The organism is Micromonospora sp. WMMD956 (genome assembly GCF_029626125.1).
GTDB classification, from domain to species: domain Bacteria; phylum Actinomycetota; class Actinomycetes; order Mycobacteriales; family Micromonosporaceae; genus Micromonospora; species Micromonospora carbonacea.
The window spans coordinates 3502110-3559163 of sequence record NZ_JARUBI010000005.1 but is presented as its reverse complement, the minus strand read 5'-3'; the positions used below and the strand labels follow the sequence as shown (position 1 = coordinate 3559163).

The 57054-nt window shown below is 71.4% G+C and carries 53 protein-coding genes, 1 tRNA gene, 1 pseudogene and 4 riboswitches (2 of these 59 running past the window's edge); of the genes and pseudogenes, 23 read left to right on the top strand and 32 right to left on the bottom strand.

The window, feature by feature from the left end:
- The 4 genes in view from O7628_RS16370 to O7628_RS16355 are tightly spaced (at most 19 nt apart) and all read left to right on the top strand, a layout consistent with a single transcriptional unit that may run on beyond the window.
- Nucleotides 1-261, top strand: partial view of a DUF2637 domain-containing protein gene (locus tag O7628_RS16370; protein WP_278131650.1) — the 3' portion only. It extends 357 nt beyond the left edge of the window; the window shows 261 of its 618 coding nt (coding positions 358-618); the start codon falls outside the window, past its left edge; it ends in the stop codon at nt 259-261.
- Nucleotides 258-2048, top strand: coding sequence for a replication initiator (locus O7628_RS16365; protein WP_278131648.1), 1791 nt, complete (start codon nt 258-260; stop codon nt 2046-2048). Before O7628_RS16370 ends, O7628_RS16365 begins: the two co-directional genes overlap by 4 nt.
- A gap of 19 nt (nt 2049-2067) precedes the next feature.
- Entirely contained in the window at nt 2068-2253 is a 186-nt protein-coding gene (locus tag O7628_RS16360; RefSeq protein ID WP_278131647.1) for a helix-turn-helix domain-containing protein, read from the top strand.
- Nucleotides 2250-3629 (top strand): site-specific integrase, encoded by a 1380-nt coding sequence (locus tag O7628_RS16355; RefSeq protein ID WP_278131645.1) that lies wholly within the window; start codon nt 2250-2252, stop codon nt 3627-3629. The genes O7628_RS16360 and O7628_RS16355 overlap by 4 nt, the downstream gene beginning before the upstream one ends.
- Before the next feature lie 225 nt (nt 3630-3854).
- Here the strand turns inward: O7628_RS16355 and O7628_RS16350 are convergent.
- Nucleotides 3855-3927 (bottom strand) — tRNA-Arg (locus tag O7628_RS16350).
- A 481-nt stretch (nt 3928-4408) separates the two neighbouring features.
- Here O7628_RS16350 and O7628_RS16345 point away from each other — a divergent pair.
- On the top strand, nt 4409-5080 hold the full coding sequence (locus O7628_RS16345; protein WP_229406952.1) for a hypothetical protein: 672 nt from the start codon (nt 4409-4411) through the stop codon (nt 5078-5080).
- A gap of 750 nt (nt 5081-5830) precedes the next feature.
- Here O7628_RS16345 and O7628_RS16340 read toward each other — a convergent pair.
- The 5 genes and pseudogenes from O7628_RS16340 to O7628_RS16320 all read right to left on the bottom strand — a co-directional run bounded on the left by O7628_RS16340 (nt 5831) and on the right by O7628_RS16320 (nt 7854).
- Nucleotides 5831-6151, bottom strand: a complete 321-nt coding sequence (locus O7628_RS16340; RefSeq protein ID WP_229406953.1) for a hypothetical protein — start codon at nt 6149-6151, stop codon at nt 5831-5833.
- A gap of 60 nt (nt 6152-6211) precedes the next feature.
- Nucleotides 6212-6331, bottom strand: a pseudogene (locus O7628_RS16335) (hypothetical protein); the annotation flags it as partial.
- Between the two features lie 12 nt (nt 6332-6343).
- Nucleotides 6344-6538, bottom strand: a complete 195-nt coding sequence (locus tag O7628_RS16330; protein WP_229406954.1) for a hypothetical protein — start codon at nt 6536-6538, stop codon at nt 6344-6346.
- Nucleotides 6539-6968: 430 nt separating this feature from the next.
- A complete protein-coding gene (locus O7628_RS16325; RefSeq protein WP_229406955.1) occupies nt 6969-7235 on the bottom strand; it encodes a superoxide dismutase in 267 nt (88 codons plus the stop codon).
- A gap of 4 nt (nt 7236-7239) precedes the next feature.
- Nucleotides 7240-7854 carry a superoxide dismutase gene (locus tag O7628_RS16320; protein ID WP_229406956.1) on the bottom strand — a complete coding sequence of 205 codons (615 nt, stop codon included), beginning with the start codon at nt 7852-7854 and terminating at the stop codon, nt 7240-7242.
- Between the two features lie 87 nt (nt 7855-7941).
- Here O7628_RS16320 and O7628_RS16315 point away from each other — a divergent pair, with 87 nt between their 5' ends.
- Together O7628_RS16315 and O7628_RS16310 are read left to right on the top strand one after the other, a co-directional pair.
- Entirely contained in the window at nt 7942-8394 is a 453-nt protein-coding gene (locus O7628_RS16315; RefSeq protein WP_229406957.1) for a transcriptional repressor, read from the top strand.
- Complete coding sequence (locus O7628_RS16310) at nt 8373-9011, top strand: CGNR zinc finger domain-containing protein (RefSeq protein WP_278131639.1); 639 nt, start codon at nt 8373-8375, stop codon at nt 9009-9011. The genes O7628_RS16315 and O7628_RS16310 overlap by 22 nt, the downstream gene beginning before the upstream one ends.
- Here the strand turns inward: O7628_RS16310 and alaS are convergent, their stop codons facing one another.
- A complete protein-coding gene (gene alaS / locus O7628_RS16305) occupies nt 9012-11678 on the bottom strand; it encodes an alanine--tRNA ligase (protein ID WP_278131638.1) in 2667 nt (888 codons plus the stop codon). It abuts the gene before it with no gap.
- 82 nt (nt 11679-11760) lie between these two features.
- On the opposite strand from alaS, the gene def reads away from it, so the two are divergent.
- Both def and tsaD read left to right on the top strand, forming a co-directional pair.
- Nucleotides 11761-12276, top strand: a complete 516-nt coding sequence (gene def / locus O7628_RS16300; protein WP_347405238.1) for a peptide deformylase — start codon at nt 11761-11763, stop codon at nt 12274-12276.
- A gap of 3 nt (nt 12277-12279) precedes the next feature.
- Nucleotides 12280-13317, top strand: a complete 1038-nt coding sequence (gene tsaD, locus O7628_RS16295) for a tRNA (adenosine(37)-N6)-threonylcarbamoyltransferase complex transferase subunit TsaD (RefSeq protein WP_229406961.1) — start codon at nt 12280-12282, stop codon at nt 13315-13317.
- Nucleotides 13318-13499: 182 nt separating this feature from the next.
- Here tsaD and O7628_RS16290 read toward each other — a convergent pair whose 3' ends face one another.
- The 9 genes from O7628_RS16290 to metE form a co-directional block, all read right to left on the bottom strand.
- On the bottom strand, nt 13500-14012 hold the full coding sequence (locus tag O7628_RS16290; RefSeq protein WP_229406616.1) for an acyl-CoA thioesterase: 513 nt from the start codon (nt 14010-14012) through the stop codon (nt 13500-13502).
- 114 nt (nt 14013-14126) lie between these two features.
- Nucleotides 14127-14347: riboswitch (cobalamin riboswitch) on the bottom strand.
- Nucleotides 14346-15332, bottom strand: a complete 987-nt coding sequence (locus O7628_RS16285) for an ECF transporter S component (RefSeq protein WP_229406615.1) — start codon at nt 15330-15332, stop codon at nt 14346-14348. Its footprint overlaps the riboswitch before it by 2 nt.
- Nucleotides 15329-16960 carry an ATP-binding cassette domain-containing protein gene (locus O7628_RS16280; RefSeq protein ID WP_229406614.1) on the bottom strand — a complete coding sequence of 544 codons (1632 nt, stop codon included), beginning with the start codon at nt 16958-16960 and terminating at the stop codon, nt 15329-15331. The genes O7628_RS16285 and O7628_RS16280 overlap by 4 nt, the downstream gene beginning before the upstream one ends.
- The gene (locus tag O7628_RS16275) at nt 16957-18204 is read right to left on the bottom strand and encodes a CbiQ family ECF transporter T component (protein WP_278131631.1); all 1248 of its coding nucleotides are present in this window, start codon (nt 18202-18204) and stop codon (nt 16957-16959) included. The genes O7628_RS16280 and O7628_RS16275 overlap by 4 nt, the downstream gene beginning before the upstream one ends.
- Nucleotides 18197-19000: a hypothetical protein gene (locus O7628_RS16270; RefSeq protein WP_229406634.1), complete on the bottom strand. Its 804-nt coding sequence runs from the start codon at nt 18998-19000 to the stop codon at nt 18197-18199. The genes O7628_RS16275 and O7628_RS16270 overlap by 8 nt, the downstream gene beginning before the upstream one ends.
- Before the next feature lie 77 nt (nt 19001-19077).
- Complete coding sequence (locus tag O7628_RS16265; protein ID WP_278131629.1) at nt 19078-20526, bottom strand: cell wall anchor protein; 1449 nt, start codon at nt 20524-20526, stop codon at nt 19078-19080.
- Between the two features lie 134 nt (nt 20527-20660).
- A riboswitch (cobalamin riboswitch) is annotated at nt 20661-20800 on the bottom strand.
- A gap of 69 nt (nt 20801-20869) precedes the next feature.
- On the bottom strand, nt 20870-21349 hold the full coding sequence (locus O7628_RS16260; RefSeq protein WP_278131627.1) for a hypothetical protein: 480 nt from the start codon (nt 21347-21349) through the stop codon (nt 20870-20872).
- 51 nt (nt 21350-21400) lie between these two features.
- Complete coding sequence (locus O7628_RS16255) at nt 21401-22444, bottom strand: peptidase (protein ID WP_229406610.1); 1044 nt, start codon at nt 22442-22444, stop codon at nt 21401-21403.
- A gap of 98 nt (nt 22445-22542) precedes the next feature.
- A riboswitch (cobalamin riboswitch) is annotated at nt 22543-22677 on the bottom strand.
- 127 nt (nt 22678-22804) lie between these two features.
- A complete protein-coding gene (metE, locus tag O7628_RS16250; protein ID WP_278131625.1) occupies nt 22805-25054 on the bottom strand; it encodes a 5-methyltetrahydropteroyltriglutamate--homocysteine S-methyltransferase in 2250 nt (749 codons plus the stop codon).
- Nucleotides 25055-25167: 113 nt separating this feature from the next.
- Nucleotides 25168-25382, bottom strand: a riboswitch (cobalamin riboswitch).
- Between the two features lie 115 nt (nt 25383-25497).
- Here metE and O7628_RS16245 point away from each other — a divergent pair.
- Nucleotides 25498-25764, top strand: a complete 267-nt coding sequence (locus O7628_RS16245) for a hypothetical protein (RefSeq protein ID WP_178063172.1) — start codon at nt 25498-25500, stop codon at nt 25762-25764.
- A gap of 154 nt (nt 25765-25918) precedes the next feature.
- Here the strand turns inward: O7628_RS16245 and O7628_RS16240 are convergent, their stop codons facing one another.
- From O7628_RS16240 to O7628_RS16225, 4 genes are all read right to left on the bottom strand, one after another.
- Complete coding sequence (locus O7628_RS16240) at nt 25919-27076, bottom strand: acyl-CoA dehydrogenase family protein (RefSeq protein ID WP_278131622.1); 1158 nt, start codon at nt 27074-27076, stop codon at nt 25919-25921.
- Nucleotides 27073-28254 (bottom strand): MFS transporter, encoded by a 1182-nt coding sequence (locus O7628_RS16235; RefSeq protein WP_229406608.1) that lies wholly within the window; start codon nt 28252-28254, stop codon nt 27073-27075. The genes O7628_RS16240 and O7628_RS16235 overlap by 4 nt, the downstream gene beginning before the upstream one ends.
- Nucleotides 28251-28988 (bottom strand): class I SAM-dependent methyltransferase, encoded by a 738-nt coding sequence (locus O7628_RS16230; RefSeq protein WP_043961694.1) that lies wholly within the window; start codon nt 28986-28988, stop codon nt 28251-28253. Before O7628_RS16230 ends, O7628_RS16235 begins: the two co-directional genes overlap by 4 nt.
- A 67-nt stretch (nt 28989-29055) precedes the next feature.
- The gene (locus tag O7628_RS16225; protein ID WP_052503625.1) at nt 29056-30066 is read right to left on the bottom strand and encodes an enolase C-terminal domain-like protein; all 1011 of its coding nucleotides are present in this window, start codon (nt 30064-30066) and stop codon (nt 29056-29058) included.
- A gap of 98 nt (nt 30067-30164) precedes the next feature.
- On the opposite strand from O7628_RS16225, the gene O7628_RS16220 reads away from it, so the two are divergent.
- Nucleotides 30165-30902 (top strand): class I SAM-dependent methyltransferase, encoded by a 738-nt coding sequence (locus O7628_RS16220; protein ID WP_043963881.1) that lies wholly within the window; start codon nt 30165-30167, stop codon nt 30900-30902.
- On the opposite strand, the gene O7628_RS16215 is transcribed toward O7628_RS16220, so the two are convergent.
- From O7628_RS16215 to O7628_RS16195, 5 genes are read right to left on the bottom strand one after another with little or no spacing between them, the layout of a single operon-like run.
- A complete protein-coding gene (locus O7628_RS16215) occupies nt 30899-32122 on the bottom strand; it encodes an ATP-grasp domain-containing protein (RefSeq protein WP_278131616.1) in 1224 nt (407 codons plus the stop codon). The genes O7628_RS16220 and O7628_RS16215 overlap by 4 nt on opposite strands.
- Nucleotides 32119-32916 (bottom strand): ATP-binding cassette domain-containing protein, encoded by a 798-nt coding sequence (locus O7628_RS16210; RefSeq protein ID WP_229406606.1) that lies wholly within the window; start codon nt 32914-32916, stop codon nt 32119-32121. Before O7628_RS16210 ends, O7628_RS16215 begins: the two co-directional genes overlap by 4 nt.
- Nucleotides 32910-34766, bottom strand: a complete 1857-nt coding sequence (locus O7628_RS16205; protein WP_052503624.1) for a dipeptide/oligopeptide/nickel ABC transporter permease/ATP-binding protein — start codon at nt 34764-34766, stop codon at nt 32910-32912. Before O7628_RS16205 ends, O7628_RS16210 begins: the two co-directional genes overlap by 7 nt.
- Entirely contained in the window at nt 34763-35728 is a 966-nt protein-coding gene (locus O7628_RS16200) for an ABC transporter permease (RefSeq protein ID WP_052503623.1), read from the bottom strand. Before O7628_RS16200 ends, O7628_RS16205 begins: the two co-directional genes overlap by 4 nt.
- Entirely contained in the window at nt 35725-37239 is a 1515-nt protein-coding gene (locus O7628_RS16195; protein WP_043961692.1) for an ABC transporter substrate-binding protein, read from the bottom strand. Before O7628_RS16195 ends, O7628_RS16200 begins: the two co-directional genes overlap by 4 nt.
- A 298-nt stretch (nt 37240-37537) precedes the next feature.
- On the opposite strand from O7628_RS16195, the gene O7628_RS16190 reads away from it, so the two are divergent.
- On the top strand, nt 37538-38647 hold the full coding sequence (locus tag O7628_RS16190; RefSeq protein ID WP_229406605.1) for a pyridoxal-phosphate dependent enzyme: 1110 nt from the start codon (nt 37538-37540) through the stop codon (nt 38645-38647).
- 546 nt (nt 38648-39193) lie between these two features.
- Here O7628_RS16190 and O7628_RS16185 read toward each other — a convergent pair.
- Both O7628_RS16185 and O7628_RS16180 read right to left on the bottom strand, forming a co-directional pair.
- On the bottom strand, nt 39194-40654 hold the full coding sequence (locus tag O7628_RS16185; protein WP_278131609.1) for a site-specific integrase: 1461 nt from the start codon (nt 40652-40654) through the stop codon (nt 39194-39196).
- Nucleotides 40655-40845: 191 nt separating this feature from the next.
- The gene (locus tag O7628_RS16180; RefSeq protein WP_278131607.1) at nt 40846-41169 is read right to left on the bottom strand and encodes a helix-turn-helix domain-containing protein; all 324 of its coding nucleotides are present in this window, start codon (nt 41167-41169) and stop codon (nt 40846-40848) included.
- Between the two features lie 151 nt (nt 41170-41320).
- On the opposite strand from O7628_RS16180, the gene O7628_RS16175 reads away from it, so the two are divergent.
- On the top strand, nt 41321-41878 hold the full coding sequence (locus tag O7628_RS16175; protein WP_278131604.1) for a hypothetical protein: 558 nt from the start codon (nt 41321-41323) through the stop codon (nt 41876-41878).
- A 469-nt stretch (nt 41879-42347) separates the two neighbouring features.
- Here the strand turns inward: O7628_RS16175 and O7628_RS16170 are convergent, their stop codons facing one another.
- Together O7628_RS16170 and O7628_RS16165 are read right to left on the bottom strand one after the other, a co-directional pair.
- On the bottom strand, nt 42348-42755 hold the full coding sequence (locus tag O7628_RS16170) for an Imm1 family immunity protein (RefSeq protein WP_278131602.1): 408 nt from the start codon (nt 42753-42755) through the stop codon (nt 42348-42350).
- Entirely contained in the window at nt 42752-43858 is a 1107-nt protein-coding gene (locus O7628_RS16165) for a DUF6244 family protein (RefSeq protein WP_278131601.1), read from the bottom strand. Before O7628_RS16165 ends, O7628_RS16170 begins: the two co-directional genes overlap by 4 nt.
- Before the next feature lie 471 nt (nt 43859-44329).
- Here O7628_RS16165 and O7628_RS16160 point away from each other — a divergent pair, with 471 nt between their 5' ends.
- Together O7628_RS16160 and O7628_RS16155 are read left to right on the top strand one after the other, a co-directional pair.
- On the top strand, nt 44330-44845 hold the full coding sequence (locus O7628_RS16160; RefSeq protein ID WP_278131600.1) for a sigma-70 family RNA polymerase sigma factor: 516 nt from the start codon (nt 44330-44332) through the stop codon (nt 44843-44845).
- Nucleotides 44842-45816, top strand: coding sequence for a hypothetical protein (locus tag O7628_RS16155; RefSeq protein ID WP_278131599.1), 975 nt, complete (start codon nt 44842-44844; stop codon nt 45814-45816). The genes O7628_RS16160 and O7628_RS16155 overlap by 4 nt, the downstream gene beginning before the upstream one ends.
- A gap of 287 nt (nt 45817-46103) precedes the next feature.
- Here O7628_RS16155 and O7628_RS16150 read toward each other — a convergent pair whose 3' ends face one another.
- The 3 genes from O7628_RS16150 to O7628_RS16140 form a co-directional block, all read right to left on the bottom strand.
- On the bottom strand, nt 46104-46781 hold the full coding sequence (locus O7628_RS16150; protein ID WP_278131597.1) for a DUF1524 domain-containing protein: 678 nt from the start codon (nt 46779-46781) through the stop codon (nt 46104-46106).
- Nucleotides 46782-46976: 195 nt separating this feature from the next.
- Nucleotides 46977-47414, bottom strand: coding sequence for a hypothetical protein (locus O7628_RS16145; protein ID WP_278131596.1), 438 nt, complete (start codon nt 47412-47414; stop codon nt 46977-46979).
- Nucleotides 47415-47710: 296 nt separating this feature from the next.
- Entirely contained in the window at nt 47711-48397 is a 687-nt protein-coding gene (locus O7628_RS16140) for an AAA family ATPase (protein ID WP_278131594.1), read from the bottom strand.
- A gap of 487 nt (nt 48398-48884) precedes the next feature.
- Here O7628_RS16140 and O7628_RS16135 point away from each other — a divergent pair, with 487 nt between their 5' ends.
- The 8 genes from O7628_RS16135 to O7628_RS16100 all read left to right on the top strand — a co-directional run.
- Nucleotides 48885-49085, top strand: coding sequence for a hypothetical protein (locus O7628_RS16135; RefSeq protein WP_278131592.1), 201 nt, complete (start codon nt 48885-48887; stop codon nt 49083-49085).
- Nucleotides 49086-49108: 23 nt separating this feature from the next.
- Nucleotides 49109-50344: a methyltransferase, FxLD system gene (gene fxlM / locus O7628_RS16130; protein ID WP_278131589.1), complete on the top strand. Its 1236-nt coding sequence runs from the start codon at nt 49109-49111 to the stop codon at nt 50342-50344.
- 12 nt (nt 50345-50356) lie between these two features.
- The gene (locus O7628_RS16125) at nt 50357-50500 is read left to right on the top strand and encodes an FxLD family lanthipeptide (protein WP_074475007.1); all 144 of its coding nucleotides are present in this window, start codon (nt 50357-50359) and stop codon (nt 50498-50500) included.
- 63 nt (nt 50501-50563) lie between these two features.
- Nucleotides 50564-53305: a lantibiotic dehydratase gene (locus tag O7628_RS16120; RefSeq protein WP_278131585.1), complete on the top strand. Its 2742-nt coding sequence runs from the start codon at nt 50564-50566 to the stop codon at nt 53303-53305.
- Nucleotides 53302-54378, top strand: coding sequence for a lanthionine synthetase C family protein (locus O7628_RS16115; protein WP_278131584.1), 1077 nt, complete (start codon nt 53302-53304; stop codon nt 54376-54378). The genes O7628_RS16120 and O7628_RS16115 overlap by 4 nt, the downstream gene beginning before the upstream one ends.
- 13 nt (nt 54379-54391) lie before the next feature.
- Nucleotides 54392-55162 carry a thiopeptide-type bacteriocin biosynthesis protein gene (locus tag O7628_RS16110; protein ID WP_278131582.1) on the top strand — a complete coding sequence of 257 codons (771 nt, stop codon included), beginning with the start codon at nt 54392-54394 and terminating at the stop codon, nt 55160-55162.
- A gap of 147 nt (nt 55163-55309) precedes the next feature.
- On the top strand, nt 55310-56764 hold the full coding sequence (locus O7628_RS16105) for a helix-turn-helix transcriptional regulator (protein WP_278131580.1): 1455 nt from the start codon (nt 55310-55312) through the stop codon (nt 56762-56764).
- Nucleotides 56764-57054, top strand: the 5' portion of a protein-coding gene (locus O7628_RS16100) for a flavoprotein (protein ID WP_278131578.1). The gene runs 282 nt beyond the window's last position; the window shows 291 of its 573 coding nt (coding positions 1-291); the start codon lies at nt 56764-56766; its stop codon lies beyond the right edge, outside the window. The genes O7628_RS16105 and O7628_RS16100 overlap by 1 nt, the downstream gene beginning before the upstream one ends.

The window sequence follows — 57054 nt, the reverse complement described above, 5'->3', positions numbered from 1 at the left end:
TCCAAGCTCGTCTTCTCGGTAGCTCCGCCGGTGCCCCACGTCGACCAGCCGACCGACGTCCCCGACTGGGGCCAGTGGTCACCCGACGACGCCGCAACTGAGGACCGGCCGTCCCTGCGCCTCGTCGACGACCAGGCGGCGACCGCCGAACCGGTCCCACCACCGGCAGTGCCGGTGCAGCGGCCGGGGCTGGTGCCCGTCCCTGCGGCGGCATTCGCACCCCGCAACGGCACCTCGTACGGCGCGGAGCGTGACCAGTGAGCCAACAGCAACTCCTACCCACCACGACGCCAGCCGAGGTGCAGCAGCCCCGGCCAGGGTCACGGGCCGACCGGATGCGCAAGCCCTTAGCCAAGGACGCGCTCAAGCAGCTCGCCGAGCAACACGGCGTCTGCGTCCGCCCCCTCGCCCTACGCCGCACCGACACCACCACCGGACTCACCGAAGTCGTCGAAGTCCCCTGCGGCGCGACCCTCGCCGCGAAGTGCAAGCCCTGCGCCGAGAAGGGTCGGCGGCTGCGTATCCAGCAGATCCGGGAGGGCTGGCACCTCGCCGACGAACCCGCCATCCGCCCCGACAAGCCCGGTGAAGACGCGCTCGCCCTCGTCCGGGTCCGGGCGCATCTGGAGTTCGAACGCGAAGCCGCCCAGTACCAGCCGATGACCCCCGACGAGCGGGCCGTCCAGGTGGCCGAGATCGACGCCGCCATCGCGGAGCTGGACGAAGCGCTCGGCGAAACCAGCCTGCGCGGCCACCTCACCCCGAAGGAACGCGACGAGCGGCCCCGCCGCAAGCGGTCCACCCGGCGGCGACAGGACACCCCCGACCTGCCCCGACTGCCCGTCGACCCACGCACGGTCGGCCGCGCCTACCCGGGAAGGGCGGGCAAGACCTACCGGCCGTCGATGCTGATCACGCTGACCCTCGGCTCACACGGCCCCGTCCACTCCCACCTGCGCCGGGGCGCCTACGTCGCCCCGTGTGAGTGCGGGCAACGACACGGCCCGCATGACGACGTCCTCGGCACCCCCGTCGACCCTGCCGGATACGACTACAGGCGGGCGGCCCTGGATGCGATCCACTTCGCTCGGGTCCTGGACCGGTGGTGGCAGAACGTCCGCCGGGCCGCCGGTTGGAACGTCCAGTACGCGGGCGCGGTGGAGCTGCAACGCCGGCTCGCCCCTCACGCGCACTTCGCCATCCGGGGCACCCTGCCGCGTCGACTGCTCAAGCAGATCGCCGCCGCCACCTACCACCAGGTGTGGTGGCCACGCTTCGACCACCTCTCCTACCCGGTAGAGAAGCCGCCGGTGTGGGACGTCGACCGACAGGCGTACGTCGACCCCAAGACGCGCGACCCGCTGCCCACCTGGGGCGAGGCTCTGGACGCCCTGGAAGAACCCGACAGCCGCCCGGCGTATGTCGCGCGACTGGGGCGCATCGACGCCCGCGGCATCGAGCAGGGCACCCGCGACGCCGAACGCTCCATCCGGTACGTGACGAAGTACGTCACGAAAGACCTGACCGACCAGGCCAAGCCCCGATCCGATGCGCAGAAGGCACACTTCGACCGGCTCCACGCGGAACTGTCCGTGCTGCCGTGCTCCCCGACCTGCGCCAACTGGCTGCTGTACGGAGTCCAGCCCGACGGCGTCAAGGCCGGCTTGACCCCCGGCCGGTGTACCGGGAAGGTCCACCAACGCTCCACCCTCGGCTTCACCGGCCGCCGCGTCCTCGTCTCCCGCCAATGGTCCGGCAAAACCCTCGCCGACCACCGGGCAGACAACCGCGCCTGGGTACGCACCATCCTCGCCGGCGGCATGGCCGACACCGAGGAACACGACCAGGCGGCCGACGACGCGGACGGGTCGAAGCGCTACCGGTTCGAACTCGCCCGACCCGAAGACCCCGACGTGCCACCCCTGGAACACCGACTCCTGCGGGCGATATCAGCACGCATCCGCTGGCGCACAGACCTCGACACCGCACGCCTGCGAACAGCCGCTGTCGCACCGGCAACCGCCGCTCCCCTCTCCCCTGCCGCTTGATCATTTGGAAGGACCCCTCATGGATAGCGAGTTGCTGACCGTTCCGGAAGTCCTCGCCGTGCTCAACGGAGTGTCGCGGCGGACCTTCTACCGCTGGCGTGAGCTGGGCGTCGCCCCGGACTGCATCAAGCTCCCCAACGGGGAACTGCGGATCGAGCGGCGCAATCTGCGGGCCTGGCTGGAACAGCACCGGGAGGCGGCGTGAAGTCGCGTGAGGTGCGGATCCGCGGCATTCAGGTCAACGCGCTGGCGGGTCGCAAGAAGTCGTACACCGTCCGGTGGGTGGTGGGGACGGGGCCGAAGTCGCGGACGTTCGCCACCCGGGCCCTGGCGGACAACTTCCGGTCTGACCTGATGCAGGCGGCGAACCGGGGCGAGGCGTTCGACGGTGACTCCGGGTTGCCGGAGTCGATGATGGCGCCGAAGGAGTCGGTGAGCTGGCTTGGGTTCGTGCGCCGCTACGTCGACATGAAATGGCCGGGCGCGGCGGCCAAGTCCCGGGAGAGCACGACGGACGCGCTGGCGACCGTGACGGCCGCGCTGGTCGGCGAGGTGGCCGGGCGTCCTGATTCGGGCGTGCTGCGGCGGGCGTTGCGGGAGTGGGAGTTCCCGCCCGCGTCCCGGCAACTCGACCGGCCGGCGGATGTCGCTGCGGCGCTGCGGTGGTTGGACCGGGCTTCGCTGCCGCTGTCGGCGTTGGCGGAAGCTGCGACCGTGCGGCCGGCGTTGGACGCGCTCGGACTGACGTTGGACGGGCGGCCGGCGGCGGCGTCGACGACCAGGCGGCGGCGCTCGGTCTTCTACAACGTCCTTCAGTACGCGGTAGAGCTGGAGCTGTTGGAGTTCAACCCGGTCGACAAGCTGCGGGTGCGGTCGAGCCGGCGGAAGGTGGCCGGCGAGGTGGACCGGCGCGTCGTGGTGAACATCCGCCAGGCGCGGGAGCTGCTGATCGGGGTGACGTACGTCGGCCAGCGGGGGAAGAACGGCCGGCGTGGTGAGCGCCTGGTCGCCTTCTACGCCTGCCTGTACTTCGCGGCGCTGCGGCCGAGTGAGGCGCTGGGCCTGCGGGAGCGGGACTGCCATCTTCCGGCGACGGGTTGGGGGCTGCTGACGGTGGAGAAGTCCCGTCCGGCGGCGGGGAAGCGGTACACCGACAGCGGCGAGGTCCACGACGACCGGGGGTTGAAACACCGGGGCGAGACAGAGGCGCGGGAGGTACCCATCCCGCCGGAGCTGGTGGCGATCCTGCGGGCGCACGTCGACCGGTTCGGGGTGGGCGCCGACGGGCGGCTGTTCCGCAGTGACCGGGGCAACGTGGTGGCATCGTCGACGTACTCGCGGGTCTGGGAGGAGGCGCGGCGGTTGAGCCTGACCCCGGACCGGGTGGCCTCTCCTCTGGCCGGTCGCCCGTACGACCTCCGGCACGCCGGGGTGTCGCTCTGGCTCAACGCCGGGCTGCCGGCACCCGAGGTGGCACAGCGGGCCGGTCACTCGGTGGACGTGCTGCTCAAGGTGTACGCCAAGTGCCTCGACGGGGACCGTAGCCGGATGAACGAGCGGATCGAGGCAGCGTTGCGCTGATGATCACCGGTAGCGTGGGAGAGGCCGTGGCAGACGCTGCGGCCTCTCCGTCGTGCGCGGCTTTGACCTGCGGAAACTGGCGCTACTGGGCCGTCAAGATCATTGCACGCACTCTGCACGGACGGCTACAAACGGCGGCTCAGGGTGGCATCCGGCTGCACAGGATGATCAATCGATGCGGGAATGTATCCGCTGCTCAGGTGGCGTTTCTGCTGATCTTCGAGGTGCCCCCGGCAGGATTCGAACCTGCGACACACGGTTTAGGAAACCGATGCTCTATCCCCTGAGCTACGGGGGCGCGAGGGCCTAGTCTAGCGACCTGCGGGTTCACCTGGGGTGGCAGGGAGTGGCCCACGTTCACCCACAGCACCCGGACCCCCGTTTGCCCAGCCCAGGACCACAGCTCGAGCACACGACCCCCCGTTTGCCACCACGATCGGCTGCGGTGACCCGTGTTGGCACCGGTTGACCCTGGCTGGCATCCGCTGGCGAGCACACGTCGCGCACATCATCGAAGATCATCTAGAGGGCTCCCGCTGCAGCGGGCCGGCCGGAGGTGGTCGGATCTCGCTCGACGCTCTGCCCATCGGTCGGGAGACTGGCGGTCGTGACAGCCCGCAATGGTGTTCCCAAACGGTGCGTGGCAGGAGGTCAGGTTCAGCCTGTTCGTGCCGACCCTCGATTACGGCGGCAGCGCGTGGGGCCAGGATGTCCTCGATCCGTGGGTTGCTTCCCACTCGTCGGTCTTGGCCGCGTTGCGGCAGGTCGGGGAGGCGAGGATGTCCGCCGTCGCGTTGGCTCGTGAGGATCTGTGGGCGTTGTACGCGTTGAGCAGGGTGATGGAGTTGCTGATCCTGCCCGGCCAGCCGCCGGCTACCGATCCCGGCGAGCCTGCGGACTGGCTTGCGTCCTCGGCGTACGGGCGGTTCGTCGCGGCGATCGGCGGCACGTTCCCGGAGGGGGAAGGGTTCCATCCGTTCCTGCACGAGATCGTCGAGGTCGAGCCGGCGGACGATCCGCAGGCGCCGCCGGTGCTGGTCGGGCAGTGGTGGCCGGGCTGTCTGGTCGGGTCGCTGCTACTCATGCGCGGCGGCGTGAGCGTCCGCGCCGGTGCCCGCCACCTGGATCCCGCGCTGGCCTCGACCTCGACGTTGTACTGGGCGTGGCGGCGGCGCTACCGGCAGGTGGTCGACCTGTCGCACGGCTGGGGCGGCAACTCGCAGTGGCGCACCGCCTTCCGCCGTGACTACCGGCTGGCCGACCGGCTCGTCTACAACGCAGACGCCGCCATGGACCCGACGCCTCCGCATCCCGGCGGTCCGGACCCGTGCACGGACGTGGACCTGCTGCGTTACCGGTGCAGCACCCTGGCCGACCACGGCGACGACCAGTGGGTGTGGGACAGCCACCACGTCGAACCGATGGCACCCACCGCTGTACCACCTGAGTAAGCGATGGCCCGCCAGCCCGGCGACTTGTTCGCGTCGCAGAGTCGAGCGTCGTTCGTTGCGGTTGCCATCAGGCGGACCGAACGACGGTAGGACGGCTCCCAGGGCCGAGCCGCTCGGCACGCTCGGTGGCGACCACCGACTCCGCTCCGTGAGAGGCCCCACTGTGATGCTGCCTTCTACTCCCGCCGACGTGCCTGAGTACATCACCGACACGCTCCAGCCCTCAGGTGCTTGAAGAAGACCGGGGCGCCCCGGAAGGAGAACACGATGTGCGGGACCTGCGCAGCATCAGGGCATCACCGAGCGCAGGGCGGGCGTACGGCATGGTGCCCAGGCCGGCTGGTCGCCGGCCGCCGTTTCGCGACCGGGCCTGATTCCACGCGTACCGGGCTCGCGGCGACCGATCAGTACGGCTTCGCGTGGTATCACCGGGGCCGGCAAGGCGACCACGATATGGGGCTCTGGTCTGGGGCGGTGGCCGCGCGTGTCAGGTGCACCGTCACTCTGTGGCCGTGGGGGCCAGGTTGGCCGACCAGCGTTCCCCGATCCGGGCGCGCGCCAGACCGCGATGGCGACGAGCCAGGCGACGACGAACAGGCCCGTGATGCCGTAGCCGGCGTAGTCGAGGGGATGTCGGCGATCGCCGCCGGCGGACCGGAGGTGATGTTGGCCTGGCCGGCGAGGACGCCGATCAGTTCGATGGTGCCGATGATCAGGGCGACGGCGATCGAGGGAGGCGAGGGCGCCGGCTCAGGGCTGTCGGTCAGCGGCCTGCTTGAGCGTCTGTCGCAGCCCGGCGAGCGGTGGCACGCCGGAGGTCGCCGCGGCGTCGCGGTACAGCCGGCACGCCAGCGCCGGGCGCTGGCCGGGCTGCGCAAACGAATCGCGCCCGTCGGTGAAGACGCTGGACGAGCCGGTGAAGCCGAGCTGCTCGGCCTCGGCCTGGTCGCTGACGATGCGGGTGGTGAACCGCACCGTGGACAAGCCGACGTCGTCGAGCGCCCGGCGTAGCAGCACGGCGGCGGGCCCTTCGTTCGGACAGTCGGCGACCACCAGCAGTTGCACGTCCACGTACCATCATGCGCCGCCGCGAGGCTTCGGGTACGCGGCGGCCCCGCCGGAGGATCGGCGTCAGCCGGTCGGGCGGGGCGCGTACATGATGACCGCGACGCCGGCCAGGCAGATCAGCGCACCGATGACGTCCCACCGGTCCGGACGGAACTTGTCTACGACCATGCCAGCAGCACACGCCCTCCCGCCCGGTCAGGTCCGTGCGGTGGCCTCGGCTGCCGGGGGCGAGCTGCACCGCAGCCGCGTCGGCGCCGGCCGCTGCTGCCCGACAAGCGCGGTGGCGAACAGGTCATCGAACTCGGCCAGCCGCGGCGGCCGCTGCGCGGTGGGCAGGGTGCATGCCTCGGGCACCCATGACGGACCGGTTACATCGTCGTTCGTGGTCATGCCACGACGGTAAGCCTGTACCCAGGTACAGGATGCAAGCCCTTCAGGCCGACTTCGACGCCGCGCCTTCCCACCGCCCGGTGAACCGTGGCCCGGGCCACCCAAACAGCTCGGCCAGGTCCGGCACCCATCCGGGGCGAGCCAAGCAGACCGCCTCTGGGCCGCCAGCGTTGGTCGTGGCGGCCCCAGCGCGGGTCAGTTCCCCGTTGGGCGGGTCGGACAGGGCGTGGCGTCGAACACCTCGACTGGTACGCCGACCGACGCGCCGGAGGCATGTGGGCGGTGGTCACCCCCGGCGGTGTTACGGATCATCGCGTGCCGGGGGGACCGCCTGCGAGGTACGCCCACTCGCGGGCACTACCTGTGACCATACTTCGGCAATTGCCAAGTGTTTGCAACAAGGCTGTCTCGGTGGGGTGCGGGGGTACGGTCACGGGGTGACCGGGGGACTCCCCGCCGTCGTGGCCACGAGCAGGGACAGCTCACGGACCAGTTCGTCCATGCTCTGGCCGCTCTGGGCCCGGACCAGGCCCAGCGCGAGGTCGGCGAGCAGGTAGAAGCCAAGGGTGCGGGCCTGCTCGCTGGGGAACGCGGCGAGCAGTTCCTCGGCGCCGGCGGGGTCACCGCGGTGTTTGGCGGCGATGACCCCGGCGGCGCGTTGGAGCAGCTCCGCAGCGGCGGGAGTGGCTGCGCTCACCCGGTCAGATCTTCGGGCTCGTGGCGCGGGCGGCGTCGAAGCGGGCGATCACGTCGGACCAGTTGACGAGGTTCCACAGCCGGTCGACGTAGTCGGGGCGGACGTTCTTGTACTGCAGGTAGTAGGCGTGCTCCCAGGCGTCAAAGACCAGCAGCGGGGTGGTGCCCTGGCCGACGTTGCCATGGTGGTCGTAGACCTGTTCCACGATCAGCCGCTTCGACAGCGGCTCCCACGCCAGCACGCCCCAGCCGGAGCCCTGCACGCTCTTGGTGGCGGCGGACAGCTGGCCGGCGAAGGCGTCGAAGGAGCCGAAGTGCTCGTCGATGGCGGCGGCCAGTTCGCCGTCCGGTCGGTCGCCGCCGTCCGGGGACAGGTTGTTCCAGAAGATGGTGTGCAGGACGTGCCCGGACAGGTTGAACGCGTACGTCTTCTCCAGGCCGACGAGCTTGCTGAAGTCGCCCTTGTCGCGGGCCTCGGCAAGCTGCTCCAGGCCGTCGTTGGCGCCCTTGACGTACGCGGCGTGGTGCTTGTCGTGGTGCAGCTCGAGGATCTGCCCCGACATCGCCGGCTCCAGCGCGCCGTAGTCGTAGGTCAGGTCGGGCAGGGTGTAGACCGCCATCAGGATCCCTCTTTCGGTGATGCTGCCGCAGTTTCGTTGTTGCCAGTATCTTGCAACAAGACGGCGGGTGGTGGGAGGAGCCAGAGATTGATCACATCGCGGGCCGATCGGGTGGACGCGGCGCTGGAGCGGCTGCGCCGCGCCGGCCTGCGCACGACCCTGGCCCGGCGTGCGGTGCTGGACGCGCTCGGCGACGCCGCGGTCGAGCGGCGACACCTCAACGCCGGCGAGGTGCACCGGCGGCTCACCGGCCGGGGGCTGGCGGTGGAGCTGTCGACGGTGCACCGCGTCCTGGGGCAGTTGGTCGACCTCGGCGTGGCGCATGCCGTGCCGGTGGGTGGGGCGGCCACGTTCGGGTTGGCCGACCACCCGCACCATCACGCGGTGTGCGAGGGCTGCGGCGGCATGCGTCAGCTGCCGGTGCCGGCGGTGGCGGCCAGTGTCGCGGCGGCCCGGGAGGTCGGCGTCGAGATGGACGGCGGCAGCGGCGGGGTCGTCGTGTACGGGCGGTGCCCGGCGTGCCGCGCCACGACCACCTGAGCGCGCCGGCCGCGCGTACCCGACCGGCGGCCGATCCGAACGCGGAGGCGGAGCCGGTCGCCCGTGCGGCGGCGCGGCGCCCGCAGGCCTTCACCGACAGCCCCGAGTTGGTGGCGCTGGCGGTGCAGCTGGCCAACGCGCCGCCGGGGAACACCCCCGCGGAGGCAGCCGTCACGGTCGGGTGGCCGCGCCCGCGCGAGGTCGCGACGCCGGCTGATCTGCCGCTGCTGCACCAGGCGGGCCGGCAGCTCCGCGAGGTCTTCGCCCACGCCGGCGCACGCCGTGACCGCGAGGCGGTGCACGTGCTCAACCGGCTCCTGGCCCGGCACCGGCTACGGCCCGTCATCGCCGGCACCGGCCCGGCGGACCGCCACCTGCACGTCGCCGCGCCCGGCGCCACACCGGCGGCCGAGCACGTGGCCGCAGCGGTGTGGGCACTCGCGGTGTTCCTGTGCGAACAGGGCATCGACCGGTTCAAGACCTGCGCGGAACCCGGTTGCGGCACCGTGTTCCTGGACGGGACCACCAACCGCCGCCGCCGGTTCTGCTCCCCGCGCTGCGCCACCCGCGCCCACGTGCGGGCACACCGCAGCCGGCGACGGACGGTCACCCGCTGATCAGCCGGCCCGGACCAGGCCGGCGACGGTGGCCAGCGCGGCATCGGCGGTAAGACCCGGGGCGCCGCCCTGCGCGAGGCGGGCGGTGCCGCCGCCACGTCCGCCGAGCGCGGACCTCACCAGGTGTACGGCGCCGAACGCGTCCGACGTCGTCGCCGTGGTGGCGACGACCAGGCGGGTGCCGCGCTCGGCCGGTGCGGCGACGGCGACCACGCCCGGCCGGTCCTGCGGTAGCGCGGCCCGCACCAGTTCGGCGAGTTGCCGGGGGTCCTCCTCGCCGTCGGCGACGACCCCGACATAGCGGGTGACACCGACGGCCGGCGCCTCGGCGGCGAGGCGGCGGGCCCGCTGCGCGGTGAGCTCCCGGGCGAGTTGGTCGGCGCGGCGCTCGGCGGCCTTGGCGCGGCCGAGGAGCGCGACGATGCGTTCGGGTAGGTCCTCGCGCGGGGCCTGCAGCCGCGCGGCGAGTTGGGTGACGAGGTCGCGTTCCCGGGCGAGGTAGCGCAGCCCGTCGAGGCCGACAACGGCCTCGACGCGGCGGTGACCGGCGCCGACGGACGACTCGCCGGTCAGCGCGAGCAGGCCGATCTGGCTGGAGTGGGTTACGTGGGTGCCGCCGCACAGTTCCCGGGACCAGGCCCCGCCGATCTCGACGACCCGGACCTGCTCGTCGTAGGTCTCCCCGAACAGGGCCAGGGCGCCGAGTTCCCGGGCCCGGGTCAGCGGCATGACCTGCGCGGTGACCGGGAGGTCGTCACGCAGCGCCTGGTTGGCGACGTCTTCGATCTCGCTGCGGGTGGCCGGGGATAGGCCGCCGGGCCAGGCGAAGTCCAGCCGCAGGTAGCCGGGCCGGTTGTAGGAGCCGGACTGCAACGCGGTCGGGCCGAGGACCTGCCGCAGCGCGGCGTGCAGCACGTGGGTGCCGGAGTGGGCCTGTCGGGCGCCGAGGCGCCAGCTCGCGTCGACGTTCGCGGTGAGGCGGGCGCCGACCGTCAGGTGTCCGGCGGTGACGCGGACCTGGTGGGCGACGAGGCCCTTGACGGGGCGCTGCACGTCGATCACCTCGCCCGCGCCGTCGGTGCCGGTGAGGTGCCCGGCGTCGGCGGCCTGCCCGCCGGACTCGGCGTAGAACGGGGTGACGTCGAGGACCACGGTGACGATCTGCCCCTCGGTCGCGGCGGGCACCGGTTCGCCGTCGGTCAGGATCGCCACGATCGTCGATTCGGTCGTCAGGTCGGTGTAGGCACGCCAGTCCGTCAGGCCCGTCGTGTCGACGATCCGTCGGTACGCCGACACGTCGGTGTGCCCGGTCTTGCGGGCTTGCGCGTCGGCCTTGGCCCGGCTGCGCTGGTCGGCCATCAGCCGGCGGAAGCCGTCCGCGTCGACCTGCAGGCCCTGCTCGGCGGCGATCTCCAGGGTCAGGTCGATCGGGAAGCCGTACGTGTCGTGCAGCTGGAACGCCTTGTCACCGGGCAGCGCCGCCTTGCCGGCCGACTTCGTCTCGGCGATGGCGGTGTCCAGGATCGTGGTGCCGGCGCGCAGCGTGGCCAGGAACGCGTCCTCCTCGGCGTACGCGTACTGCGAGATGCGGCCGAAGTCCTCGGCCAGCTCCGGATACGACGGCGCCATGCAGTCGCGGGCCACCGGCAACAGCTCCGGCAGCGCCCGGTCGGCGTAGCCGAGCAGCCGCACCGCCCGGATCGCCCGGCGCATGATCCGCCGCAGGACGTAGCCGCGGCCCTCGTTCGACGGGGTCACGCCGTCGCCGATGAGCATCAGCGCAGTGCGCACGTGGTCGGCGACGACCCGCAGCCGCACGTCGTCCGGGTGCGACTCGTTGGCCGCGTGACCGGAGTGCACGCCGTAGCGCTTGCCGGTCAGCTCGGCGGCCCTGTCGAGGATCGGCTTGACCTCGTCGATCTCGTAGAGGTTGTCCACGCCCTGCAGCAGCGAGGCCATCCGCTCCAGGCCCATGCCGGTGTCGATGTTCTTCGCCGGCAGGTCACCGAGGATCGGGAAGTCCTCCTTACCGGTGCCCGGGCCGCGCTCGGACTGCATGAAGACGAGGTTCCAGAACTCCAGGTAGCGGTCCTCGTCGACCTCCGGGCCGCCCTCACGGCCGTAGGCCGGGCCGCGGTCGTAGTACAGCTCCGAGCAGGGGCCGCACGGGCCGGGGATGCCCATCGACCAGAAGTTGTCGGCCTTGCCCCGACGCACGATCCGCTCGGCCGGCACGCCGGTGGCCCGCCAGATGTCGTACGCCTCGTCGTCGTCCAGGTAGACGGTGGCCCAGATCCGCTCCGGGTCCAGCCCGAAGCCGCCCGCCTCCACCGACTTGGTGGCCAGGTCCCAGGCCAGCGGGATCGCCCCGGACTTGAAGTAGTCACCGAAGGAGAAATTGCCGTTCATCTGGAAGAACGTGCCATGCCGGCTGGTCTTGCCGACCTCGTCGATGTCCGGCGTACGGATGCACTTCTGCACACTCGTCGCCCGCGCGTACGGCGGGGTCTGCTGCCCCAGGAAGTAGGGCACGAACTGCACCATGCCCGCGTTGACGAACAGCAGGTTCGGGTCGCTGATGGCGGGCAGCGGAGCCGACGGCACCACGACGTGACCGTTCGCCTCGAAGTGGGCGAGGAACCGCCACTTGATCTCCGCCGTCCGCATACCGCCCCACCCCTTACTGCAAGTCTTTGGCAATTGCATAGTATGGGCGACTGTGCAGACACCGACCGGCACCCCACGACCCATCACCCGCTACGGCACCCCGGTGCTGCACCACCGCTGCGCCGAGGTGACCGTCTTCGACGACGCCCTCGCCCACCTCGTGGCGGACATGTTCGCCAGCATGTACACGGCGCACGGCGTCGGCCTCGCCGCCAACCAGATCGGCGTCGACGCCCGGATCTTCGTCCTCGACTGCCCCGACGCCACCGGCGCCCACACCGTCGCCCACGTGATCAACCCGGTCCTGCAGCTACCCGACCAGCGGAATCTCGTCACCGACAGCGAGGGCTGCCTGTCCGTGCCCGGCCAGTACGCCGAGGTCACCCGCCCGGCCACCGCCACCGTCACCGGCGTCGACCTGCACGGCCGGCCCGTGCGCATCGACGGCACCGGCACCCTCGCCCGCTGCCTGCAACACGAGGTCGACCACCTCGACGGCCTCGCCTACGTCGACCGGCTACCCGCCAAGCTCCGCAAACAACTGCTCGCCGCCGCCGCCGAACACCCCGGCGTCGGCGTCGGCACCGGACAGAACTGAAACATGCCGGTCGTCCTCGGCATCGAAACGTCCTGCGACGAGACCGGCGTCGGCATCGTCGCCGACGGCGTCCTGCTCGGCGACGCCCTCGCCACCAGCATGGACGAACACGCCCGCTTCGGCGGCGTCGTCCCCGAGATCGCCGCCCGCGCCCACCTGCACGCCATCACCCCCATGGTCGAACACGCCCTGCAGCAGGCCGGAATCGGCTTCGCCGACATCGACGCCGTCGCCGCCACCGCCGGCCCCGGCCTCGCCACCGCCGTTCAGGTGGGCCTCGCCGCCGGCAAGGCCTACGCCCTCACCCTCGGCGTCCCCCTCTACGGCGTGCACCACCTCGCCGGCCACGCCGCCGTCGACATCCTCGACCACGGCCCCCTCCCCCAGCGCAGCATCGCCCTCATCGTCTCCGGCGGGCACACCTCGCTCCTGATCCTCGGTGACCTCGCCCGCGACCCCGTCATCCACCTCGGCGACACCGCCGACGACGCCGCCGGCGAAGCCTTCGACAAGGTCGCCCGCCTGCTCGGCCTGCCCTACCCCGGTGGCCCCGCCATCGACCGGGCCGCCCGCGAAGGTGACCCCACGGCAATCGCCTTTCCGCGCCCGATGACCGGACCGCAGGACCCGCCGTACCGATTCTCGTTCTCCGGCCTGAAGACCGCCGTCGCCCGCTGGACCGAACGCCACTGCGGGCCGCTACCTGTGGCCGACATCGCCGCGTCGTTCCAGGAAGCCGTCGCCGACATACTTACCCGCAAGGCCGTCGCCGCGTGCCGCGACCACCACGTCGACACGCTTCTGCTCGTCGGCGGCGTCGCCGCCAACAGTCGCGTACGCGCCCTCGCCGAACAGCGCTGCGCTGCCGTCGGTATCACCCTGCGCGTCCCCGCGCCGCGACTCTGCACCGACAACGGCGCCATGATCGCCGCCATCGGCGGTCTTCTCGTGCGCGCCGGCATCCCCCCGTCACCGCTGACCCTGGGCGCCGACCCCAGCGCCCGGCTGACTCATGCCACCATCGGCAAGGACCTGCGCTGACTGTCCACACGGGCCCTCCGGACACGCGAGACACCGCTCACCAGGCTACAGAACGAACGAAGACTCCTTCAGAGGAGCAGTCGCACAACCGCAATCCACGCCGATGACGACCAACGCAACAACGATCCTGAGCGGTGGTGGCGAGGTGATCGGCGGGCGTCGCGGCGACAATGCGACAGGTCTCAGCCGTCCTCGGCACCGTCGAGTAGCGCCCGACGCAAGGCGAGACGGTGCTCGCGGCGGATCTGCGCCTCACGGTAGCGTCGCCGGTCGCCGTCGGTCTCGGCCAGCAGCGGCGGCACCGGCCGTGGTTGCCCGTCGTCGTCGACGGCGACCATGACCAGATGCGCGGTGGCCACGTCGACCGGCGGCACCGCCCGATCCCACCGATCCGCGCTGACCTTGACGGCGACCTCCATCGAGCTGCGGCCGGCCCAGGTGATCCGGGCGTCGACGTGGACGACGTCGCCGACCCGCACGGCGCGCAGGAAGGCGGTCTCGTCGATGGCGGCGGTGACTGCGGGCCCGTCGGAATGCCGAGCGGCCACCACTCCGGCGACGGAGTCGATGAGGTTGAGAATCCGGCCGCCGTGGACGGTGCCCATCAGGTTGGTGTGATGCTGGTCCATGATCTGTGACAGGGTCAGATGCGACGCCGACGGGGGCCGGCCGGCGAGAATGGCGCTCTCGTGCATGGTTCATCCGTCCTCGGGAAGCATGCCGTCGACCAGCCGGCACGCACGTCGAGGACCCGCCGCAGCGCGTCACCCGCCCGACCCGCCCGCGAGGTCGACGGCTGCGCACACACCTCTTGTGTGCGCAGCGCGGGCAGGTCTTCGGACTCGCGGGCATGACCGGGTACGCCGGTGTCTCCTACTGGCCGTCGCTTCCCGGGCCCTACGGGCCCAGTGCCGGTGACGGCGGTCGTTCCCACTCACCGCTGCGGGGCAGTCCCGGATTCCCACCGGGTTCCCTCTTACGACGCCCGAGCGTGACAACGCCTGGGCGAACCAGCGCCGGTAACCAGCCTAGCGTTCTTGGTCAGCTGACGGCCGGCTCGGACCTGGATGTGACCTACCTCCCCCATCGCCCTTGCCGATGGATCCGGGTGGCCTGGCGGGTGACGCAGAGGCCGGCCCGGCGGCGGGATCGGTCACGTCGGTGCCGGCCGGGCCTGCGACCTCGGCGCTGTCGGCGACCGGGTCCGGCGGCTGCGGTTCGGCTGCGACGAAGGTGACCGGAGCGTCGAACGCGGCCCGGCGCGCGGCGCGGCGCAGCGCGGCGAGCACCGCCGGGCCGGCCAGGACGATCGCCACCGCGGTGGTGATCGCGCGGCCGGTGTCCCAGCCGAAGGTGGAGGTGACTGCGGTGAACAGGGCGAGGCGGTGCAGGTTCTCCAGCACCGGCGCGCCCGCGACGTAGGACAGTTGGGTGTCCGCTCCGACGCTGAACGGCCAGAACCACAGGTTCATCAGCAGGCCGTAGCCGTAGGCGGCGAGCGCGCCGTAGGCCGCCAGGACGGCGGTCTCGGCCCGTCCGCGCAGCCTCGCCGGAAGCAGGCCGGCGCCCAGGCCGATCCAGGACGCGCACAGCATCTGGAACGGCAGCCACGGTCCGACACCGGCGGTGAGCAGGGCGGAGGCGAACAGGGACGTCGAACCGAGCAGGAAACCGAATCCGGGGCCGAAGACCCGGCCGGCTAGGACGAGGAGGAAGAACACGGTCTCGATGCCGGCGGTGCCCGCGCCCAGGGGGCGCAGCGCGGCGTTGACGGCGGCGAGCACACCGAGCATCGCCAGGGCTTTGCTGTCCATGCCACCGGAGGTGAGTTCGGCCAGCACGAGCGCCACGAGCACCGGCAGCATCAGGAAGAAGACCACCGGTGCCTCGCCGGTGCGGGCGGTGGATTCCGGCTGCGCGGGGACGAAGAACGGCCAGGTGAAGGTCGCCAGGGCGGCGGCCGAGGCCAGGGCCAGCACCACGGCGGTACGCGGGGCGACCCGCAACACGGTCACGCCGGTGCCTGGGTCTGGGTCAACGCGGTGGCGACCTGTTCCACAGTGAGCCACGGCGCGGGGGCGAGGACCTTGGCCACCTGCGGGGCGAACGCCGGTGACGCGAGCATGACCTCCGCCGTGCTGCCGTCGGAGACGATGTCCCCCTCGGCCATGACGATCACCCGATCGGCGAGGGCCGCGACGAGTTCGACATCGTGGGTGGCGACCACCACGGCGCGGCCGGCGGCGGCCAACGCGCGGACGACCTCGGTGAACTGCCGCTTGGCGTGGTAGTCCAGGCCACGGGTCGGCTCGTCGAGCAGCACCACCGGCGGAGCGGCGGTGAGCTGGACGGCGAGCGCGAGGGCCAGCCGCTGCCCCTCGGACAGGTCACGGGGATGCCGGTCGGCGGGCAGGCCGGGGGTGAGCTGGTCCAGCAGCGCCCGGCAGGTGCCGGTCGGCGCCGCGGTCTCCCGGTCGGCCTGGGCGCATTCGGCGTCCACGGTCTCCAGGTAGAGCAGATCGCCGGAGTTCTGCGGGACAAGGCCGACGTGCCGGCGGGCCCGGCCCGCCGGCAGCCTCTTCGGGTCGACGGTCCCCTGCGGTCCGGCCACGTCGACGGTGCCGCCGTGGCGGGGGCCGCTACCCTGCACCGCCCACAGCAGACTCGACTTGCCGGACCCATTGCGGCCCATCAACGCGACGACCTCGCCGGAACGCAGGTCGACGTCGACGCCGGCCACCGCGACCGTGCCCGGATACCGTACGACGATCTTCCGCGCGGTCAGCGCCGCCGCCCTCTCCGTCATCGTCTCGGGCGGCGGCGGGTCCACGTCAGCGAGCCGACGCCGCAGGCCGGACGCCTGCCGACGAGCGTCGCGCACCGACAGCGGCAGGGGTGTCCAGCCGGCGAGGCGACCCAGCTCGATCAGCGGCGGCGCGATGTCGATGTGCGCCAGCACCGTTGCCGGTGTCCCGTCGATCACGCTCCCGTCGCCGGGCAGGTAGAGCAGCCGGTCGGCGTACTGCACCACCCGCTCCAGCCGGTGCTCGGCCAACACCACGGTCACGCCGAGGTCGTGTACCAGCCGGGTGACGGTGGCGAGCACGTCCTCCGCGGCGGTGGGGTCCAACGCGGAGGTGGGCTCGTCGAGCACCAGCACCCGGGGATGGGCCGTGAGCACCGCGCCGATGGCGACCCGCTGCTGCTGGCCGCCGGAAAGCGTCCGCAGCGGCCGGTCGCGCAGGTCCGCGATGCCGAGCAGGTCGAGGGTCTCCTCCACCCGCTTGCGCATGACCGTCGGTGGCAGGGCCAACTGCTCCATCCCGTACGCCAGTTCCTCCTCGACGGTGTCGGTGACGAACCCGGCCATGGGGTCCTGACCGACCACGCCGACGACGTCGGCGAGGTCGCGTGGCGGGTGCCGGCGGGTGTCCCGGCCGTCCACGGTGACGGTGCCGTGCAGGGTGCCGCCGGTGAAGTGCGGCACCAGTCCGTTGATCGCCCGCAACAGGGTCGACTTGCCGGCGCCGGTCCGGCCGGCGACCAGGCAGAGCTCGCCCTCCTCGACCCGGAGCGTCACGTCCCGCAGCGGCGGCGACCCGCCCTCGACGTAGCGGACGGTGACCCGGTCAAAAATGATCATAAGGGGCCTTCCGTCACCGGCGACGACGTGGTGGCGGGGCGTGCCGTGTCCACCCGCGGGCCTGGGGCGGGGAGCGCCGGGACCGCCGCCGGTGGGCGGGCGACCCGCGCCGCGGGCGGTGGCGGCGCCAGCCAGGCGGGGGCCGCCGCGACCGCGACGGCGAGCAGCATCAACGGCGTCAGCTGGGGCCAGGTGAGCGGGCTGACCGGAGGGTAGAGCAGCTCCGGGGCGACCGCGCCGGCCAGCGTGGTCAGCGCGGCGGCGGCCACGCCGCAGCCGGCGACGAGCAGCTCGGCCGGGTGCCAGCGATCCGGCCGGTAGCGGCTGCGGAGGACCCTGCGGCCGGCCAGCAGCATCCCGGCCACGGCGGTGGCCAGGCCACCGAGGAGCAGTGGCAGGCCGAGGTAGCCGGCCCCGGTGTCGAGCAGCCCGTACGTGCCGGCACACACGCCGATCAGCCCGCCGAGCACCAGCGCGCCGGTGGTGGCGCGCTGGCCCGGGGGCACGGCCGCGGTCCGGCCGTAGCCCCGGGAGTCCATCGCCGCCGCGAGGGCCAGGGACCGGTCCAGCGCGTCGGCCAGCACCGGCAGGGCGATGCCCTGCAACGCCCGCATCCCGCGCCCGGACGCGCCACGCAACCGTCGTGCCCGGCGGACCCGTAGCACGCTCTCCACCAGCTGCGGGGCGACCGACAACGCGACCACGACGGCCGTGCCGACCGCGTACAACGCGCCGGGCACCGCCTTGAGTAGCCGTTTCGGGTTGGCCAGCGCGTTCGCCGCGCCGAGGCAGATCAGCATCGCGGCCAGCCGCAGCCCGTCGTAGAACCCGCCGAGGACCTGCTCGACGGCGACGGGCCCGAACAACCGGATGCCGGCCGCCCAGGCTGGCAGCGGGACCTCCGGCAACCGGATCAGCACGTGGTCGCCCTGCCCGCCGCCGAACACGATGCGAAACACCACCCGCATCACCACGATCACCGCGCCGAGCACCAGGTACATCCGGAACGCCAGCGCCCAGGGCGCGTCGCCGCGCCGCCGGACGACCACCAGCGCGGCGACGGCGATCAGCAGTGCCAGCGGCAACGGATTGGTGGTGTGACTGGCCGCCGTGGCCAAGCCCAGCGCCCAGAGCCACCACGCGCCCGGGTGCAGCCCTCGGGGCAGCGGCGCCGACGGCCACCACGACGCCGCCCGGCCGGTCCGGGCGGTCGCGCCCGGGTGGCGTCTGGCCCGGTCAGTCATCCTGGTCGGCGGTCCGCCGCCGCCTGGCGGCGATCACGCCACCGGCGGCGAGTGCCGCCAGCAGCAACACCCCCGCCGCCGTGCCCAGCGGGACGCCACCGTCGCCACGGGGTGCGGCGACACCGGTCAGCACCGGTTCCTCGGAGTCGCTCGGCGATGGGCCGCCGGACCCGCCGGTCGGCGGCGCGGTGGCCGGCGCGCCAGGTGTCTCCGGCGATCCACTGACCGGTGTCCTAGCGGAGGGCGCCGCAGACCCGGACGCGCGTGTCGTCGGCGCTGCCGAACCGGGGCCACCGCCGGCCGCCGACGAAGGCGCGACCGGCCCGCCGCCTGCCGGTGGCGTGACCGGTGCGCCACCGGTGGTGGGCGGTGGTGGTGGCGACGGTCGTTTCGGTGCGATGCCGGGACGGGGCGCGTCGTTGGCGGTGCGGTTGAGGGAGAACGACCAGCCCTCGAAGGTGCCGGCCGGCGGCTTGCGGTTGAGCACACCCTTGTCGCTGTACGTCCAACTGCCACCGTCGGCCGCGTGCCAGTACGACCAGTAGGCGCTGGCCGGAGGCGTGTCGACGCACTTCTCGGCCGCCGCCGACGGTTTGCCCTCGATCCGGCAGACGAACCCCTCGCCCCAGCGCAGCGTGCCGGTGACCTGGAAACCGGCGCTCTTCAGCGCCGTCAGGCCGGTCGGCTGCTCGCCCCGGGCGCACCGCACCACCGTTCCGCCGCCGAGTTCGTTGAAGTCGACCACCACGGTGACGCCGGAGGCGTCCGGGCAGTAGCCGGCCGCACCGGCGGCCATCGCCGGGCTGCCCGGTTCGCCCACCACGCCGACGGCGGCCAGGACGACGGCCAGCCCGGCGCGGACGATCCGGACGATCACGTCGCCCTCCATCGGCTGAGGAGCAGCAGCAGCGACCCACCACCGACCATCAGGAGCGCGATCAGCACGTACGTGGTGATCGCCGCGCCGGTCGTCGGTAGGCCACCCGCACCCCCCGGGGCGGTCGGCGCGGCAGTCGGGGCGGCGGTCGCCGACACGGTGGGTGACGGGGCCGGTGCCGTGGTGCTGGCGGACGCACTCGGGGTCGGGCTGGCCGGTGCGGTCGGCGTCGGCGACCCGGTGGGTGTGGGGGACGCCGTTCCGGTCGGTGAGGCCGTGCCCGTTGGAGTCGGCCCGGGCGACGACGGCGGAAGGTCGAGGCCGATGCGGCCGAGCGGCACCTGGGCGAGACCGAGCAGTGCCTGCGCGGTGGCCCGACGCCACTGGTCCCGGGAGACGTCGTCGATCCCGGACCCGACAGCGGCGGCCAGGCCTTCGGCGTTGTAGGCGATGGCTCCCGCGTCGGCGGCTGCGCCGCCGTGCGACGTGGTCAGCTGGAGCACGCGGAGCGCGCCCGCTGCGCGGGCGGCCTCGGCATGGCGTCCGGAGGCGGCGAGCGCCTGCCCGGCCAGGCCGGTGCTGTTGGAGTTCGCGCCGGTCGTCGGCCCCGAGCCGCCGAACGACCCGTCGGAATGCTGCTGGGCGACCAACCAGTCCACGCCCCGATCCGCCGCGGCCGCGGCACCCGTGGCCCCTTCGTCTGCGGCGGCCAGCAGCGCCTGCACGGCCATCGCGGTCGAGTCGACGTCGAGGGTGGCGCCGGCCTGCTCGTCGCACGACGGCGACGGGCCGTCCCCCGTGTCGGGGTAGAGCCGGAAGCCACCGGCCGCGCACTGCTGCCGGACGAGGAAGTCGACGGTGTCCTGCGGGACGTCGCCGCTGCGGGCCAGGCCCAGCACCGTGAAGGACTGGTCGAAGGTGTTGCTGGCGTCCGGACCGCTGTCGGCGGTGGTGCGGCTGGTGATCCGCCCCCGCTGATGCCCGGCGTCCGCCCCGGCGACCAGCGACAGGGCCTCGGCCCGCAGGTCGAAACCGCCGAAGTCGGTGGGATCAGCTCCGGCGGCGGCGGCCGCGTAGAGCAGCTTCGCGGTGGCCCCGCCGTCGGTGAAGCCCTCGATGCCCCAGTCGTCGTAGCTGTTGTAGGAGCGCACGTGCGCCGCGACCTGCGCGGTCGCCGCCTGCCGGGTCGGCACGGCCACCCCGGTCGCGGACAACGCGATGATTCCGTCGATGGTCAGGCCCCAGTCAGGGCTCCCGAACGGCCCGGGAAGTGCCCCGTCGGCGACCTCACCGGCCAACCAGGACGCTGCCTCGCGTGCCGCGGCGGCGTCGGCCGGTGCCGGTGCGGCAACCACGGTCAGGGGCAGGGCGGCGATCGCGGCGAGGGTCGCCGCTGTGCTGGCGGCGAGACCGGTGCCGATCCGCCGGTGCCGGGACAGGGACATGGGGTGCCTTTCGCAGAGCGGTCGGTGAAGGCGCCGGAACGCAGCCGAGGAGTCGGCACCCGCTCGCATGACGACGCGTTGCGCGGGGTGGACGGACCTCGGCGGCCCGGACTTCACCCTGTAGACCTCGACAGTGGAAGCCGCTCGTCCCGGGCGAGGCATTCCGGCTCGCGGGGTCGATGCCTCGCTCACGGTTGCGGGTCAGCGCCGGCTTCAACCGACTTTCCCCCACACGGGACGTATGCAGTTGTGTGCCCGGCGTGAACCGGGTGCCGACACGGTACCGCCCGCACGTCGAGTGACGCCAGAGCGGTGGCCGGCACCCGGCACGTCGGTCGACGGGTCAGGGAGCGGCGATGCTCGGTGGGGCGCCCGCGCCGAAGGACCAGCCCTCGACGCTGCCCGGCGCGGGGTTGTAGCTGGTCGCGCCGGACGTGCTGTAGGACCAGGCGCCGCCGCTCGGCGCGTGCCAGTACGACCAGTACGCGGTGACGGGTGGAGTGTTGACGCACGGCTCGGTCGCGGCGGTGGGCTTGCCGTTGATCCGGCACACGAACGCCAGTCCCCAGCGCGAGGTTCCGGTCACGGTGAAGCCCGCGCCCTGGAGGGCGGCCAGCCCAGTCGCCGGGTCGCCGAGGGCGCAGGCCACCTGGACCCCGCCGCCGAGGGCGGCGAAGTCGACCACCACGGTGACCCCCGACGTGCCGGTACACGCGGCGGCGTGCGCGGCCTGCGGCGCAGGCTCGACGGCGGTCAGCGCGACGGCGGCGACGGCGGCGGCCAACAGTCCGGCAAGCCGCCTACGAATGACGATTCGAAACATGGGTCCTCCCCGAGAGCAGACGAATGAGAATCAGGCGAGCGACGGAACGGCTCACGGGCAGTCGGGGGTCGGTGCGCCGGTCGTCGCGCCGGCGGCGGACAGGTGGGCGTACCCAGCGCCGGTCAGACCGAGGACGGCCTGCGCGGTGGCGCGGGCGGCGGTGGCCGGGTCGAAGGCGCCGCCGTCGAAGTCGACCGCCCCCCGGTCGGCTGACGCGCCGGCGCAGTCGACCTGGAGTCCGGCGAGGAACGTGCGGGCCCGCGCCCAGGCCAGCGGCCGGTGACCATCGCGCAGCGCCTGCGCGGCGAGCCCGGTGCTGTTCGCGTTCGGTGTTCCCCCTACGTTGGCGAACCCGCCGTTCGCGCCCTGCACCGAGAGCAGCCAGCGCAGCCCCGGGGCGGCGTCGGCCCTGCGGCCGGCCGCCCGCAACGCCTGCACCGCGAGCGCGGTGGCGTCCACGTCGGAGGTGCAGACCGGCTGGGCGGGCAGCAGCGGGTAGCCACCGTCGGCGCAGCGGGTGCCGGCCAGCCAGGACGCGGCCGCTGCCGGCACGCCCTGTGCGGTCCGGTCCAGCGCGAGGATCGCGAAGGACTGACTGAAGGCGTTGCTGTAGTCGCCGAACGCCGACCGGTCGGTGAACCGGCCGGTCGGCGACTGGAGCGAGCGCAGGCGGGCGACCAGGTCCACCCCGCCCACATCCGTCGGGTCACCGCCGCGCACCGCGACGGCGAGGGCGAGTTTGGCGGTGGCGCCGACGTACGCCTCGGTCGTGCCGTCGCCCACGTAGGCGTCGCGGACGTCCGGCCGGCTGACCCAGGCCAGCGCCCGCGTGCCGGAGTCGTCGGCGACGCCGGCAGCGGCGAAGGCGAACACCGCGTCGAGGGTGAGCCCCTGGTCCGGGTAGGCGACCCCGTCGTAGACCACCTCGAAGCGTTCCCCGTCGATTAGTTGCCGGGCCAGCCACCCGGCGGCGGCCTCCGCCCGGGTCGGGCCGGCGGGCGCGGGAGCGGCGAGCGCGGGCGTGGTGACTGTGAGGGCGGCGAGCACACCGCAGAACAGCGCGAGCAGGCGGTGCCGGCTCAGGCGAACGACCATCGGAAGCGCCTTTCCGGCCCGGCGGTCGTCAGAACCCGAACGACCACCGTGGCACGGGGTCGACCGGGACTCCGACCCGTGGGCCACGACGGGTGGGGGAGCGAAATCGCGGGCACGTCGGGTATTCGGGCTTGTCATCGGAGCACACCCCGATGGCCTACCGTTGCGGGCCAGCGCCGGACTTCGACCGGACTTCCCCCTACGCGCACGCTGATGAAGTTGTCGCGTCAGTCTGGCCGGGCGGGGCAGCACGTGTCAATGCGTTGCCCGACATCAACACACGGTGACCATCGCGACAGGGTGACACGGTCGCTCGGCCGTGCCGGGCGGGACGGTGTCGGCGTCCCGCCCGGCCTGCGCTCACCTGCCGCGAAGCTCGACGGCGGCGGCGGCGAGGTGCGCCAGAGACGCCTCGACCTCGGGATAGCTGCGGGTCTTCAGGCCGCAGTCGGGGTTGACCCACAGCCGCTCGGCCGGCACCACCGCCAAGGCCCGGCGAAGCGCCTCGACGACCTCGTCACGTGGCGGGACCCGGGGCGAGTGAATGTCCCACACGCCTGGCCCGACTCCGCGGTGGTAGCCGGCCGCGGCTAGGTCGCCGAGGACCTCCATCCTCGAGCGGGACGCCTCGATGCTGGTGACGTCGGCGTCGAGGGCGTCGATGGCGGCGATGATCTCACCGAACTCGGAGTAGCACAGATGGGTGTGGATCTGGATGTCGTCGGCGACACCGCTGGTGGCCAGGCGGAACGCGCCTACCGCCCAGTCCAGGTAGGCATCCTGGTCCGCCGCGCGCAGGGGCAGGGTTTCCCGCAGGGCCGGCTCGTCGACCTGGATCACCCGGATGCCGGCCGCCTGAAGGTCGCGGCACTCGTCACGCAGGGCGAGGGCGATCTGGTCGGCGGTGACGTTGATCGGCTGGTCGTCGCGCACGAACGACCAGGCGAGGATCGTCACCGGTCCGGTGAGCATGCCCTTGACCGGCCGGTCGGTCAGCGATTGCGCGTAGGAGGACCAGGCGACCGTCATGGGAGCCCTGCGGGCCACATCGCCGTAGATGACCGGCGGGCGGACGCAGCGGGAGCCGTACGACTGCACCCAGCCGTGCTCGGTCGTGGCGAAACCGGTCAACTGCTCACCGAAGTATTGGACCATGTCGTTGCGCTCCGGCTCGCCGTGCACGAGTACGTCGAGGCCCAGCCGCTCCTGGAGCCGGATGACATGCTCGACCTCGGCGCGCATCCGCTGGACGTAGCCGGAGTCGTCGAGCCGGCCGGACCGGTGTGCGGCGCGGGCCGCACGCAGCTCGGCGGTCTGCGGGAACGAGCCGATGGTCGTGGTGGGCAGCGGCGGCAGGTGCAACCGGGCCTGCTGGACCGCCGCCCGCCGCCGGTGGTCGCCCCGTTGCCTGTCGCCTGGGCGCAGCGCGGCGAGCCTGCCCCGCACGGTGTCGTCGCGCCACGCTTTCGGGGCGGGTGGTAGCGGTTCAGGCAGCGGCGTCGTGCCGTCGCGCAGGGCGCGGCCGAGCAGGACGACCTCGTCGACCTTCTGCCGGGCGAAGGCCAACCGCCGTCGCAGCTGCGGATCGAGCGTGGTCTCGGCGGCGAGGTCCACCGGCGTGTGCAGCAGGGAGCAGGAGGTGGACACGGCGACGTGGTCGGCGAGCCCGGTGACCGCGGCACCGGTCGTTATCGCCGCCCGAAGGTCGGTGCGCCAGACGTTGCGACCGTCGACGAGCCCGGCGACGATCGTCTTGCCGTGCAGTGGGCCGGCTCCGGCGAGACGTCGCAGGTTGCCGGGCCCGGCAACGAGGTCCAGGCCGAGCGCCTCGACCGGCGTGTCCAGCAGCGCGGGCAGCGCGTCACCGAGTTCCCCGAAGTAGGTGGCGACGAAGATCCTCGGCCGCTGCCGCACGGAGCACAACCGCATGTAGGCATCGTGTAGCGCCTCGATCTCGGCCGTGGTGCGGTCGGCCACGTAGGCGGGTTCGTCCAGCTGAACCCACGTGACACCGGCGGCGGCGAGGGCACGGAGAACGTCGGCGTACACGTCGACGAGTTCGGCCATCCGATCGAATGACTCGACGCCTGGTGTGGAGGTCTTGGCCAGCAGCAGGAACGTGGCGGGCCCGACCAGCACCGGTCGGCTCTCGATACCCAGTGCGCGGGCTTCTCCGTACTCACGCAACGCCTTGTCGGGGTTCGCGGCGAAGACGGTGTCGGGTCCGATCTCCGGGACCAGGTAGTGATAGTTCGTGTCGAACCACTTCGTCAGTTCCAGCGCCGGTTCGGCGTCGACGCCGCGGGCCATGGCGAAGTAGGTGTCGAGCCCTGACAGGCCGAGTCGGGCGAAGCGTCGTGGGACCGCGCCGACGGCCACCGCCGTGTCGAGGACGTGATCGTAGTAGGAGAACGTGTTCGACGGGATCGCGTCCAGGCGGGCGTCGCGCAGCGTCCGCCAGACCCCGGCGCGCAGCGCGACCGAGGTGCTCTCCAACTCCGCGGCGTCGATGCGGCCCGCCCAGTAGGCCTCCACGGCCTTCTTCAGTTCACGGTTACCACCGATACGTGGATAACCGAGCACGGTGCTCTGACCGAATGTGGTGCTCATGGGTCCTTCCCTCGAAGCGTCCGAGGACTCACGCGAGGGCGGGAGGGAAGAGGCGCAGGGGCGCACCGGCTTCCGCCCCGGCCTTCCCGAGAGACCGTCAGCGGCGCACGCCGGCCGGCGTACGCGGTGCGGGCAGGTCTTCGGACTCGTGGGCATGACCTGTCCGGTCGCCTAATGGCCGTCGCTTCCCAGACCTCGCGGTCCAGTGCTTGATGACGGCGGTCGTTCCCACTCACCGCTGCGGGGCAGTCCCGGTCTCGCACCGGGTTCCCTCTTACGACGCCGCGACGCTTGAGCGTCACAGCGAACCAGCACTGCTGTCTATCCTAGGTGTCCAGAAGCGATCGGCGTTGGCGCGTCCCCCTTCGAGACACAGAGACATCGCGGCAGCAGCCTCGAGCTGTCCGACGGGAAGGTGACGAATGGGCAGTAGGATCGACAGGGTGGCCGTGCTCGTGGACGGCAGCGAATGGGTGGCGATTCGCCCGGAGGACTTCGAACGCCTCGACGCCTGCCGACGGCAGGTAGGCGCGACGGCTGCCCGCGCCACCCGGCTGGAGCACGAGGTGCGTCAGGCCCGGGCCCGGCTGGCGCGGATCGAGGCGATCGTCGCCGAAGGCGACTCCACCGACAGCATGTGTGAGCGTCTCACCCGGGTACTGGCCGGCTCGGATACGGCCCGGCCAGCTGTCAGGGGTCGAGAGGCGTGACGGAGTCACCCCTCAGCCGCTCGCGGTCGTGGTCGACTCCCCTGCCTTGAGTGCCCACGCGGACCACACCGGTGACCGGATCTGAACGACCCGCGTCGACAGGCTCCTCACCGCGGTCTTCTCTGTCGGACCACCGCCGGATGCCGGGGGTCGGTCAGCTGTGTGCCGTCATGCGTGGATACCGCCCGGTGAGAAGGTGGTCGCCGAGTTCCCGGGCCTTGTATGCGACAGGATCGTGCAGGGTGAGCGTGCGGGCGTCGCGCCAGAACCGGTCGAGGCCGGTGGCGCGGGCGGTCGCGCGCGCGCCGGTGAACTCGAAGATCCTGCTCGTCGCCTCCGTGGCCAGTCGGCTGGACGCGACCTTCGCGGCGGAGACGGTCAGTGCCGTCCGGCCGCGTTCGGTCGGGGTCAGGGCGGGGCCGCGGGCGTCGGCCTCGGTGAGGGCGCGGGTCGCGTGGTCGGCCAGGAGGTGCGCCGCGTCCAGGGCTGCGGTGAGCTCCCCGTAGCCCGTCAGCACGTGGGGATCGTCGACGGCTTGCCCGAGTCCGCTCGCGGGCCAGGGGCGCGAACGCTCGCGGGTGTATCTGGCGGCCTCGTTGATCGCGCCGGCAGTGATGCCGACGAGGACCTGCGTGAGGACTGCCTGGAAGGCCAGCGACACCAGGGACAGGCGTAGGTGGCGGGGGCTGGACTCGTCTTCGTCGGCCGGGAAGGTGCCCAGCACGTCGCCCTGGCTGACCCGGACGTCGTCGAAGGCGACGCTTCCACTCGCCGTCAGGCGTTGGCCCAGATTGTCCCAGTCCGGAGGGTGCGAGACTCCACTGCAGCTGCCGTGCATGACGACGACGAGACGTGCCGTGTGATCGTCGCGGATCGCGCTGACGAGCAGGCGGTCGGCGACGGCGCAGCCGGTGGCGAACGCGCCGCGGCCCGAGACGCGGAGTCCGTCGCTGGTCGTGGTGGCCGTGATGGTGTCGCGTGGGTTGCTGACCGCGGCTACGAACACCCGGCCGGTGGCGGCCTCCTGGCGTAGCGAGGTCGCCAGCTCGGCGTTGTCGTAGAGCGTGGCCCGCCACAGGTGCAGGTAGTGGTAACCGAGGAGGTGACCGATCGACGGGTCGGTGGCCGCCACGATCCGGGTCACGGCGTGTGTGGTGGGGTGGTCGTCGGGGTCGAGGGCGAGCAGGCCGCTGTCACGCAGCAGTTCGATCTCGGCGTGCGGGGGTTGGTTGGCGTGGTCCCGCTCGACGGCGTCCGCGCGGAGCCGCTCGGCGACGGTGTGGGCGGTGGTGATCGCTTCTGCCGGGTTCATGACACCCCTGTCGGTTCGGGTGTGGGGCGGCGGAGCATCCGGTCCGCGAGGATCACGACCGGTGGCAGCAGCAGGCACTGGGCGGCGATGGCCAGCCAGAAGCCGGCGAGGTTCCCGGCGGACTCGAACAGCTGGTAGAGGCCCCCGCCCGCGACGCCGCTGAGGAACGCGCCGGCGCCTTCGGCGAGCCGCTGCTGGCCGAAGACGACCGTGGGGGATCTGTCGGTGCGGGCGAGCGCTTCGAGGGTGTTCTTGAGGAAGATCACAGAGTTGCCCGCGCCGATGGCGAGGACGCCGGCGGCGACCGCGATCTCGTTGCCTCCGGTGAAGGCGAGCATGCCGACGGCCAGGCCGCCGAAGCCGAGGGCCATCGCGTGCGGGTACCGCATCCGCTCGACCCGCTGGGAGATCAGCGGCTGGATCACGGCCAGGAGCAGCGAGTACGCCATCATGGCCGACCCGTAGAACACGGCCGGCACCCGGCCCTCGGCGTACGACGACAGATACTGGTAGAAGTGCATGTGCAGGTAGAGGGTCAGGGCGGTCACGGCGAACGGCAGCACCGCGATCCCGTGCAGGGCGCGGCGCAGCGGCTCGACCACCTCGTGGTCGGCTCGTCGTTCCCGGGGCAGGAATGCGTGCCCGATCGTCATCGCCAGGTGCAGCACGGTGGCGACGGCGAACATCACGGTCGGGTCGTGGATGAACAGCGCGCCCGCCACCGGCCCGAGCGCGATGCCGACGTTGCCCGTGGCGTAGCTCGCGGAGACCAGCCGTGGCCGCTCGTCCGGGGTCGCGCCGAGCACCGTGTAGCCCCGCACGCTGGGCGAGTAGACCGCCGAGGCCGCCGAGCGCAGGAACAGCGCGGCGATCGTCAGCGCCGGCCAGGCGCCGCCGGCGAGGAAGCCCAGCGAGCCGAGCGTCTGCAGCACCATCGCGGCGAGCAGGCACCGTTGGAGGCCGAGCCGCTCGGCGAGGGCCGCGCCCGGCAGCCCGCCGGCGAACTGCACGAACGTGGCTAGCCCGAGGATGACACCCACCTGGTCCATGCCCAGGTTCATCCGGTCGCGGAGCAGGACCGCCAGGTACGGGTACACCGAGAAGTTGATCAGGTTGACGAGGAAGCCGCTGCCGAGCAGCGCGAGTTGCACCCGGGTGAACCGGCGGATGCCGGTCACGCCTTGGTTCCCCGGACGATCAGCCGGGTGGCCCCGCCGTCGTACGGCCCGCCATCGAAGTCGCCGAAGCACTCGACCTTTTCGAACCCGGCCTGCGCGACCATGTCCGTCAGCTCCGCGGCGCTGTAGACCCAGCAGGTGAGCGAGGTGTGCTCGGCGCGGTCGCCGCGGACCAGCGTCCAGTCGGTGCGGTACCGGGTCCAGTCGTCGAGGATCGTGTCGCGCATGACCACCATGCCGCCGGGCACGTCGACGATCTTCGGGGGCCCCACCCAGGAGGCGTAGACCTCCTTGCTCAACAGGTCGACGATCAGCGTTCCCCCGGGCACCAGGCAGCGGTACGCGTTGCGCAGGACTTGGAGGTTGTCGTCGTGCTCGTCGAAGTACCCGAAGGACGTGTACATGTTCACCACGACGTCGAACGCGTCCGGCGACACGTACTCGCGTACGTCCGCGCGGACGAACGACGCCCCGGGCCCGGTCCCGGCCGCCTCGGCTTCGGCCCGGTCGAGCAGCTCGCGGTGGAGGTCCACGCCGGTCACCCGGTGGCCCTGACGCGCCAGCGGCACCGCGAAGAAGCCGACGCCACAGCCCTGATCGAGCACGCGGCTTTCCGGCGGGAACGCCAACAGCGGCGAGGTGGTCACCAGGTCGGCGGCGTGCCGGGCCCGCTCGGCGGAGAAGAGCACGTCCGAGAAGCCGGACCACAGGGACAGATCCTCGTACCAGCTCACCGTGGCCTCCCATCGCGCGGCGCCCCGCGTCCTGTCGACATGTCGTATCGATGACCGGGAAAGTTCCTCACGACGGCACGACGCCCAGTCCGGGTGCGTCGCCCAGGACGATCCGACCGTTCTCCAGACCGAGGCCCCGGAAGGGTGGCTCCCGCAGGTACAGGTGGCCGTCTAGGTCGATGTGGTCGGCCAGCGGTGCGAGCTGCGCGGCCTGGCTGATGGCCAGCTCCGACTCGCACATGCAGCTGATCATGGTGCCGAGCCCGGCCCGCCGGCCGGCCTGCATCACCCGCCGGGCGCCGCGGATCCCGCCGGCCTTGCACAGCTTCACGACGAAACCGTCGGCGTACGACCGGGCGGCATGGACGCTCGCCTCGTCGGTGCATCCCTCGTCGAGGAAGACCGGCAGCCGGTCGGGCACCTCCCGGTAGCGGTGGTAGTCGTCGATCGCGGTCACCGGGAACGGCTGCTCGATCAACTGGATGCCGAGCCGCCGCAGGTGGGGGGTGAGCGCGCGGGCGGTGTCGAGGTCCCACGCCTCGTTGGCGTCGATGCGGACCGGCAGCGGGGTGACCGCCCGGATAGCTTCGAGGGCTGCGATGTCGCCGGGGCCGCCGACCTTCACCTTGAAGGCGCCCACCGCCGGAGCGTTGCGGACCGCGTTCGCCGCCTCCTCGGGTCCCGCCATGGAGATCGTGTAGACGGTCGGTCCGAGCGTTCGGGCCGCGCCGGACAGCTTCCAGGTCGGCTGCCCGGCGGCTTTGCCGATCCAGTCGTGCACGGCGCCGTCGAGTGCCATCCGGGCACCTGCGGGCGCGTCCCACCGACCGATCCGGTCGAGGACGTCCTCCGGGTCCCGCAGGTCCCGTCCGAGCACCGCCGCCGCGTCGGCGTCGATGGCCGCTACGACGTCGTCGGCGGTGACGCCGTCGTAGCCGGCCGGTGTGCCTTCGCCGAAGGCGGTGATCCCGTCGTGCGTCAGGGTGACCATGCAGGTCCCGACGGAGTCGATCTCGCCCCGGGAGCTGCGCACCACCTCGATGAGCCGCAGTGTCTCGCGGCGGACGGACAGTTCCATGGGCGAGTCCTCCCGATTGTGCGGCTTGCCGGAACCAGAGCAGGCCCGGCGACGACTATCAGACGCGGCGGACATCAACGGTGGCGGATGGAGTGGTGATGGAGTGGTTCGAGGACGAGACGTTGTGGACCGGGTTCGGGGAGGTGATGTTCTCCGCCGAGCGTGCCGCCGAGGCCGAGGCGCGGGTGTCGATGTCTCCGCTGCTGCGCGTGCCGGCCGGGGCCGCCGTGCTGGATCTGGGGTGCGGGCCGGGGACGTACACGATTCCGCTGGCCCGCCGGGGCGCGGCGGTCACCGGCGTGGACCTCAGCGCGGCGCTGCTCGACCGGGCCGTGACGGCCGCGTCCGCCGCGGGTGTCGGCATCCGGCTCGTCCGGGCCGACATGCGTGAGTTCGTCGAGCCGGACCGGTACGACCTCGCGATCAGCATGTACACGTCGTTCGGGTTGTTCGCCGACCACGACCAGAACATGCGGGTGCTGCGCAACGTCCTGGCCAGCCTCAAGCCCGGCGGTCGGGCGCTCATCGACCTGTACGGCAAGGAGATCGCGGCCCGCGACGGCCTCGCCCCGAAGATCGTCGACGTCGATGGTGGCACGCTCGTCGTGCGCGGCACGGTCCTCGCCGGCTGGACCCGGTTCCGGGACGACTTCCTCCTGGTCCGGGACGGTCAGGCGCGCACGGCCGTCGTCGAGCACGCGCTCTACAGCGCCGCCGAGCTCAAGGGGATGCTCCGCGAGGCGGGCTTCACCGACGTCGACTGCTTCGGCGGCTTCGACGGGGAGCCGTTCGACAACCACGCCCGGCGGCTGATCGTCCGCGGCCGACGCGGCTAGCACGACTGGCGGGTGCGGACGTGGACCGCGCCCGCCGCGGCGACGGCACGGTGGGTGGCGATCTCCGCCGTCGGTCCTTCGGCGAGCACGATGCCGGCGTAGCCACGCCCGTCGGCGACGTGCGCGATGCGGGTGCCGATGGCCTTGGTCGGATACCAGCGCGGCCGACCCGGATAGCGGTGCAGGTCATCGATCCCCTGCACGGCGACGAGCTCACCGGCCCGCTGCGGGTAGGCCAGGACGAACGCCACCGCCGGACCGCCGGGCAGGGCCGCGTCGAGCAGGCGGGGGCGACGGCCGAGCGCGAGGTCGACGAGGCCGGCGTAGACGTTGACCCCGAGCGCGCGGCACATCGCCTCGCCGACCAGCGCGCCGCCGATGCGGGGGTTCACCTCGATCAGCTGCGGACCGTCGGTGGTCATGGCGATCTCGATGTGCGCGAACCGGTCGGTGTAGCCGAGGGCCGCCAGCACCGCGCCGGCCCACGCCTCGATCTCGCGGAGCTCGTCGGGTGGCAGCGCCACGGGGAACGCCGTCACGTCCTCCCGGAACCACGGCTGGGCCGACATGAGCCGGCTCGACAGTCCCAGCAGCCTGGTCTGCCCGGCCCAGGTCACGGTCTCGGCGCTGTAGACGGGCCCGGGTAGGAACGGCTCGGCGAACAGGCTCCCGAACAGCGCCGCGTCCGTGGCCTCGCCGCGGAGGCGGGCGAGGTCGTCGGCGTCGCGGACGAGCCACACGTTCGCGCTGCTGGTGCCGGCGGTGTCCTTGACCACGGCGGGCAGCCCGACCGCCGACGCGAGCCGGTCGAGGCTCACCGTGGCCGCGTCGTCCACCGGGAAGGGCACGACCCGGCTCAGGTTCCTGCGGTGCAGCAGGTCGCGGACGCGGGCCTTGTCGCGGACCAGCCGGATCGTCGCCGGGTCGATGCCGGGCAGGCCGAGCTCGGCGGCGAGTTCGGCGCCGGTCACTCCCCAGGTGTCCGTCGAGCTGATCAGCCCCCGCAGGTCGCCGATCGCGCGCAGGGCCTTGCCGACCGCCTGGCGGTCGTGCGTGTCGACCGGGATGACGTCGATGGTGCCGGGCGGCAGCGTGGCCAGCTCGTGGAGGTAGAGCGGCTCGACGCCGGTCAGCAGCGCCAGCCGCTCACCGCAGGAGTGGGCGGCCCTGGCGAGGTGGGCGAGGCCGAAGGAGAGCATCTCGATGCACGCGATGGTCACGATGGATAGGTCGGGCGGGTGGGGCGAAGGGTTCCCATGGATCGACATCCATCGTTGATGCCGAGGGCGAGCAGGGTCTGCGTGTAGGGGTGGGCGGGCTGGTCGGTGACCTGGTCGGTCGGGCCATGCTCGACGATCCGACCGCCCCTCATGACCGCGATCCGGTCGGCGAGCTGCGCGACGACCGCGAGGTCGTGGGTGATGAACAGGCAACCGAACTCAAGCTGGTCCCGCAGGTCGCAGAGCAGGTTGAGAACCTTCGCCTGCACCGACACGTCGAGCGCGGTGACCGGCTCGTCGCAGATCAGCAGCCGCGGTCGCAACGCCAACGCGCGGGCGATCGCCACCCGCTGCTGCTGCCCTCCGGAGAGTCGCGCGGGGCGGCGGTCGCCCAGCGCGGGGTCGAGCCCGACGAGGTCCAGCAGCTCGTCAACCCGCGCGGACCGGGACCGGGTGTCACCGATCCGGTGGATCTGCAGCGGCTCGGCGATCGCCTGCCGGATCGTGTGCCGCGGGCTGAGCGTCAGGAAGGGATCCTGGAACACCATCTGGATCTGACGACGGTGTGCCCGCAACGCCCGGCCCCGCAACGCGTGCACGTCGACGCCCGCGAGGTGCACCGTCCCAGTGCGGGGGCGGTGCAGGCCGGTGACGACCCGCGCCAGTGTCGTCTTGCCGCAGCCGGACTCGCCGACCAGCCCGACGATCTCACCGGCCGCCACCCGCAACGTGACGTCCTCGACGACCGTCCGGGTGGCACCGTAGCCGGCGGTCACCCGATCGACTGCTAGCACGAGTCCTCCCTGGTCGGCGGGTGCAGGCACGCCGACCGGTGCGCGGTCGCCGGAAGCAGCGGTTGCAGGGCCGGGGGCTCGTGCTCGCAGCTGTCCTGGCGTGATGAGCACCGGGGCGCGAAGCCGCAGCCGGCGAGGTCGTCCGGGCCGCCTCCGGCGAGGCCCGGCATGGTGCGGAACCGGGTGCCCGGCGCCGTCCTGGGACGCGGCACGGCGTCCAGCAGCCCGCGCGTGTAGGGATGGTCCGGCTTGTCGATCACGTTGGCGGCCGGGCCCGATTCCACGATCCGGCCGCCGTACACGACGGCCACGGTGTCGGCGACCCGCGACACCACCACCAGGTCGTGACTGACGATGATCATCGCCATGCCCAGCTCGTCGCGCAGCCGCGCCAGCAGGTCGAGCAGCTGCGCCTGCACCGTCGCGTCGAGGGCGGACGTCGGCTCGTCGGCGACCAGCAGCTCCGGCTCACCGGCGAGCGCGATGGCGATCTGCGCCCGCTGACGCATGCCGCCGGACAGCTGGTGCGGGAACTGACGGGCGACCGCCACCGGATCCGGCAGGCCGGCCAGCCGCAGCAGCTCCCCGCTGACCCGGCGGGTCGCGGCCCGCCGTCCGCCCCGGCCGGCGTTGCGGACGGCCTCGTCGACGTGCGCACCGATGGTCCGCAACGGGTTGAGGAACGCGCCGCTGTCCTGGAAGACCACGCCGACCCTGCGGCCGTTGATCCGGCGCCGCTCGCCCGGGGGGAGACCGATCAGCTCGTGGGTACCCAGCAGTGCGGAGCCGGTCACCGTCGCGCTCGGGTCGAGCAGCCCGAACGGCGCGAGCGCGGCCGTGGTCTTGCCGCTGCCGGTCTCGCCGACGAACGCGAGCACCTGCCCGCGCCGCACCTCGTAGGACATGCCGGCGACGATGCGCCGGGAAGCGCTGCCGTCGGGGTACGTGACGGACAGGTCCCGCACCCGCAGCACGGTGCCCGGATCGGGGGACGCGGCCGACCGGGTGGCGCGGCGGATCCGTCCCGGGCGGACCAGACGGATGATCGACGGTCGTTCCGCACCGGCCGCGAGCCGTTCGCCGAGCAGGTTGCTGGCGAACACCACGGCCGTGATCGCGACACCGGGCGGGTAGGCCAGCCACCACGCGGAGGCCAGGAACGGCCGCCCCTCGATGAGCATCTGGCCCCACTCCGCGTACGGCGGGGCGACCCCGAGGCCGAGAAAGCTCAGCGTGGCGACGGCGAGCACGACGGTGCCGACGTCCGTACTGGCGTAGACCAGGCAGGGCCCCAGCGCCAACGGCAGCAGGTGCCGGCCGATGATCCGGCCGTGACCGGCGCCGAGCAGGCGCAGGGCGTCCAGGTGCGGGCTGCCGCGCATGCCGGCGACGCGAGCCCGCGCGATCCGGGCGTACGGCGCCCACGACCACAGCGCGAGCGCGAGGATCAGGTTGTCCACGCCCGGGCCGCGCACCCCGATCACCGCGAGCGCCACCAGCATCCCCGGCAGTGACACGACCACGTCGATCACCCGGGAGACCACGCGGTCGACCCAACCGCCCGCGTAGCCGGCCACGGTGCCGACGACCGCACCGGCGGTCAGGGAGATAGCCAGCACCGCCGCCGTGATCGCCAGGGAGATCTGCGCGCCGTAGAGCAGCCGGCTGAGCTGGTCGCGGCCGAGCTGGTCGGTGCCGAGAAGGTGCTCGGCAGACGGCGACGCCAGACCGGCCGCGAGGTCGTTGGCGGTGGGGTCCGCCGGGGCGATCAGCGGCGCCAGCAGTCCCGCCACCGCGAACACGACCAGCGGCACCGCGACCAGCGTCGTCCGCACCCTGCCGCGGTTCACGACGAGCTCCGGCGGGCGCGCGGGTCGATGAGGCCGTGCAGGACGTCGGCGCACCGGTTGGCCAGGATGAACCCCCCGCCCATGACGAGCACGGCGGCCTGCAGCGCCGGTACGTCCCGCGCCCCGGCCGCCTGCACGAAGTAGGCCCCGAGGCCGGGCCAGCCGAAGATCTTCTCCACCACGACGGTGGCCACCAGGAGGCTGCCGATGCCGAACCCCGCCACCGACAGGATCGGCCCCGCCGCGTTGGGCAGGCCGTCCCGGAGCACGATCGACAGCGGGCTGCTCCCCCGCGCCTGCGCCGCGCGCACGTACGGCCGGTCCAACGCCTCGCGCAGCGTGACCGCGACGACCCGGCTGAGCACTCCGGCCGCCGGCAGGCCGAGCACCGCCATCGGCATGATCCACGTCCGCGGGCCCGCCATCCCCGACGTCGGCACCAGGTGCAGACGCAGCGCCAGGAACAACACCAACAGGTAGCTCAGCCAGAACGCCGGCACCGACGTGACCAACAGCGCGCCGACCCGCAGGCCACCGCGCAGCGCGCCACGCCCCAGCACCGCCCCGGCGACGCCGACCGCCACCCCGACCACGAGCGCCACCGTCGCGGAGCCGGCGACCAGCCCGAACGTGACCCCCAGCCGGTCGGCGACCTCGGGTCCCACGGGCGTGTTCGTCCTCAGCGACAGCCCGAAGTCGCCGGTGCTGGCATGGGCGAGCCACCTCAGGTACCGCACCGGGGCGGGATCGTCGAGGCCGAGCTCGACGCGGACCGCCTCGATCTGCTCGGGCGTGGCCGGTCGTCCGGCCCGGGTCGCCGCGAGCACCGCCGCCGGGTCGCCACGGGCGAGCAGCACCAGGGCGAACGTGCCGACCGACATGGCCAGCAGCACCCCGACGGTGTCGGCGGCCCAGCGTGTGACGTATCCACCGGCGGCGACCAGGCGATCGGGGACCCTCACTCGACGGTGACTCCGGTCAGCTCCAGGTCGACGTCGGTGGGCGGCACCGCGAAGCCCTTGACGGCGTCCCGGGCGGCCCACAGGCGCGGCCGGTAGACCAGCGGCACGAAGCCCGCGTCGGCGGCCACCGCATCGTAGAGCGCCTGGTATGCCGCGCTGCGGGTGGCCGGGGCGGTGGCGTAGAGCGCCTTGTCGACCAGGTCCTCGGTGGCCGGGGTCGCCCACAGCGGGGCCCGGGCACCGGAGGTGAACAGCGAGACGATCGACCCGGACGGGTCGTACGGCGCGCCGAGCCCCTCGAAGAACGTGATGTCGTACGCGCCCTCGGCCCGCTCGTCGTAGTAGGTGGCGGAGTCGACCGGGGCGATCTCGACCGTGATACCGACCTCATTGAGGGACGCGGCGATCGCGGCGGCCATGGCGCGCGGGTCGAGCTGCCCCTCGGCCGGGGCGGCGGGGATGAGCATCTTGAGAGAGAGCTTCTTGCCGTCCTTGACGCGGGCGTCGCCGCTGGGCGTGTAGCCGGCCGCGTCGAGCGTGCGGCGGGCGGCGTCCTGGTCGACGACGACCGGCAGGTCGGTGCCGGAGTCGGGGACGCCCGGCGGGAACACCCGCCGGGCCGGCTCGCCGTAGCCCAGCAGCAGCGCCTTCGCCAGGGCGGCGGTGTCGACCGCCTGCCGGACCGCCTCGCGGACGGCACGGTCACCGGCCGGGCCCTTCGCGTTGAACCCGAGGATGATCGAAACGTCCGGCGCGCCGGTGAGCAGTGCGACGTCGGCGCGGTCGGCCAGCGACCGGGCCTCCACCGGCGTGATCGGGGCCAGGTACGAGCCGCCGATGAGATCGAGCTCGCCGTTGCCGAGCGCGTCGATGCGGGCCTGCGAGTCGGGGATGACCTTGAACTCGAGCTTCTCCAGCTTCGGCTTCGCCCCCCAGTAGGCGTCGTTGCGGGCCAGTGTGACACCGGTGGCTGACTGAGATTCCACCTTCCAGGGCCCGGTGCCGACCGGGTTGTGGAACTCGCCGCTCGCGGTCGCGGACTTCGGGCTGAGCAGCCGCACCGGCCGCACGATCGACATCTCCTGCAGCAGCGGCTCGTACGGCTCGGACAGCGTCAGCCGCACGGTGTCCGCGTCCGGGGTGTCCACGGCCGAGATGATCTGCGAGGCGCGGAAGAACGTGAACTTCTTGTTGCCGATCCACCGGTCGAAGTTCCACTTCACGGCGGCGGAGTCCAGTGGCGTCCCGTCGCTGAAGGCGACCCCGTCGCGCAGGTCGAACGTGACCTGCTTGCCGCCCTCGGCGACGGTCCACGACTGCGCGAGCCCCGGCTCCAGCTTGCCGCCCTCCGCGTAGGTGACCAGCGGCTCGTAGATCGCGTCGAGCAGCAGGAAGTTGCCGGTAAACGCGTGCGGATCCAGCGCGCCGGACTCCCCGCTCAGGCCGATGCGCAGCACCGTGGAGCTGGCGTCGTCGGCACCGGCGTCGACGGTGCACGCACTGACCAACATGATCGACGCTACGAGGGGGGCGAGCAGGCGTAGTCGTGACACGGGCTCTCCTGGGCGGACGCTGACCAGACGGCTCGGCGGCGATTCGTCGGCCACCGCTGAAGTAGTCGGCGGCACAATGCCCCTGGTTCCCCCGAGATCGGTCAATTCGTCATTCGCGAAGATTCCCTGTGCACCGGAACCGGCACGGCCGTGGACGCGACCTGAACGAAGCGCTAGACATCGACCTAGATGACTGGCCTTGGATGCCCGCGCTCCGCCGCCCCCACCAGCGGCACAACACGAGGGACGACCACCCATGCCATTCACGGTCCCGCCCGAAGCCGTCACGACCGTCCACAGCCATGTCACCGACGCCCTCAGGACGCCACGCCTCATCCGCCTGTCGGACAACACCATGCTCGTCCGGTTCGAGACGCTGAAGATCTACGCCGCCCTCGGCGCCGTCCGGGCCCTGCTCGCCGACGGCACCGTGCGGCCGGGAGACACCGTCGTCGACAGTTCGAGCGGCATCTACGCCCTGGCCCTGGCGATGGTCTGCCACCGCTACGACCTCCGCTGCCACATCGTCGCCTCGACCACCGTGACACCGACGATCCGGTCGCAGTTGGAAATCCTCGGCGCGACAGTGGACCAGATGCCAGCCGAATCCGATCTGCGCCTCGATCAGGACCGCAGGGTCGCGCGGGTACGCCAACTGCTGCACGACCACCCCGAGATGCACTGGATGCGCCAGTACCACGACCCCAACCACTACCTGGGATACGCAGAACTGGCCGGCCTCGTACGCATCGCGCTTGCCGGAAGGCCCCTGACGGTAGTGGCCAGCGTCGGCACCGGCGCGTCGAGCGCCGGCCTGATCCAGCCGCTACGCCAGCACGACCCGTCGACCAAACTCGTCGGAGTCCAGCCGTTCGGCAGCGTCAGCTTCGGCAGCGAGCGCTTCCAGGACCCCGAGGCCATCATCGCCGGCATCGGCAGCGCCATCCCCTTCGACAACGTCCGCCCCGACCTCTACGACCGGTTGCACTGGCTGACGTTCCACTACGCCATGGCCGGCACGGTCGACCTGATGCGGACACACGCCGTCTTCGCTGGCCTGTCCACCGGAGCGGCCTTCCTGGCAGCAGCGTGGGAGGCACAGCGTCACCCCGAACGCGAGCACCTCGTCATCGGCGCCGACACCGGGCACCGATACGTGGACCGGGTATTCGCCCGGCACGAGGAGGCCCTAGACCCGGCCCCGCTCAAACCCACCGAGATCGACGCCCTCACAGACCTGGCATTCCCATGGTCAACCATGGACTGGGACCGGCGCGCCCACCCGGACCATGCACTACCCACCCGCACCGTTTCACGTCCCTACCCGGAGATGTACCGAGCACCCGATCATGAACAGGGATGCTGAGGAGTCATCAGCCCGGTTGGCACGGACAGGTCGCCGTCGTGCAGGACCTCGACAGTGGAGATCTGACGGATCCCTGGAACCCGTGGCCTGGAAGGTGAGAGCGGTGATGGGAGGACGCTGCAGCAGCTTGCCGTCGGCGGTGCCGGCCCGTCGACGCGACCCGCCGCAAGGACTTCCTGCCGACGCCGTCCGGGCGGGTCTGCAGCGGTAGGAGCGGTGCTCTCACCGGGCCATCTCTTGCCATAGACAGCTCGCGGCGACGATGAGGATCACCAACAGCACCTCGATCCAGGCGAGAGGGCCGTTGGCAACGATCAGCCGAGCAGGCGCACCACCAGCCCCTCCACGGCGAGGATGATGGACCACAGGATCAACGCCCTGTCCAACGGACCACACCCAGGCCAACACGGAGAACTACGCAGTCCTAGGGCACGGAAAGAACTGTCGCCCAGACGCAGTCGCTCGAAGGTCGCCTCGCCGCCGAGGGTCAGATTCCCACGGCCAGTCCGGCGACGCCGGCAGTTTGTCGGCTCCGATAACGGACGGCTACGCGGTTCTGGGCCGGTTCTGTTGGATCTTCTCGGCGACGGCGTCGGCGGCGTCGTGGCGCATCTTCCTGGTGACGCTCTGGTAGGTGTCGCGGGTGAGGGTGGTGGTGGAGTGGCCGAGTTGTTCGGAGACAACCTTGATGTCCACTCCGGCGTCGAGGGCGATGGTGGCCGCGCTGTGCCTCAGGTCGTGCAGGCGGATCGGTGGGAACCCGGCCTGGCGGACGAGCCTGCGGAAGCGTTGGGTGACCCCGCTGGGATGCCACGGCCGGCCGTCGGGGCGGACGAAGAACAGGCCGGTGTCGGGCCACGCCTCGCCGGCGGCGAGGCGCCACTGGGCGCGGCGGGCCCGGTAGGCGGCGAGGACCCTGACCGTTTCGGCGTCGAGGGCGAGGTCGCGGTTGCCCGCCCTGCTCTTGGGCTTCTTGCGTACCGGCGTGTAGCCGTGGCTGGCGATCTGGTGGTTGATCGTCATCTCGCGCCTGTCGAGGCGGACCTCGGCGTCGAGCAGCCCACACGCCTCCCCACGGCGGGGGCCCCGGTAGGCCATGAGGTGCCACATCGGGTACAGGTCGGGCATGTGCTCGCGGGCGTGGTCGAGGAACGCGACGACCTGTTCGTCGGTCCACACCATGACCGGTCCGGGAACCTTCCCGGTGTCCTTCCACCGGTGTACGCGTTCGGCCTCCCACACGATCGGCACAGGCCGGTCGGCGGGGACCTTGACCAGCGCGGCGGGGTTGGAACCGACGATCACCTCCTCGGCGAGGGCGTCGTTGATGGCCTTGCGCAGGCAGGCGCGGATACGCTGCCGGGTCGACGCGCCGGTGGGCCGCACACCCACGACCGAGGCGCGCACGTCAGGGTCCGCGCTGGACTTCGCCGCAAGGATCTCCTGGTTGCGGCGTTCGATCGCGGCGAACATGGCCCTGATGTGGCCGGTGCGCAGCCGGTCCAGCGGGATCTCCCCGAGGTGCGGGATCAGGTGCACCCGGGTGAGCGACTCGTAGCCGACCGCGGTGTTGTCATCGACGGTGAGGTGGGTGAGCCACTCGGTGAGGTACTCGCCGACGGTGACCATGTCGGCCAGCGAACCGTCACCGCGCAGCCGTTGCCGGATCCGGTCCACCTCGGGCAGCGGCCGGCCCGCGCGCACGCAGGTCTGCAGCAGGTCGGCGATCTCGGTGCGGCGGCGCCGGTCCCCGACGGCGAGGGCGAGCAGCGCCCGCGCGTGGTCCAGCTCGGCGGCGGCGTCGCGGCGGGTCGACAGCCCGGACCGGCGCAACTGCCGACGGCGGCCGTCGCTGGTGGCCGGCAGTTCCAGCTGGTAGGCCCAGTGGCCGTGCTCGAAGCTCCAGGCCTTGTTGGGACGACGCAGCTTCGGGCAGTCGTTGCCCAGCGGCCTGCCGGTATCGGGATGGCGGCAGCCGCAGCGCTTGAAGATGCTCCCGTCTGGCATAGCGTGTGGTGCTCCTCGGGTTGGGGGTGCGGCATCGGTTTGTCGATCGACATCCACGCGTGACACGCCGCGACGATCAAGTCATCGACGGACCGGCCGCCGACAGGGTCGACGCTGCGGCCGGCGGGGCCGCCCTCCGGCCCCGGCGAGGCCGAAGGGCACCGTGGGACGTGGCTGACACGGTGAGGCGGTCAGGGCGGGTCACCGCAGTCGTCAGCGGCCCGTTCGCCGGGCCCGGTGTCGGTCGGATGCGGTAGGTGCAGCATGGCCAGGATCGGCGCGGTCGGTACCCGGTAGTGGGCACCGACCCGGTACAGCGGCGTGGGGAACGCGTCGCGGCGCGCCAGCTTGTAGGCGGCCGACCGGGACATGCCCAGGATCGCGGCGGCCGTCGCGAGGTCGGTGCTCGGACCCAGCGCGCGGATCCGCTCGACGGTCCAGGGTTGCCGCTCCTCACAGCGGGACGCCTCACCGGCGGCGGGCGTAGCGGTTCGGGTTCGTCGTGGCGATCGCATGATCGATCTCCCTGCTGAAGAAACTCGCGGTGACGTGGTGACAGCACCCGGCGGCGCGGCACGCCGGGTGCGAGCGGTGCGAGGCGTGTCCTGGCGTACGGGCCGTGACACGGCGGTAGCGTGGTCGGCCAGCGGCAGCGGGAGGTCAACGGTGGCCAGGACGTGGTTGTCGATCCGGGTCGAACTCGTCTCCGGGCGGGGCGAGGACTACTGGCCCCGGCCGGGCCGGATCCTCGCCGCCGCCAGATCGCACACGTTCGAGCAACTGGGCGCCGCCATCGACCTGGCCTTCGCCCGCTGGGACCTCGCGCACCTACGTCTGTTCACCCTCGCCGACCAGACCCCCGTCTGCTCCTTCCGCACCTGGGAAGACATGCCGGACGGCGCGATGGACAGCGACAGGACCACACTGAGCCGACTCGCACCGGGCGACCAGTTCGCCTACGTGTTCGACATGGGCGACGACTGGACCCACCTCTGCAGCGTCGCCGACCACCGCATCGACCCACTCGACGAACTCGGCCTCGTGGCCACCCAGCCCACCCCGTACCAGGGCTGGGGCGACCTACCGGACCAGTACGGCCGCCGCTGGGACGGCGACAACGGATCCCCCGCGCCAAGACGACCCAGCAACCCCCTGGCCGACCTGCCACCCATCCTGCCCGGGTGGGGACCCGACCGTGGTAGCCACAGCCGGCAACCGTCATGACCGAACACCACACATCCGCCCAGCGCCACAGCTAGAGGTGATGTCGACAAACACGGCGACCGGGTCGGACACTTTCTGCCCGCGACCGCAGAGCCATGAGACCCCGGCGCGGGGGCGAGGACACTCGCTGCGGCAACTGACCAGGCAAGCTGAGGTGATCCACATCGGCCCGCCAACTGCCGGCCAGCTCGCCGACCACGATGCGCTCACACCCCCAAACCGGGCTCTGTCAGCTCCGGCGAACACTTCCCAGCCTCACAGCCCACTCACAAAGCCTGACAAGGCCATCACTGACAGCGCAGAACATGCGGGGTAGCGGCTGCGGCGGTCAAGTCCCGTGACGTGCGGATCCGTCAGATCAACGAAGCGCTCTTAGGTGCCCCGCCCTTGACCCATACTGTGCTCGTCGGGGACGTGCAGGCACAGCATCGATACAGACGTCAGCGAAGCTCAACGCTGGGACCACGCGCTACGTGGCGGGCAGCTCTTCGTGGACCCAGGTCACGCTGGTGGGTCGTTGGCCTGAGGTGACGTACTCGATGACGGCGTTGCGGGCGGTTGCGGTGTTTACCCGGGCCAGCTCGGCGGGGATGTCGCGTAGGCCGGTGTCGGGCGACTCGTACACGGTGATCGGCCTGTCGGCATCGAGGCCGGTGGCGTGGCTGCCGTCGGGGAGCCACCGCAGTGCGGCCCGGTCGGCGTCCACGTCGATGTCGATGCGCAACACCGGCCCGTTGGCGGTGCCGATGGTGAGTGTCTGCCCGCATTCTCCGTGGGGCATGATCGCCGTGACCTGTTCGTCGAAGCGGCGTCCCGCCTCGTCCGGGCTGGTCAGGTCGTAGGGGTGCCCGTGGTAGTCGCGTAGCAGCGGGGTCATCGGCTGATCCTTTCTCCGGTGCCGGTGTAGACACGGTGCCACCAGGTGGTGCCGCCGTCGCGGGTGACCCACACCCGTAGGCGGCTTCCTGCGGGCAGGATGGCCGGCAGGATCTTGTCACACGTCCAGGGGTAGGCCTGGTCTCGGTCGTTGGTGCCGCAGACGGTGTTGTCGATGGCAAGGTCCGCCTCGCCGCCGCCAACGCGGCGCAGGTGCGCGGCGGCCTTTGACTCGACGTGGTCGTAGAAGGTGACCGGGGGTCCACGTAGCGGGTCGTGGACGAGGTCAGCGGCCAAGGACCGGTCGCCTCCTCCGGACGTGACCGGCATTCCGTCGAGGAATCCTTGGGTGGGACGGGTGCTGCCCGCCGGCCGAGGAGGCAGAGAGCCAGCGGTGGCACGGACGGTGTCGGGTAGTGCGCCAGGATCGACCTGCCGCCAGGCGGGGTCGACTGGTGCCGGGAAGGTGTTCTGCCCACCATCAGATGCCGATCCCTGACCAGGGGGCGGACCCGTGGGGTGGACGGGTGACACGGGCGCGGGCTGGACGGCGGACGCGTTATCGCCGCCTGTAGCCGAGGCGGCGAGCACACCGACGTGGTGGGCTTGCGTCAGTGCGGCGTTGACGGCGTGACGCGCGGCCTCCCCACGGGTTCGAAGGACGTGGAGAAGGTCGTTCACTCTCTGCAGGCCCGCCAGCGTCGGGCCGGGCTGACCTCCCCGCAAGGCGCCCACAACGTGCTGCTGCGCTTGCCCGATCTGCGCCGCCGACGCGGCGATGCCGTTGTCGACAACCGTGAGGGCCGCAGCCACCGACGCCAGCACGGCGGTGACCTCTTGCGGGGAGGACTGCTGCGGAACCGCCGCGACCACACGCGCCGTCTCGCCGAGGACACCACCTATCGAGGTCAGCTGCGCCTGCACCTGCCCGAGAACGCCCCGCACCGGTGTAAGCCCTGCCGCGACCGCCGTGAAGCCGGCGGCCGCGGCCCGGACGGCGATCTGCTCCACTGCGTCGTTCATCGCCCGCACGTGCTGCTCAGTACTGGCGACACCGGCGGCCATCGCCTTCAGGTCACCGATGATGTCGTCGATCAGCGACATCACCCGTCCTCACCCGCCGGCCCTCATGCCCCACTGCTTCGAGGCTATAGATCAGCATGGAGACAAGACAACGCCAGGCCAAGCGGACGACCCTGGCATCGTGTCGCCACGACCAGGGCGCGGAGCCTTTGCAGGCTCCGGTCAGGAGCCCTCCGGATTCTGCCAGTGGGCACCAGTGGCTCTGGATCGCAGCCCATGATCATCGCGCTCTGTCACAGCGAGATCACGATTTGTCGGGCGGTGTAGACCTTGCCACTGATTGTGAGCCTCTTCTGGGTAGCGACGATTCACGTCGTTCACGTCCCCGAGGAGGATGTCCGTGCGTGGTACACCGTGGTGCGGCGGCATGCACAGTTCGAAGCAGTGCGCCCGTCTCGTTGCCCGCCACGACTGGCGCAGGTCATGCCAAGGGCTTCGGCGTCCGGATCAGATCCGTCTGGCTGCTGGGGGCGCGGGCGTGGGATGCGGACGGTGACCAGCGATGAAGCGAACGAGCAGTTCATCTCCTTCTACACAGCGTGGCGAGGAAAGCTGTTCAAGGCGGTAGCGGCCTGGACCGGCGACCGGCATGCCGCGGAAGACGTCGTGCAGGAAGTCATGATCTTGGTGCGCCACTACTGGGGCCGCTACACCCGACCGGAGATCCTCATGTACCGGCTGGCCCGCCAACAACTTGCCCGCCGAGTCGCTATACCAGTACAGATGGACTCGCTGGAACAGCGCCAGGAGGCAGACGACCTGCCCGCTGGCCCCGCTCGCGACCTGGACCAGCAGCTGGATCTCCTCGCCGCGCTACGTCGGCTGCCCACGCGACAACGGGAGGTCGTGGTGCTGACCGAACTATGTGATCTCGACCAGTCCGCCGCTGCGGAGATCCTCGGCATCAGCGTGTCGGCACTCAAGACCCACAAGGCCCGCGGGCTACGCACCCTGCAGGAGCGGCTGGCTGGCGCCAGGGCCGACACCGAAGGAGGGAAAAGCGCGTGAGCATCGCAGACGACCTGAAACATGCGGTAGACACCTGCCTCGGCCCCCGATCGACCCGCAACACCTCGGTGGAGGCCCGTCGGGTCCTGCACCTGCACGCGCAGCGCGCGGCCGACCCGCTTCAGCGCCGACAGATGGACGACACCATCGCGGACGCCGAACTCGGCACCGCGGCCTACCTACTCGGCGTGCACTACCAGATTCACGGACGGCGGGACCAAGCCGAGCACTGGCTACACATCGCCGCCGTCCACGACGTCGCAGACGCCGCGGTACGCCTGGCGATGCTGCTCGAGTACCGCTCCGTCGTCACTGCCAATACCAGCATCGACACCCCGTCGACACCCGACGACGACCTGGCGCGGGCACGACGGTGGTACCAGGCCGGCGCGAAGGCCGGCTATCGCACCCACGACGCCGGTGACCCGGCGCCTCTTACCCCGCTGGCATTCGACTGCTGCCCAGCCGTGGCGCAGGCCGCCGGCACAGAGGAAGCCGACGAGATCATCAGCGGCGCCCGCCGTCAGGCAGCCGCTTTGCTGCGCCAGGCCCGCGCCGATGTGAAGGTGATCATCGACGCCGCCCGCCACGAGGTCAACGACCTCGCGCGACAACGCGCCGAGGTCGAGAAGCAGATGCGGCTCCTGCAACACGTCGTCACGGACATCGCCGCCACCGAGACCCAACCCCGACGACGCTGGCGACGACTCCTGGCCAGAGGAAGAACCCTCGCCCCCCGCAGCGTGGAACCCGACGCGTGGCAACAGATGCGCGATCACCTACGCGCACACGACAGCACCCCGCAACGACGCGCCGTACGCCGGTCGGTGATCACCCGGATCATGACCCTCCTGAAACTCGGAGACGCCGCAGAGCTGGACATCCTCGACCTCGACGTCGAGACCAAGGAAGCGATCTCACGCCACAACTGGGCACGACCAGACGTGCCGATACGAGCCCGCGCGGGGTGAAGGCGCACAAGCCGGCGGCGCTGGCCGGCGGGGCAGCATCGAGCAAGGCTAGGTGATCCACTCGACGATCACCGGGCCGAGCGTGCGGGGCCACCGCGTCAGCAGCGTTGCCGTTCCGTCCCGCCGTGCCCTCTCCGCCTCGATCGGCGGGCACACCCCTCCGGGTCTGGTCCGAGTTCCCTTTACGAGCTCGAACGCTCTACAGCCGTGACTGGGCGCGGGGCCGTGCGCATTCTGGCGTCGGCAGCCCCGCTCCCGGGGCTGCCGACGCCGAGATGTAGGGCGGTTCAGGACGAGCAGGTGTTGAGCATGCTTTGCAGGGCAGACTTCTCCGACGATTGCAGCCGCAGGCCCCAGGCGTACTTCACGGTGATCCACATCTTGCTGTAGGTGCAGCGGTACGACGACAGCGATGGTTGCCATGTCGACGGGTCCTGATCGCCTTTGGACTGGTTGACGTTGTCGGTCACCGCGATCAGTTGCGGGTGTGACAGGTCATTGGCGAAGCTCTGCCGGCGGCTGGTCGTCCAGGAGTTCGCGCCGGAGCGCCACGCCTCGGCAAGGGGGACCACATGGTCGATGTCGACGTCCGACGCGGCAGTCCAAGTCACCCCGTCATAAGGGCTGTACCAGCGGCCTGATGTGGCCTGACATGAGGTGTTGACGACGACTGAGGTGCCGTCGCGCTTGAGAACCTGCTCGCGCGTGTCACAGCTGCCGCTGATGGTGATCCAGTGGGGAAACAGGTCGCGGGAGTAGCCACTGGTGGAACCCTCGTTGGCGACGGCCAGGGCATTGAGCTGCGACTGCGCGGTCGCCTTGGAGGGGATCCCCGGTGGCGTCGCCTCCGCTGTGCCCACGCTGGTGGTCGAGAGGAACGCACCGACGAGCGTGGCGAGTGTCAGCGTCACGGCGCGCACACGGGGTCGTGTGAGCCCGGGCGTCTTCGTAGTCGGTCGTGTCATCTCATGCCTCCAGATCAACGACAACAGGCGGACTGATCATCATCGATCTACGTGGCGGTGGGATGGCGTTGCTGTGAAGAATCGGGAAGGCCGACCGCGCCGCGTGAGCCCGACGGCCATACCGAGGCGTCGCCCAGCATCCACCCAGCGCGGTGACAACCCGGGCCTTGGAGTGCCGGGTCTCCCCGGCCACGGTCAGGTCGGGGCCGATGGCCAGGACGTCGGGGCGGCGGCGCGCTCGCGGCCGTCACACCTCGACCTCGACGGTGCCGCCGACGGACTCCCAGGTGCGGGCCTTGCGTTCCTTGAGCGCTTGTGGGTATCGGTTTCGGGTTCGTGCTCCGGGCACGGTGAGCGGCCGTCCTCGTGCCGGAACATCGGGCCGTGGCGTCCTTCGACGAAGGTCAGCCAGACCGGGATGCGGGGGAGGTTGTTCTGGATCCGGTGGCGCACGCAGAGCAGACGGAGCAACTTCTTGCCGCCGATGCCATGGGGCCTGTCGTTGGCGAGCCGTTCGCGCAGGTCGGGCTGCTCAGGATGGCCCCAGAGGTTGAGCCGTGGCTGCATCTCGATCTCGACGGATACGCAGAACACTCCGTCGCTGAGGGCGAGCGAGTCGAGCTGCTCCCACACTGGTCGGGACACGAATCCCCCTGCCGAAGATCGGCAAAGCCGTTGCCATCGTTGAGTTACGCATCACCCACTCACCGCATCGGACGTCGACAGCCTTCGAAGTGGTCAGGTTTCACGAAGGCCCGTTCTTGGCTTGCGCTGCGCGTGGCCTCTGTGTGACTTGAGCTCTGCAACGGGCTGGGCCAGGCGGCGAACGCTGTCACTTCCCGTGGAGTCGTAGCTGCGTGGATCGTCGACGCGTCGCTGCAGGTAGATCCCGCTATCGCGAGCGGTCGGGTGCCAGAACTGGGCGGAGTTCAAGGAAGCGTGACCCGTGCCGGGTCGGTTGCTGGTGGTCGAGCCTCCGTAGGCGGGGGTGCGCCCGTGGGGCTACGGAGGGGGCGGTGGCTGTTGTCGGCTTCGCGGGAGCAGTGTTGGCAGCGTTGTGGGCAGGGTGTGCGGGGTACGGCGGTGGTGAGGCCGCTGTCGCGCAGGATGGTGGCGACGGTCTGGTCGAGGGTGCTGGTTTCGGGGATGACGGTTTCGGTGGGGGTGTGGAGTAGGTCGCGGTGGGTGTACCAGTGGCGCATCTCGTCGGGGGTGACGGGGATGGGTTCGGCGCGGGTGAGGTGGCGGCGGACGGTTTCGTCGTAGGACACGTCGAGGTAGAACACGGCGGTTGGTCCGGGGTGGTGGTCGATGAGGTGGTGCAGGGCGTCGGCGTAGCGTTCGGTGTGCAGGATGCCTTCAAGGATGACGTGGTAGCCCAGGTCGAGGGCGGTGCGGGCGGTCGCGGTGATGAACGCCGGCGCGACCGGGTTGATGTGCGCGGTGTCGTGCTCGCGTAGCAGGGTTCGGCGTAGGTAGTCCTGTTCCAAGAGCGCGGCACCGCGGCCGTAGCGGCGCCGCGCCTCCCGCGCCGCCGACGTCTTCCCGCTGCCGGAGTTGCCGCGGATGATCACGAGCGTGGGTGGGACAAGGTCCCCGGGGCGAGACGTGGGCATCAGGTACCCCTTCATGCGACGGTGCTACGGCGTCGGCGTGCGCATATTCGATCAGGCCGGTGTGACAGGGTTGGGTGCCTTACTGGCTGGTTCCGGCGGTGATGCAGGTCCCAGCCAGAGAGGTTCTCCTCGTGGTTGGGGACGAGGTTGGTGTTGAACCATGCGGCGTCGGGCCGTCGCGACTGTTCCCATTGGCGCAGCCCAGGTCCGTGGCGTGGTCAGGGACAGGGAGTGGGCGCTGTCGGTGAGGTTCGCGGCAGCGGTGGTCGCGGTGGTGTGTCCGACGCCGTGCTTGCCGTCACCCAGGACGGTGAAGGCGCGTTGTGGTCTGCCGGAGATGACGGAGTAGGCCGTCCATGACAGCCAGCCCAGGGGCGCGGTGGTAGGTCGCGATTCTGTGGCATTTCGCAGCGTGGCCAGACGCCTCACGTTCGCGGGAGACGGGTGTACCGGCACCTGGACGCGGTGTCGAAGTTCCATGTCGAGGATGGTCGACATCGTTGAGTTGGCGTTGAGTGATGGACATGACCCGGGCCTCAACCGTCGGCACCACTTCTCGATGAAGGGGCGCTTCGGCGCGGTGGCCTGGTTCCGCGAGGGCCGTGCGCCTTCGGGCTGGTGTAGGTGTCCCGAGGTCGTGTTCATCCTCGGGTGGATGAGCAAGAGCGTCCCGGCGGTGTGGTTGTGAGTGATGGGGAGAGTGGCGCGTACATGAGTGTCGACACGGTGAGCGGTAAGGGCCTTCGTGCCGCGATGGTTGATCAGCTGATCGCTGATCACGCGGCGAAGGGGCTGACGATGCGGCCGGAGGTGGAGGCGGCGCTGAGGGCGGTTCCCCGCGAGCTGTTCACGCCGGGGGTGGCGGTGGAGGAGGCGTACCGCGGCGACACCGCAGTGATCACCAAGCGGCGCGGCGACGAGACCGTCAGTTCCGTGTCGGCTCCGTGGCTGATCGCGGAGATGCTCGGTCAGGCCGCTGACGCCCTCGGCGGGTTGCAGGGGCGGCATGTGCTGGAGGTCGGATCGGGTGGCTACAACGCGTCGCTGTTGCGGGAGTTGGTAGGCCCGTCGGGTTCGGTGCGGACCGTGGACATCGACCCAGACGTGACCGCGCGGGCCGTGGCGTGCCTCGCGGCAGCGGGCTACGGCGATGTCACGGTTGTGTGCGCGGACGCGGAGCAGCCGATCGGGCCGGTCCGCCGCTACGACCTGATCATCGTGACGGCCGGTGCGTGGGACATTCCTCCGGCGTGGATGGCGCAGCTGGCGGAGGATGGTGTGCTCGTCGCGCCGCTGCGGACGTTCGGGATGACCCGGTCGTGGGCGCTGCGACGGGTTGGTGACCGGCTGGTCAGCCACAGCCAGCGGCTGTGTGGGTTCGTGGCGATGCAGGGCGCCGGCGCCCACGAGATGCGGTACGTCGACATCGCCGACGGCGTCCATCTGCGGCTGGACGAGGGTCAGCGGGTCGATCCGGAATCCGTCGGCGGCCTGCTGACGCAGCGGCGGGAGCAGGCGTGGGCCGGGGTGAGCCTGCCGCCTCGCACCGTTCTGGCCGACCTGGACCTGTGGCTGGCGGCCCGGCTCGCCGACGAGGCGGGTCAGTTCGTGGTGCTCTCCGCGCAGCAGGAGGCGGTCGATGCCGGAGTCGTCGCTCCCGCGTGGCGTTTCGGTACGCCCGCCGTCCTGCGTGAGGGCACGTTCACCTACCGGTCGGCGTTGCGCTGGACCGAGGACATGTTCGACTTGGGCGCATGCGCGCACGGGCCCGACGCTCCTGCTGAGGCGGGGTGCCTCGTCGGGCACATGCGCGCGTGGGTGGATGCTGGCCAGCCCTCGCCGGTGCTGCACGTCCTGGCCGCAGGTACTCCCGACGGCGACCTGCCGGCCGGGACGGTGCTGGACAAGCGGCACAGCCGTGTCGTCCTCACCTTCACCCCCGCATAGGAAGGACAGCGAGTGGACACCAAGGAACTCGAGGAGTACGACCTAGACGTCACCCTGGTGGACGCCGGACCCGCCGCGAGCGGGTACGCCACCAACACCGACGACAACTGCGGCTCGGGCAACACGGGCTCCAACGCCTGCTCCGGCGGCAGGTAACAGGCTTTCACCTTCCGGGCCCGGCGTTGGTCAACGCCGGGCCCCCGGTTTCGAGGGTGCGTCATGTTCTCCATGGCTGGTGCGGCGCTGATCAGAGCCGCCGCCTACCCGAGCGGTATGGCCCTTCCCGCATGGCCCGACCTGACGTCCGACCAGCCCGAGCGGTGGCGCGAGTGGCTGACGACGGCATGGGCGCTACCCGGGTTCGCCGTCGCCGTCGCTGGGGCCACACCGCAGCTGGCCGAGCAGATCACCCAGGCCGTGGCCGGCGAACCGGTCTCCCTGTGCCGACTGCGACGGGTGGTCGAGTCGGCTGTTCGGTACCTGCTGAGATGGACCACCCGCGCGACCCCGTTCGGAACCTTCGCCGGCGTCGCTCCGGTCGAGTGCGGTGCCCGCGCGTCGGTCCGCTGGGGCGAGGCGCATCACGAAGTTCCTCGACCTGACGGGCAGTTCGTCGCCGGCCACACCGCGCGGGCCGAGCAGGACCTGGCCCTGCTGCGCGACGTCGCGGTGGTGACGAACTCGTTGGGCTACCGCCGCGGCGACAGGTGGGTGCTGCCCTGCGCCCGCGCCGACGGCGACCGCCGGTGGGATGTGGAGATTCGCCTGACCGGGCCAATCCAGGCGGCGCTCGAAGCGGCGACGTCCCCGCTGCGGTTCGCCGAGCTCGCCACCCGGATCGCCGGGGCGACTCTCACCGAGGTCGGCGTGACCGAACGCCTGCTGGCCTCGCTGGTACGGGCGGGTGTCCTTCTGTCCGCGCTGCGGCCGGCGATGACCGTCACCGACCCGGCCACGTACCTGGCCCGCCACCTCGCGCTACCCGACCCCGGCGATCGCGTCGCGGTCGATCTGCGGATCGACGCCTCGGTGACGCTGCCCCCGGCGGTGCTGCGTGAGGCGGGCCGGGCCGCGTCGACGCTAGCGGCGATGGCACCACCCCATGCCGGATGGGCGGAGTACCACGCAGCGTTCATCGAACGGTGGGGTCCGGGCGCGGCCGTTCCGGTACGCGACGTGCTGAACGTCCTGGGCTTTCCCGCCGGATACCGGGGTTCGACCCGACGCGTACCCGCGGTGTTCACCACCCGAGACCGCCTGCTCACGCAGCTCGCCCAGCAGTCCGCGCTGAACGACTGCGCGGAGATCGTCCTCGACGACGAGCTGATCGGCCGCCTTCGCAGCGACGACCGACCGCTGATGCCGCACACCGAGCTACGGTTCACCCTCGCCGCCGATACCCCACGCGACTTGGACCGAGGCGCGTTCACCTTGACCGTGGTCAGCGGATCCCGCCACGCCGGTGCCGCCTCCGGCCGTTTCCTCCACCTGCTCACCAACGCCGAGCTGGCATCGTGGCAGCAGGTCTACCAGCGCCTACCGACCGTCCTGCCCGGCGCGCACGTGACACAGCTGTCCGGCCCGCCACTGGACGCTCGCCTGACCCCGCTAGCCCGGACCCCGAAACTGCTGCCGGTCCTGCCGGTCGGGGACTTCCACCCCGATCCGCCCTACATCGTCGCGGACCTCGCCGTGACCGGCGACGGCCAACGACTCTGGTTGGTGTCGCGCACGACCGGCCGACCGATCGAGCCGTTGCTGCTCAACAGCGTGCTGTTACCCGGTCTCCAACAGCCCTTGCTGCGGTTCCTGACCGAGATCTGGACGGCGTGGTCGGCTCCGTGCAGCAGATTCGACTGGGGCCACGCCCACGGCCTGCCGTTCCTGCCACGCGTTCGCCACGGACGCAGCGTCCTGCACCCCGCCCGCTGGGCCATCGACCGATCAGCTCTTGCCCGTACTGCGCCGTGGCCGGAGTGGCGCGACACATGGCTGCGACACCGTGACCGGCACCGCATCCCCGGCGAGGTCCTAGTGGGAGACGACGACGTGCGGCTGCGTCTAGACCTGGACGACGACGCCCACCTGGCAGTACTACGCACGCACCTCGCCCGACATGCCCGCACCATCCTCACCGAGGCCCCGGGCCCGGCGGGCTGGATCGGTGGCAGGCCCGCCGAACTCCTACTCACCCTCACCGCCGCGCCGCCGGCCGCCCCGCCGCCCCGGCCGGTCCGTGCCGTATCGGCCCTGCGGCACCGACCCGGCCAGTCACCGTGGCTGGAAGCCAGGGTGTACGGGCAGCCAGACGACATCCTCGCCGATCTCGCCCGCCAGCCCACCAACATCCTGCCAGCCGGCTGGTGGTTTCTGCGGTACCCCGACCCCGAACCCCACCTGCGGCTGCGCATCCCCCAACACCGGGTGGGGCGGTTCGCCGACACCGCCAGAGACCTCGCCCGGTGGGCACAGCGCCTGGAACACGACGGCGTCCTGCACGACTACACCCTGCACACATACCGGCCGGAAACCCGCCACGGCACCGGCCCAGCCCTCGCCGCCGCCGAAGCGGTGTTCGCCGCTGACTCCCGCGCGGCCCTACGACGGCTAACCGGCGACCGGCAAGCCGCCACCGCCGCCACGATGATCACCATCGCCGACGGATTCACCGGCGGCGACGGACCCCGCTGGCTCACCGAGCACGTCCCCCACCGCAGCGGCCCCCGCCTGAACCCCGCCCAACTCGACCGCGCCCGCATCCCCCACCGAGACAACGACCTCACCACGGCGTTGGCTACCTACCGGAGGCTGGCCCACACCGACGGCCTCGATCTCGACCACGTGCTGGCCGACCTGCTGCACCTGCACCACGCCCGGATGATCGGCGTCGACACCGCCTCCGAGCGGCACTGCCTGCGCCTGGCCCGCGCCGTCGCCCGCACCCACCGGGAAACGACATGACAACCGGCCAGTCACTCGCCGACGGCGCAGCCGGCGTCGCCCTCCTGCACCTGGAAACCGGCAACTGGCCAGCCGCGCACGCAGCCCTGCGAGACGCCACCGCCAACGGCGTCAGCATCGCCGACGGCGCCAGCCTCTACTACGGTGCCCCCGCGCTCGCCTTCGTTCTCGCCTCGACCAGCCACCCAGGCCTTGCCCGCGCACGAGCGGTCGCAGCGTCCGGGACCGCCACGGTGACCCGACGGCGGCTGCACGCAGCCCACCGCCGCCTAGACTCCCGCCTGCGGCCGCACTACGCCGAGTACGACCTCATCCGCGGCCTGACCGGACTCGGTGTCGCCCTGCGCCGCCTCGGCGACCACGACCTGCTCCGCCAGGTGTTGGACTACCTGGTCCGACTCACCGAACCCCTCAAGGGACTTCCCGGCTGGTGGTGCGCCAACAGCCCCGACCGCGACCAGCCGCCACCACCCGGAGGCCACGCTAACCACGGTATGGCCCACGGCATCACCGGCCCGCTCGCGCTCCTCGCCCTGACCCTGAGCGACCGCGTCACCGTAACCGGCCATACTGACGCGATTCACCGCATCTGCCGATGGCTCGACAGTTGGCAGCAACACAGCACCGACGCCGCCTGGTGGCCGCAAACACTCACCCTCGCCGACCTACACCACGGCACACCAGCACAGCGGCAACCGCTGCGCCCCTCCTGGTGCTACGGCACCCCCGGCATCGCCCGAGCACAGCAACTGGCCGCCCTCGCCCTGCGCGACACCATCCGCCAACGCCGCGCCGAAGCCGCCTTCACCGCCTGCGTCAACGACCCCGTCCAGACCCGCCGGCTCCACGACCGCAGTCTCTGTCACGGCACGGCCGGGCTGCTCGCCACCGGCCGTCGCATCACCGCAGACGCCCTCATACCGACATCCCTCACCCCACTGGCACGTCTGCACCAGAACGCCGATCCCACCAAGGAAGAAGGCACCGGGCTCCTCGACGGGACCACCGGCTCCGCCCTCGCCACAGCCGCAGCCACCTCCACCTCCTGGGACGCCTGCCTCCTACTCACCTGACGAAAGGCCAACCGTGGAAGAAGGCACCTGGAAGCAGGTCACCATCACCTATCCCGGACAGGACCGCCAGGAACGCGAGCGACACGCCGTGCCGCACCTACGCCACATCCTGCCCGCCGCCGAAACATCCGGGCTCATCACCTCCTGGTGGTTCATACGCAAAGGCGCCTGGCGCATCCGCTACCTGCCAACCCCACCGCATGACGGCCACGATCCAGTACACCGCCTACTCACCGACGCGGTCACCTGGACCACCGACATCTACGAACCTGAGATCCACGCCTTCGGCGGCCCCGACGCGATGAACGCCGCCCACACACTGTTCCACCACGACAGCCACCACCTCCTCACCTACCTCCACACCCCGCCGGTCGACCGTCGGGAACGCTCACTGACCCTGTGCACCGCGCTCATGCGCGCCGCAGGACTGGACCTCAACGAACAAGGCGACGTCTGGGCCCACGTCGCCCAGCACCGCGCCGAACACCTCAACCGGCCAACCACCCCCCACACCTGGGAGGCCTTCACCGGCAAGGTCCGCCACCTCCTACTCGGCTCAACCCGCGACACCCACGACTGGCAGGCCGGGTTCGACAACGCCGGAACCGCCCTCCAACACCTACGCGAGACAGGCAGGCTCACCCGCGGCCTACGCGCAGTCATCGCAGAACACGTGATCTTCCACTGGAACCGACTCGGCCTCCCCGCCACCACCCAAGCCACACTCGCCCAAGCGGCCACGGAGGCCATCTTCGGCAGCGCTCCCTCGTTGCCCAGGAGATAGAAGTGGAGTCCTACCCGCCACGCCAGCGAGCCATACGATTCAGCTCCACGCCCAGCTCGCCCGCCTTCCGATAGTGTCGAATCGCTGTGTACCAAGCACCGCAACAATCGGCTCGACGCGGGCCGATGCAAGCGGAAGGCCGAGCCCATGATCGATCGTCAGGACCTCCAGCACGCAAGAAACGATCTCGGTCGCAGGCTCGCCGCCCTGCGTACGTCGCGAGGCCTCATCCAGCAAGCCCTCGCACGCCAGGTACACACGACACGCAGCACCCTGGCCATGGTCGAACGCGGCAGGCAAGTCGTCGACCGGATCTTCTGGCTCCGCTGCGATGCGCTGCTGGAAGCAGACGGCCAGCTACTGGCCGCCTACGACGCCTACCGACATCTCCACACCGAGTTCAACACGCAAAGAGCCGAGGCCGCCCAGCGAGCACGGTGGGGAGCAATACCCGAGGCGGTCATGACAGCCAACGACGCCACAGCCCGCGAACACCGCGAACTCGGCAACAAGCAACACCACAACGAGCGGCCAGAGACCGACCTCACGACCACACGACACCGGCAGCCGTCAGCCGTTGACACGGAGGCTGGCCGCCGCGAGGAAGGCGACAATGGCACTGCCGCCCGCCTGCTGGCCCACCTTCGCCACCACCTGCTCGCACCCCACCAACCGAAACAGGCGATCGACCCGACCATGCTCCCGGAGGTCCGTCAACGGGTCGCGCACATCCACAGCCTCTACCAACGTGGCAACTACGCCGAGACGATCCGGGAGCTACCCGACACGATCGAGCAGGCGAACGTCCTGACCCGCGTCTGCGCCGACAACCATCGCATCCGAGCCGCTGCCGTCCTCTCGGCGGCGAACCTCGCCGCCTCCAAGGTCGCCGTCAAACTCGGCGACCCCAGCCTCGCCTGGATAGCTGCCGACCGAGCCGCTCGCATCGCCACCGACCAAGCCGAGGACACCGCCCTCGTCGCCGCAGCGGCATTCTCCGTGGGAACCGCACTGCTGGCCATGCCAAACCGCACCGACAGCGCAGAGGCAGTGGTGCTGTCGGCCCTTGACCGCGTCGCAGCGACCCCACATCCACACGGGCCCCGGACGCTATCGACTCAGGGAGCACTGACCCTGCTCGCAGCCTTGGTCGCCGCCCGCCAAGCCCAGCCCGCCACCGCCGAACGGCATCTCAACGACGCGTACGCCCTAGCCCAATGGATCGGCACTGACCGCAACGACCTCTGGACCGGCTTCGGACCAACGAACGTCATGATCCACCGCATCAACATCGCCGCCCGAACAGACCGACCACAGCTCGCTATCCATCTCGGCGAACAACTCGACACCTCATCGCTGCCGAAAGCGCTGATGAGCCGCCGCGCCCAGGTCCACCTCGACCTCGCAGCGGCCAACGCCACCTCACCCGACAACGATCCCGCAGCCGTGCTGCACCTGCTCGAAGCCGAACGCATCGCCCCCCAGACGGTGCATGTGCACGCCAGAACACGCCACCTGATCGGTGACCTACTCGCCCGTGAACGCCGCGCCGTCACCCCCGGCCTGCGAGCACTCGCCGAACGAGCGGAGATCACCGCGTAATGCCCGAACCTACGAACACGCGGCTGCTCTACCTGGTGACCTGCGCCGCTCCGCCAGCCCGGCACATCACCGAACTTGTGGAAGCGGCACAACGCGACGGCTGGGACGTGCACATCATCGCGACCGAAACCGCCTACACCTGGCTCCCCACCGAACAGTTGGCCGCCACAACAGGGCATCCCGTCAGATACCGACAGCGCCACCCCGACGAACCCAGCACCCTGCCACGCGCCGACGCCATCGCCGTCGTCCCGGCAACCTTCAACACCATCAACAAGTGGGCCACCGGC

Bases quoted from the DNA above. Each gene is read 5' to 3' on its own strand.
- O7628_RS16360 (WP_278131647.1), top strand. From the start codon at position 2,068: ATGGATAGCGAGTTGCTGACCGTTCCGGAAGTCCTCGCCGTGCTCAAC.
- O7628_RS16345 (WP_229406952.1), top strand. From the start codon at position 4,409: ATGTCCGCCGTCGCGTTGGCTCGTGAGGATCTGTGGGCGTTGTACGCG.
- O7628_RS16330 (WP_229406954.1), bottom strand. From the start codon at position 6,538: ATGACCACGAACGACGATGTAACCGGTCCGTCATGGGTGCCCGAGGCA.
- O7628_RS16320 (WP_229406956.1), bottom strand. From the start codon at position 7,854: ATGGCGGTCTACACCCTGCCCGACCTGACCTACGACTACGGCGCGCTG.
- alaS (WP_278131638.1), bottom strand. From the start codon at position 11,678: ATGCGGACGGCGGAGATCAAGTGGCGGTTCCTCGCCCACTTCGAGGCG.
- tsaD (WP_229406961.1), top strand. From the start codon at position 12,280: ATGCCGGTCGTCCTCGGCATCGAAACGTCCTGCGACGAGACCGGCGTC.
- O7628_RS16290 (WP_229406616.1), bottom strand. From the start codon at position 14,012: ATGCACGAGAGCGCCATTCTCGCCGGCCGGCCCCCGTCGGCGTCGCAT.
- O7628_RS16280 (WP_229406614.1), bottom strand. From the start codon at position 16,960: ATGATCATTTTTGACCGGGTCACCGTCCGCTACGTCGAGGGCGGGTCG.
- O7628_RS16275 (WP_278131631.1), bottom strand. From the start codon at position 18,204: ATGACTGACCGGGCCAGACGCCACCCGGGCGCGACCGCCCGGACCGGC.
- O7628_RS16270 (WP_229406634.1), bottom strand. From the start codon at position 19,000: ATGGCCGCCGGTGCGGCCGGCTACTGCCCGGACGCCTCCGGCGTCACC.
- O7628_RS16265 (WP_278131629.1), bottom strand. From the start codon at position 20,526: ATGTCCCTGTCCCGGCACCGGCGGATCGGCACCGGTCTCGCCGCCAGC.
- O7628_RS16260 (WP_278131627.1), bottom strand. From the start codon at position 21,349: ATGTTTCGAATCGTCATTCGTAGGCGGCTTGCCGGACTGTTGGCCGCC.
- O7628_RS16255 (WP_229406610.1), bottom strand. From the start codon at position 22,444: ATGGTCGTTCGCCTGAGCCGGCACCGCCTGCTCGCGCTGTTCTGCGGT.
- metE (WP_278131625.1), bottom strand. From the start codon at position 25,054: ATGAGCACCACATTCGGTCAGAGCACCGTGCTCGGTTATCCACGTATC.
- O7628_RS16240 (WP_278131622.1), bottom strand. From the start codon at position 27,076: ATGAACCCGGCAGAAGCGATCACCACCGCCCACACCGTCGCCGAGCGG.
- O7628_RS16225 (WP_052503625.1), bottom strand. From the start codon at position 30,066: ATGGAACTGTCCGTCCGCCGCGAGACACTGCGGCTCATCGAGGTGGTG.
- O7628_RS16220 (WP_043963881.1), top strand. From the start codon at position 30,165: ATGGAGTGGTTCGAGGACGAGACGTTGTGGACCGGGTTCGGGGAGGTG.
- O7628_RS16195 (WP_043961692.1), bottom strand. From the start codon at position 37,239: ATGTTGGTCAGTGCGTGCACCGTCGACGCCGGTGCCGACGACGCCAGC.
- O7628_RS16190 (WP_229406605.1), top strand. From the start codon at position 37,538: ATGCCATTCACGGTCCCGCCCGAAGCCGTCACGACCGTCCACAGCCAT.
- O7628_RS16185 (WP_278131609.1), bottom strand. From the start codon at position 40,654: ATGCCAGACGGGAGCATCTTCAAGCGCTGCGGCTGCCGCCATCCCGAT.
- O7628_RS16180 (WP_278131607.1), bottom strand. From the start codon at position 41,169: ATGCGATCGCCACGACGAACCCGAACCGCTACGCCCGCCGCCGGTGAG.
- O7628_RS16170 (WP_278131602.1), bottom strand. From the start codon at position 42,755: ATGACCCCGCTGCTACGCGACTACCACGGGCACCCCTACGACCTGACC.
- O7628_RS16165 (WP_278131601.1), bottom strand. From the start codon at position 43,858: ATGTCGCTGATCGACGACATCATCGGTGACCTGAAGGCGATGGCCGCC.
- O7628_RS16150 (WP_278131597.1), bottom strand. From the start codon at position 46,781: ATGACACGACCGACTACGAAGACGCCCGGGCTCACACGACCCCGTGTG.
- O7628_RS16140 (WP_278131594.1), bottom strand. From the start codon at position 48,397: ATGCCCACGTCTCGCCCCGGGGACCTTGTCCCACCCACGCTCGTGATC.
- O7628_RS16135 (WP_278131592.1), top strand. From the start codon at position 48,885: ATGGTCGACATCGTTGAGTTGGCGTTGAGTGATGGACATGACCCGGGC.
- fxlM (WP_278131589.1), top strand. From the start codon at position 49,109: ATGAGTGTCGACACGGTGAGCGGTAAGGGCCTTCGTGCCGCGATGGTT.
- O7628_RS16120 (WP_278131585.1), top strand. From the start codon at position 50,564: ATGTTCTCCATGGCTGGTGCGGCGCTGATCAGAGCCGCCGCCTACCCG.
- O7628_RS16115 (WP_278131584.1), top strand. From the start codon at position 53,302: ATGACAACCGGCCAGTCACTCGCCGACGGCGCAGCCGGCGTCGCCCTC.
- O7628_RS16105 (WP_278131580.1), top strand. From the start codon at position 55,310: ATGATCGATCGTCAGGACCTCCAGCACGCAAGAAACGATCTCGGTCGC.